Genomic DNA, 57671 nt, shown 5'->3' on the forward strand with positions numbered 1-57671 from the left:
GCCTATTCTAAATTTACTCAAATCCGATCCATCCATATATGTTCAAGATTCTGTAGGAAACTGGCTCAATGACGCAAGTAAAACACAACCAAATTGGGTAACAAACCTGTGCGACCAGTGGTCAAAGAATTCTGACACAAAAGCAACTAGCAGAATTGTTAAGAAAGCCAAGAGAACGATTGTGAAGGGGAATTTGTGAATAAGAACATGAACTGAAATTTCTTTATTATACAAAATTCAATAGATCATATTATTTCTGCTGACTAATTCTAAAATATCTATTTATAAAGAAAACAATATACAGAGAGAGTGAATAGCACCATTGATGAATCAAGATACTTTTGCTGAATGGTTAAGAACTTATGCAAATATAAAACCATACTCTATAGGAAGATACTCTAAAGCTATTGGTATAATATCCTCAGAATTAAAAAGTTATGGATTACAGAGTACTAATTTATTTACTTTAACTGATCCTGCCTTTATTGATGTAATTCTTAGTAATGCTGAGTTTAAAAAGAAGAATGAAAAAGGACATAGGATGTATAGTGTAGCTTTAAATCATTTGAAAAAATACATTGAGTATTATTATGATTCTGAGTTACAAGCAGAACTATTTAGAGAGGAGCAGGAATTTGATAAATACCTAATAGAAAATCCCGCTGAAGTGAGTAGTGTTGATATTGAGGATAAGCCAAAAGGTAAGCCTAAACATGGGTTAGTGAATAATAAAAAGGTATGGCGTAGAAATCCTAAATATGCAAGTGGAGCTGTAGCTGATGCAAACTATTTATGTGAGTTTGACAATCAACACAAACATTTTATTTCTAAATTTAATGGGGAGAATTATGTAGAGGCTCACCATTTGATACCAATGCAATATCAAGATCAATTTGATCATAGTTTAGACATCCATGCTAATATTGTTTCAATTTGTTTAGTCTGTCATAAAAAAATCCATTATGGACGATTTGAGGATAAGAGAGAAATATTAGATAAACTATTTAACAGTAGGAGACAAAGACTTGTTAAAGGTGGAATAGATATAGAAATTTCACAGTTATACTCTTACTATAAGGATTAAGAAATCTAAGTAAATTATTTCTGGCTTAATTATTCCTACAGCAAAATAGGATGCTAACAGACAAATTTAATTTCAAAAATTCACGCAACATATCATTTAAAGAATGAAATTCAATTGCACTGCAAAAAATAAAGCTTTACATGATCCATCACCTTCATGTAAGATATGGAGAAATTAAAAGCGAAGAAAAGGACATGAGCCATTTTTACTGGTTACCAGAGAGGGAAGTCACGCTGAAATCTTCCTAACACAGAAAAATGTCTTACCACCTTTGAGCTGTATTGGGGAAATCTTAGTATCCAATATCGTCTACGCCACGTTACGGCACCAGAGCCATAAAGCGAATACGCGTTATGGGAATTTGGGTGGAACCACGGATTACACATTCGTCCCTTTATGAGGGATGGGTGTGTTTTTTTTGTACACTCATATATGATCATTGCTTTGAAAAGGACATGAGCAGCTTTTACGGTTACCAGAGAGGGAAGTCACGCTGAAATCTTCCTAACGCAGAAAAGTTGTCTTACCACCTTTGAGCTGTATTGGGGAAAATTGAAGTATCCAATACCGACTATGCCACGTTACGGCACCAGAGCCATAAAGCGAATATGCGTTATGGGAATTTGGGTGGAACCACGGATTACACATTCGTCCCTTTATGAGGGATGAGTGTGTTTTTTTATTTCAAAAAATGAAAGGTGTGTCAGTCATGAGAGAAAAAATGGTGAAGATTCAATTTCCAGATGGAAAGATAAAGGAGTTCTCTGCAGGTACGACTGTCGCAGATATTGCCTCCTATATTAGCCCGAGCTTAAGGAAGAAAGCAGTGGCAGGAAAGATCAATGAACAAATGGTCGATGTCAGTCATCAGCTGGAAAGTGATGCTCGGCTGTCTATTGTCACACTCGATTCAAAAGAAGGCCTTGAAGTGCTGCGCCATTCATCTGCACATGTCTTAGCCCAAGCTGTGAAAAGGTTATACGACAATGTCACACTTGGAATCGGGCCTGTTATCGAAAATGGATTTTACTATGACATGAAGCTGAATCAAACATTAAGTGTAGAGGATTTGGCTGCTATTGAAAAAGAAATGGAAAATATCATAAACGAGAATCATCCCATCCAAAGAATAGAGGTTTCTTACAAAGAAGCTGAATCGTTGTTTGCACATGATCCATATAAGCTGGATATTTTAAAAGGGCTGCCCTCTCAAGAAGCCATTACGGTTTATCAGCAAGGAGAATTTATCGATTTATGCCGCGGACCTCATTTACCTTCTACAGGGTATTTAAAAGCCTTTAAACTCACACGTGTTGCAGGGGCTTATTGGCGGGGGGACAGCAATCAGGATGTATTGCAGCGAGTGTATGGTGTGGCGTTTCAACACCCAAAACATTTAGCTGAATATCTTCATTTTATGGAAGAAGCAAACAAACGTGATCACCGGAAATTAGGGAAACAATTATCTCTATTTATGTTTTCAGAAGAAGCGCCAGGTATGCCGTTTTATTTACCAAAAGGTCAGCTTGTCAGAAATGAATTAATGGCCTTTTCAAGAGAAGTGCGGGGCAAAGCGCAATATGAAGAAGTGAGTACACCGTTTATGATGAACCAAGAGCTTTGGGAAAAGTCAGGGCACTGGGATCATTATCACGAAAATATGTATTTCTCAGAAGTAGACCATACAAGCTTTGCTTTAAAACCGATGAACTGTCCGGGGCATATGCTCATGTTCAAAAACAGCTTATATTCATACAGAGACCTTCCAATCAGAATGGCTGAGTTTGGTCAGGTGCATCGTCATGAATTTAGCGGAGCGTTAAATGGATTGTTCAGGGTCAGAACATTTTGCCAAGATGATGCCCATATTTTTTTAAGAGAAGATCAAATTGAAGCTGAAATCAAACGGATTTTCCAATTAGTTGATCATGTGTATCGGACATTTGGGTTTGAGTACTCTGTTGAACTATCCACTCGTCCAGAAAAGGCGTTAGGGGATGATGCCATTTGGGATATTTCTGAATCAGCGCTAAAGAATGTGCTTGATCAGCTAAAGATTGACTATCAGCTAAATGAAGGAGATGGTGCATTTTATGGCCCGAAGATCGATTTTCATATTAAAGATGCACTGCAGCGGAGCCATCAGTGCGCCACAATCCAGCTAGATTTTCAAATGCCTGAGAAATTTGATTTAACATATATCAATGAAAAGAATGAAAAGGTACGGCCAGTTGTCATTCACAGTGCCATTTTTGGTTCTCTTGATCGTTTCCTTGGCATTCTCGTCGAGCACTTTGCCGGCGTCTTCCCGTTATGGCTAGCACCAGTGCAAGTACAAATCATCCCTGTCTCAACTGTTCACCTTGATCACTGCCTAGAGGTGCAGCAACAATTAAGAAGTATCGGAATAAGAGTCACAATAGATGAGCGGGATGAAAAACTCGGCTATAAAATGAGAGAAGCACAAATGCAAAAAATCCCTTATATCGCTGTCATTGGCGATACAGAAATGGAAGAAAAAACACTGAATATCAGACAGCATGGAGAAAAGACATCTAGACAGCTGTCTATTGATGACTTTCAACACATGGCGGCTCAACAAATAAAAGACAGAACAGTTGCTCAAATATGATGTGCTGATTTCATGAAGAAGGATAAGACGTTCATTGAATGATGGGCGTCTTTTCATTTGTGAAAAAAGCCGAATTGACAATAGAAAGGGGAAATATTGAAACATTTTTTCGGTGGAATCGTAATAAAGATAGAGCGTTTAACAGAAACATTGAAAACGGAGAGGAGTTTATGACATGGAGCAAGCTGCACTGAAAAAGATGAGGACAAAACAAATAGCTGTCTCTAATTTAATAGTCTGCATCATGATCGTCGCTTTTTTTATCTTGTTTCAAATGTCTGATATTCGATTTACACATTTCTTTCTTTGTTTAGGATTTATCATGCTCATTCTAAGTATTTATGGTTTTATTAAGAAAGGCTCAACAAAGTCTTTCATTCCTATTTTCGAGCAGATAGCCATTTATGAAAAAGAAAAATTGGGGGAAGAGTGGGAGAAAGAAAAGAGGTCTGAAAATATTTCGAGAGTGGTATTGAGTGGTCTGATGTTTCTCCAGTCATTTAGTTTCCAAGATGTAACGAATCCATTCTTAAACATACAACCTATACTTTTACTTTTCTTATTATTTGTAACTCTAGCCCTTATTAATTTAAGCATGCTTTATCGCTTTAGAAAAATCGACCGGTCGACTGAAGGTGAATTAAAAGGCTTTACAAAGGAATCAAACATGATGTCATTGGTTTTAGGATTATTATCAGCGATCATCATAGTCGGCTTTATTGTCACCTTTCTTCTTCCATAAAACATCATTATTTTGAGGTGAAACCATTGAATGCAAACATACAACAATTGATTGATCAGATAAAGTCGAAATTTGGCTTAGATCTTTATGATCTAAAAAGACACAGCTTTCATCGTTACGTCAACATGTTCAATGAAACGATTTATACATTGAATATGGAATGGTTCCCCTCTCATGAAGCTGAACCTGCGGACGACGATGTCAACCCAGACGGCACAGCTGTCATTGAAGTGAATTTGAATACAGGACAGATCGAATCGGTTATTTTTGTCATGGACAAAACTTATGCGCAGCATGGGGTCACGTTTAAGAGACCTTATCCAGCTCATGTCATTCAATGGATCGAACAAGAAACAGGGTTGATTTATGATGAGCATTTTCATATGCATCAGAAGGAGAAAGGGGAACTTTCTTTCGAAGAAGCAATAGATGGTGTGAAAGTGACGCCATCAGGCAGAATCGAAGTGAAATGGAATGAACATGGACAGCTCATGTACTTTACACACCACGGCCCATTTTTAGCCAAAACATTACTGAAAGCTGAGGAATTTGCACTTTCTCTTGATAAGCTGGAGAACTTAGCCGAGCAGCAAGTACAGCTGTTTCAATGGCCTTCCTTCGAGCACAACCGAATCCGATCTATTTATGCATTAGAAGAAATTTATGTGAAAAACGATGGAACAGGAACGCTTCCGTTTGAAATTGGGCGTGAAGAAACGCACTTTATACACATGAATGAGGTCATTGAGTGGAATGAACCGATAAACAATGCCTTTGAAAAAAAGGAAATGAACATGTATGAGAACATTTCAGCTGAACAAGCTTTCTCATTGGAACCGTCACCAGATACTTTCCCGATATCAAAAGAAGAGCAAGCTGAGTGTATCAAAGCAGTCCGAACCTTCTTGGCGCAAAAATATCCAAAGGATACAGGGAAGTGGGTTCTGAAAACACTCCATCGTGATCATGGATACATCGATGCGATATTAAAAACGAACGGGCAAGAAGGCAGTGGGTTTATGGACAAGATCAAGGTCTTCATTGACGCCACCTCGTTTGAAGCCGTTAATTACATAGATAAAAAAGAAATGTTTCAAGTGTGCGGGATACTGAGCCCCTCTCAAGCGGCAAGTGAAATTTCTGTATCTCAGAAAGAAGCCTTTGAAAAATTGAGAGAACGTCTTGAACTTACACCTATTTACGTCTATGACGAAGCGCAAAAACATTATGTTCTATGCGGAAAGCTCGATTGCCATGATGGTGTTGATGCAGAGAGCGGCGAAGTGTTTTCTTTGAAAGAACAGTGAGGAGCTGTTCTTTTTTGTCTCATTGCACCAATTTTTTGAAGAAATTTGGAATTTTGTAGCAGGAAGTTGTCGTTTCATCACGAAAGAAACAGATAAGAATATGATCATAGGTCCATCGGTTGGAATATTAGTAGACGTCATACATATGAAACACTCATGACAGTAAAGTTGATCTACAATGCTTTTTGAAAAAAATGAAATCGTGTCTCTAGTAGTATACGACATTTGGTGGGCTGACATCATAGGATGACTTTGAACATGTTTGATTTAGGTAAGCTTGAAGCCATGATAGAAGAAAGTGAGGATATCTACCTTGAGTACATTGGAAGTGTTTCGTCAGTTTTTGGTTGACCATTATCCTGCGTTACAAGATGAACTTTGGCTAAAAGATGTTGATACCCTTCGAATCTCTCCTATTCTTCATCCTTTTCTGAAAAGCAAGCTGCCAGAGGGGATCGAAAAATTCACTTGTGTCCTATTCACGCAGCAGACAGATCAAACGGCTGCACCGCTCAAAGTATACCTTCTATTAGATGAATATGAGCAATCACTTTATGCCATTGATTTGATGAATGAACAAATAGTGCTTCATTAATACAGAAGCAAAAAGCTGCTTGAGAGCTCCTCAGCAGCTTTTTTTGATATACATTAGTCGATCATATCAACCAATCTTGAGTGCAAGTTGTCCAATTCTTTCTTTGTTGGAAAAGAGCTGATCAGCAGCGTAGATTGTCCGAATTGAAGAGGCAGCTCAGTATCGGTCACAATCATATCGATCCCAAGTTCCTCCATCGTGACATCATTTAATGTATTCTCTGGACTTGTGAAAATGTGAATGAGAGGAGGCACGCTTAATTTAATTAAATCCGCAATAAACAAACTATGATAATAGCCTAATGTTGAAATAACAAAAATGTTCAGCGTGTTTCTCCGTTCCATTTCCAGATGAACAAGTCCTCTCCAGGAAGACGTAATCATACGAATCAATTCCCGTTCATTTCTCACAAAAGGACCGAGGATATCGTCTGTTTTTAACTCTTGGATGATATGAGTAATCCTCGAATAGAAATAAGGAAACTGTTTTTTCACCTCTGATAAATAGCTCGATTTCTTTTTGAAAAGGAATCCATCTCTCACGGTTATTTCATTGGAATACACATAATATTGGAGAAGAACGAGTGTCATCACCTTGCGATTCGCTATTTCTTGATGAAAAATCGACTCCAATTGGTTGATAAATGAATGAACGGCATCATAAAGTCGTGGTGTATGCGATTGGAAGAACGTCAATTTTTCTTCGACAGTTTCAATTGATTTAAAGTGTCCAATAGCTGGTTCGATCAATAGCAAAAAGACAAATTCATGATGATCCAGTGTCACATCAAATACGTCTTTGGTCATTCGGCAAATATGCTCTTCCCATGTTTTGATTTGATCATAGATCCCTTTGGCTGCAGAACTTTGTTTTTCCTCTTTCATTGAGTACGTATATTTACGGCTTATTGTGAAATTTTTTCTCATTCGGTGAATGGAAACGGCAAACCACAGGCAGTATTTATCTATCGCCACATCTGGCACATTGACTTCTAGCACCTGAAATAGCTCCTGTAATAAATCAACTGCATCTTGCTTTTGAATATCATCGAATGGCCAAAGCCGGCTTCCATACACTTCAAACAAAAATTCAACAAAGAATTGACGAATCTCCTTCTCATTTCCATGGAACTGCATACTATCTGGGCGTAACTCAATGTCATAAGAGACAAGAATCGAATTGATTTTATGAATGGTGTTATACAATGTGGATCTACTGATATTAAGCGTGTCCATCCATTCATAGAAAGACCTGTTTTGTTCGAAAAAAATGCCGTCAATTAATCGAATTTCAATCGTATCTTTTAAAATTTCTTTGATATAGTAGTCCACTCGTATCGTCTGTGTATAACAAATGGATATGCCTTGTCTCGGCTTTATGTGGATTAACGGCTCACCGTTCTCTGTTTTGAACGATTTCATTTGTTCTAAATCGCTTTGAATGGCACGAACCGAACCGATATGTTCATTCGATATCTCTTGAAGGCTCCACCACTTATTTTTGGATACAAGCAGTTTTAAAATGTTTATCCATCTCTTTGATTTATTATCAATGAGCTCCATCAAACAACTAACTCCTTCCTTTGGCTTGCCTCTATATTATGAAGTTCACTTAAAGAACATTTGATTCTCAAAATAGGCATGAAATGATTGTAATGTTTAGGCTAAATCGTTTTGTCTTCACTTTTCATGATAAAAGAGAAAAAAATTAGACGAAAACAAATGTTATGCCCTGATTCTCCATATTTTTCATTTAAAAGGTGATAAGTAAGCCATGAATCCTATAAAAATGGATCATTTTAGATATTTTGTTTATTTTTTTGCTGTTGAAACGGTAAATGTAAGAATAAAACGCAGCAACTTTTTGATTACCATATGAAAGGGAGTAGAAAGAAATGCGATCTACATGATGCTGAACTGTCTCACCTTACATACGATATGATACATGCTTGTTTCATATGAACGAACCATATGTGAATACATGCTTATATATGCATGTACACATCATTTATTGTTCATTCCAGTATAAATAGAAAAATTCACATTTATTCTTTTCACGATCCTCTCACTATTCCCCATTTCTATAGACCCCTATCCAGTTATTATATCCACTACTCATGATTCCCTTTCAAGCTCATGATTGATCAACTCATTTTATTCATAGGGTCTTAAGGAGCAAATTTTTAGAAAATATTTGATCAGAAGCGGAGTGATTGATCTGACAGTATACAAATGATTTTTTTATCATTGTTGAACATTAATTTTAGAAAAGGGTGGATGTATTGAAAAGAATATTGTCATTGGCTCTCATCGCGGTGTTAGTCATACAGTCTAGTATATTAGGAATCTTGCCTTTAGCAGGGGCACAAGCAAAAGAAAGCCAAGAAAACATTTATGGAGATATTGAGTTTGCTGATAGCGAAGGAAACAAGTTATCAAACATAGAAGATCAGCAAGTTAGAAAGGCAATTGTTCATTGGTCGATAAAAGGAATAGATCTAAAAAAACAATATCCGTATGTTCTCTCTCTTCCTTTAGCCATACAGGTAGAGAAGGAGCAGAAGGAACCCATTACTGTGGGTGACATACTTGTTGGTGAGTATACCGTTTCAAAACAAAATGAAGTAACGGTCATATTTAAAGAAGATGTTGAGCTTGATCCAAATTTAGAAGGATCAATAGACATCGATGTCACCAGTATAGCTGAGCCAAAAGAGAAAACAAAGCAAAACGAGCGTGAAGAAAGCCTTCCAAAAGATGACTCAACCTCATCTGAAAAAGACGCTAAAAATCAAGAAGCCGGACAAACGAAACAAAGCGATGAAGATGAATTACTAAAAAACAAAGTGAGCGTATCTAAGCGTGTAGGGCTGCAAAGTGTTTCAAAACAAATGCAGATACAAGAAAATCTTCTCACTGATGCGAAATTAATTTTTGAAGATCAAGAAGGAAATTCAGTTGATAAGCCTGACATCAACTCGCTTATTTCCATTAACTACGAGTGGGCGATTCCAAATGGTCATAGCTATAATGGCGGGGATGAATTCCATTTCAAGGTTCCAGAGGAATTAGTGATTTACGAAAAAATCGATCGTCTCGAGATGAAATTTAATCAGGCAACCATTGGTTATTTTTCTGTAGATGAGAGCGGAAATGCCTCCATCGAATTCACTGATTTTATCAAACAATATTCAAATATCCATGGAACACTTCAAGTGTGGACGCAATTAGATCAAAAAACAGTCATTACTGAAGAAAAAGAAGTGGTCATTACCCCGATTGAAGGCAAAGATACGATATCGATCCCGATTCAATACATTCCAAATGGTCCAAACGTCTCTAAAAAGGGAGAACCAAATCGATCTTACAATGCTGAAACCATTCAATGGACAGTCGATTTTAATATGAACTTAGACGATGTGAAACAAGCGAGACTTTTAGATCCGATTCAAGAAGGTCAAGCGTTAAAGAAAGATTCAATCAAGCTTTATCGTGTTGATACAAAGCTAAATGGTGAAACATCGCTTGGTCAGCTGCTTGACGAAAACCACTACACAATTGGCCAAACAGCAGATGGTCAAGATTTCACGATTGAATTTAAAGATGACGTGCATCTAGCTTACCGTTTAATGTATGAAACGGACATTACGAATCAAGATCAGTCTGCGTTTCGTAATAAAGCATCCCTTGTCTCTGCTGATAAAGTGATTAGTTCAGCAGAAGGAACCGTGAATGTGACAAGAGGCAGCCCTTTAAATAAAAAAGCCGCCCACTACGATCCAGTCACACAAACGATTACTTGGGAAATTCGGTATAACTATAACGAAAAAAAGATTGCTGAAAAGGATGCTTTGTTAGAAGACTTCTTTAATGGCACACAGGCGCTGATTTCTGATTCATTTCAAGTCAAGGAAGTGACAATTGATCAGAATGGCAAAGAATCAGGAACAAAAGCATTTGAACATTATGTGGTTCAACCTCAAAAAAAGGATGAACAAAACGGGTTTACCTTGCAATTCAATCAAGATATTCAATCGGCTTACCTGATCACATATCAAACAAAAGCAACCGATCGAATTTTCGAAGCTGAAGAGATTATCAATACTGTGACAGCTGGCAAAGAGAGCGAACAAGGGAAGCAAAGAATTGACCAGCAAATCCTAACGAAAAATCATGGAACACCGAATTACAAGAACAAGACCATTCTATGGCGTATCATCTTCAACAAAGATCAACAAACCATGAACAACGTGATATTAAAAGATACGTTTACAAACGAAGGGTTGACGCTACAAAAAGATAGTTTAAAAGTGACGACAGGTAATACAGTGCTTGAAGAAGGCACAGATTATCAAATAGTTGAACATGCAAATGGATTTGATATTCAATTTACGAAAGAAATCAAGACAGAACATACCGTCACATATACAACGTCTTTTGATTATGAAAAAAGAGCAGATAAAGATCAAAAGAACCTGCGTAATCATGTAAAGCTTGAATGGGTAAATGAAGATGGCAAGGATTTGACGAAGGAAAATCAATCTGTCTTCACGCCTGACACATACACGCAGTCAAATGGGTTCAAGAACGGAACATATGATGCAAAGAAAAAAGAGATCACATGGAATATCGGTGTGAACTATAACTTGAAACATTTAGAAGAGGCGAAAATCGAGGATTTCATTCAAGGAAATCAGCGTTTGCTTAAAGATTCAATCACCGTCTACTCGCTTGATTTACAAGGCGGAGAAAATGGAGCAGAAGAAAAAGAGGTATTAGCAAAAGAACATTATGACATCAAATTCCTTGAAAATGAAAAAGGAGAATCAGGCTTCGAAGTCATTTTCAAACATGCCATTGATTCCCCATACAAAATCACGTATCAAACAAGTGTTGAAGGAATGGATTTAGTACAGAAAACCTACGAAAATAAAGCGACCCTTTATGATGGAAAGACGAAAGAATCAGACGTGAATGCTGTGGTGTCCATTCCAAATGGAGGGAAATACACGAGCAAATCAGGAAATCAACAAGGGAAAGTCATTGATTGGAAACTGAATATCAACTTTGGTCAATCAACAGTTCAAGATGCAACGATTATAGACCATCCGAGCAGTAACCAAGCCATAATAGAAAACTCATTTCATCTCTATTCGACGACAATAGATGAAAAGGGGCAAGTGACCAAAAAGGAAGAGCTGGAAAAAGGGAAGGATTATGAACTAGACCTTGAATTCGATCCAGATTCTTTTCAAATCAAATTTAAAGAAGAAATCACGAGACCATATATTTTAGAATACCAATCTCTCATTTTAGATAAGGTGGGAAGTACACTTCAAAACGAAGTAACGTTTAGAGGTGAAAATGTAAAAGAAATCAAAAAGGAATCCGAAGCCTCAATTGTGGTCAAACGTACCGCTGGCATGGGAGATGGCACTGGAGCGGTTGGCGCTTTAACCATTAAAAAGGTAGATGCGAGTAGTGGAAAAGCGCTAAAAGGAGCAAGCTTTTCTCTGACTGATGCTGCGAGCGGTATCGTCATTGGAACAAAGACAACAGATGAAGAAGGAGCTCTTCGATTTGATCGTCTTCTATATGGTGACTATATCGTGACAGAAGAGAAAGCACCTGATGGTTATATTAAGACGAAGGAACCAATCAATGTAACGATTGATCAGCCCTACGAATCAGGAGATCAAGCGAAAACAGGAAATAGCATGACGGTGCAAAACCAAGAAATCCGCCAGCATGTCCAGTTAACGAAAAAAGACAAAGAGACGGGTGCGGTATTAGAGAATGCAGAATTTGAACTGAAAAATGAATCTGGAGATACCGTCCAAACCCATTTGAAAACGGACGATAAAGGAGAAATCCTTTTCAAACATCTTGAGCCAGGTTCCTATTATTTTGTTGAAACAAACGCACCGAAAGGCTATCAATTAAATCAGCAAAAATGGCCGTTCACAATCAAAGAAAATCAAACAGAAACAACGATTGTCACTGCAGTAAATGACATCATCAAAGGCTCTGCTGAATTGAGCAAAATAGGTGAAGGCGGAGAGAGACTAGAAGGTGCACAGTTCAAGCTCTTAGATCAAGACGGGCATGAGCTAAATGGTTCGCTTGTTACAGGAGAAAATGGCAAGATCACGATAAACGAACTAAGACCGGGTACGTATCAGCTCATTGAAACAAAAGCACCTGATGGTTATGTATTAGATGAAACACCCATCACATTTGAAGTACCACTCGATCCAACAGAACCAGTCATCATTTCACAAAAGAACCTATATGAAACAAGTGCATTAGAAGTGATGAAAGAAGGGGAAGATGGTAAGAAGCTTCAAGGTGTTCGATTTGAAATCACGGATCAAAATGACGAAGTTGTACGTAAAGATTTGACAACAGATAAAGATGGGAAGCTTTTGGTCGATAACCTCAAACCGGGCAAATATCAGCTTGTCGAGACAGAGAGTATTGATGGTTATCAAAAGAAAAATAAACCTTATCCGTTTACCATCGAAATCGCACAAAAAACACCGGCAGAGATCAAAGTGATCAATGATCTCAAAACTGGAGCTGTCCAGCTCACGAAGCTTGGTGAAAAGAATGAAGCGCTTGAAGGAGCAGAATTCAAGCTTGTAGATGCAAATGGAAAAGAGATGAAAACAGGTCTCGTCACTGATCAGAACGGGGAAATCATCGTCAACGATCTTAAACCTGGAACCTATCAGTTTGTTGAAACGAAGGCTCCATTCGGTCATGAGCTTGACGAAACACCTGTCACTTTTGCTATTCCATTTAACCCTGAGAAGCTGGTCAGTGTGACAAAAGAAAATAGCCGTACAACAGGTGGAGTGCTGTTACACAAAAAAGGCGAAGAGGGGAAATCATTAGAAGGGGTTGTCTTTGATCTATCTGATGCCAAAGGAAAGATAGTGGCAGGAGGAGAAGGGATTACAACCAATCAGGATGGAAAAATCACCTTCACAGGTCTAAAACCTGGAACCTATCAATTTGTTGAAAGAAAGAGTCTTGAAGGCTATGAATTGAGTGCGAAACCACTTGTCTTTGAAGTTGAATTAGGTCAAAAAGAATGGATTCAAGTGGAGGCCATCAATCAGCTCAAGAAAGGTTCTGTAGAACTAACAAAAATAGGGGAAGAAAAAGAAAGATTGAAAGGCGCAGAATTTACACTTTTCAATGACGATGGTAAAGAATTGATGTCAGGTTTAACAACCAACGAAAAAGGCATCATCACTGTCCACGATTTGAAACCAGGTGCTTATCAATTGGTTGAAACGAAGGCTCCTTTTGGACATAAACTTGATGCAGAACCAGTAGACTTTCAGATTGATTTCAATCCAAATCAACTGGTGAAAGTGACAAAAGAAAATGTTCGGATGACTAGTGCTGTAAAGCTTCAGAAAAAAGGGGAGGATGGTCAGTTGCTCGCTGGCGTGACCTTTGACCTGATTGATGCGCACGGTCAGCGTGTGAAGAAAGACTTAAAGACAGACAAAAATGGTCAACTGACAGTCGATCAACTAAAGCCAGGAACCTATCAATTTATCGAAACAGCAAGCATCGCCGGCTATGAATTGGATCAGACACCTGTCTCATTTACGATTCGATTAGGTCAAGACAAACCAGCAAAAGTAGAAATGATCAACAAACTGACGCCGGGAGCAGTGGAACTGACCAAAGTCGATGATGAGGGACATACGCTCGAACATGCAGAGTTTGCGCTTCTGAGTAAAGAAGGGAAAACATTGAAGAAATCACTTGTAACAGACCAAAAAGGAAAGATTAATATCAACGATCTAAAACCGGGAGAATATCAATTCGTTGAAACGAAAGCACCTCACGGTTACAAATTGGATGATCAGCCGATCCTGTTTACAATTGAGAAAAATCAGCAGAAGCCACTTCAAGTAACTGCGAAGAATCACTTGATTTTAGGAAGTCTGCGTATCATAAAGGTAGATCAGCAGACAGATAGAACTTTAAAAGGTGCAGCCTTTGACATTCGTACAAAAGCTGGGAAAACCATAAAATCTGTGACAACAGAAGAAGACGGAGAAGCCATTGTTAAAGGGCTTAAACCAGGTGAATATACACTCACAGAGACGAAAGCTCCAAATGGTTATGTAGCTTTAAAGAAACCACTCGCTTTTACAATTCAAATGGGTGAAGTGGAGATCAAGACATTGATTGTGAAAAATGCTCCAATGAAGAATGAAATGGACCACACGAACCCTCCAGCTTCAGATAAGGGGGATCAACATCCGCCTCATGACTCAAACTCAAACGGGGAGCTGCCAAAGACTGGGGAAGAATGGCTACGTTATATGATGTACGCAGGGATTTTACTAGTAGCTTCTGGAACTGTTCTTCTTGTTCTTAGAAGAAGAACCATTCATTAAAAGGAAGGAACGAGTGTATAGATGAAAAAAAGAACCTTATTAGGCAGCTTTTTGGTGATCGCGGGACTAATGCTCATTTCCGTTCCTTTTATATATGAGTGGCGAACTTCTCAAGAGACGGCAGCAATGGAACAGGCATTAAAAATGATTGAAGAAAATGACAGTGATGCCCTTTCTTCTATTCCACATCTAACTGTGTCAGAAGAAGACCTGCGAGATGTGATGGAGCTAGAGATCCCGTCAATTGATTTAAATGAAAAAGTGCTTCCTGTTACATCAAAAGAAAATTTAGGTATTGCACTGACTCAGATCAAATCTCATCAAATGCCAGGTGAAGGGAATTTCACGATTGCAGGCCATAGAGGGTATAGAGGCGATCGGCTTTTCAGGCAGTTGCCAGAGGTGCCGAAAGGAGAAAAAGTCGTCTTACATCATCAAGCGGAAACATATGAATATAAAATTGTCAGCTCAGCTACGATTGAACCGACGGATGTTGATGTACTAAAGGATCGCGGGAAAAATGAACTGACATTGATCACTTGTACTCTTGATGGTCAGAAACGATTTGTCTTAAAAGGAATACGAATCAATGCTTCAAAGGGTGAGCAACCGTCGGATGTATAACACCAACATAATAGATGATGGATACAATGGAAAAGCAACGCTCACGACCGACATGTTACACCAATTGTTATCAGAGCATTATCCAACATTAAAAAACGAACGTTGGGATGTTGATGTAGATACAATTCGGACTTCGCCTATTCTTCATCCGTTATTAAAAAGAAAGCTTCCAATTGGTATCGAAAAATTCACCTGTGTGTTGTTCACGCAGCAGACACCAGCTTTAGGAGAACCTCTGATAGTGTACTTTTTATTAGATGAGAAAGGCGAATCGATTTACGCAATGGATCTCTTGCTCGAGCAGCATGATCCACATTAAACGAGAACTAAAAAAGGAAGGGGCTTTGACTCCCTTCCTTTTTTGTCATTCAATCACGCAAATAACTTCAGCCCAACCACACCAATCACAATCAGCAGCAAGCTGAGTATACGAATCATGTTTTTCGGCTCTTTAAATAGAATCATATTAAACAAGACAGAGCCCGCCGTTCCAAGTCCAATCCAGACCGTATAGGCAACGGATACTTGAACGGAAGAGAACGAGGCATATAAAAACAAAAAGGATAAGGCAAATCCGCCGACAAATAAAATGCCTGTCGTGATTTGCTTTTTCTTACTAAACATATTGAGACCAATGGTTCCGCCGATTTCGCAGGCAGAGGCTAATAGTACAAAAAACCAGCCCATTTATACCGCTTCTCCTTTCTGCTCATGTGCATCTCCATCAGACACTTTCAGTCCAATAATGCCGAGAATTAAAATGCCCATAAATAAGAGCTTTTCTAATGAAAACGAACCGCCGAACAGCGCATAATCCATCAAAGACGTACCAATCGTTCCAACTCCGGCAAACACAGCGTACACGGTCCCTGTCGGCAGCTTCTCGCAGGCTTTCATTAAAAAATAAAAATCAACTGGGATCAGGCAAATAATGATCGCCCACTCCCACACCGCATCAGCTCTATTTAAACCAAACACCCAAAGTAATTCGAATAAACAAGTGAGTGCGACATACATCCAACTTTTTTTCATCGTATTTCCTCCTAAAACTTAAAACTGACGATTCGTCATTTTAAAACCAAAAAAGAGCGTACAGCAAGTGCTGTACTCAGATTGTCGACAAAGGGCTAAAATGAACTTTATTTTAGCCCTTTGTCTTCTTTTCAGCGTGATAGAAAACCTTTGCAGTCTAGGAAGGACGAGTACTGGCGCGGAGCGAATTTGACATTCGTGAGCACCAGCACGCAGGACTGACACCGAATGCGAGGGTTTGTCTACACGCCGTACAGCAAGTGCTGTACTAAGTTAAGGTGTCTCTATGCCAAGTGCGTAAAGAAGAAATTGTTTCACTTCTCGCTTTTGAATCAGAACCTCTTCTGTATCTGTTTCTGTAAATAAGTACATTTGCTCAGCAGACGATTCAAGTAAACCAATAATGAATTTGGCTGCATATTGACAGTTCAAATTCGCACGGACCCTTTTGTCCTGCTTTGCTTTTTCTAAAAAAGCAGCGACCCATTTGTAAATCGGCTCATAAATATCTTCCCATTCCTTTAAATGCTCCGTGGCAGCTAAACCTGAGTAGGTTAGAGCAAGGACGTCACGATATTGTCTTGTAAAAGAGAAGATGAATTCAACAAGCGCATCTGCTTGATCGAGGACATCCGCATGCTGAGTCAGTTCCTTTTCAATAGCGGGAACCATCTGCGAGATCAAATGTTCTGCGATAGCAGGCATGACAGACAGCTTTGAAGGAAAATATAAATAGTACGTTCCTTGCGCCACTCCTGCTGCTTTCACAATATCCGAAATGGTCGTTTTTTCAATTCCTTTTTCTTTAAACGCATCAATGGCAGCAAGCATAATCTTTTCTCGTTTCGACACATCATCACCGACCTTAAATGACTGAATGTCAGTCAGTTTAGCGGAAAACTGACGATTTGTCAATATGGGTGTCTCGTCATTGAATAGGAGAATAAGTGATGAATAGATGCGGGCAGGCCTGAATAAGCTGTAAATATGGTCAAGCATCATGTGAGAAAGGGGCAGCTCTCCGTATGACATTCAGTGCGATGTTTTCTATTGCTTATTTTCTCTTGCTCGTCCCGCTCTATCTATATATGAGATACAGACAGGCGAAAAAGCAAAAACGATTTATCTATTTACGCACAGAAATCGTTCTTGCCTGTCTGTTTATGTATACGAATGTTTTATTGTATTTGACGGTCTTTCCTAATCGTTTTTCCGCACCAAGGGATCAGGTGAGTGTCAACCTCATGCCTTTGCAGTCCATTTATCAAAATCTCCATGCCTATCATCACGGCTATCCCAATCTTGTTTTTTTAAATTTGGCAGGGAACATTTTGTTATTTGTGCCACTTGGTTTTTTTCTCTATCAAGCATTCCGAACCATGCGCTGGCAAAAGGCGATTCTTGCTGGCTTTTTCTTGTCAACCATGATTGAAGTGCTTCAATGGGTTTTCTCGCAATCTGGTATGATTACAAGAAGCAGCGATATTGATGATATTCTCTTAAATACACTCGGCACAGCGCTAGGTTGTATGTTGTATCGGATATATCGACGAAGGAAGGAGAAAATCAAGTGAAGCGAGTATGTATCATTCCATGTGGGGCAAAGAAAATTTGGGACGTCCATCCAGAGGCGGGGAGCCAGCCAGCGAACCTCGTTTATTTAAGTCCGCTGCATCAGCATACGAAAAGCTATGCCCAAACGTTCTTTTCAGACTGGCTGATCATATCAGCGAAGCATGGATTCTTAAAAGCAGATGAAATCATTCATGAAAATTATGATGTGGCTTTTGGTACACCGCATGCTGATCAGATAACACGTGAAGCACTAAGTGAGCAATTTCATGAAAAATACCTCACTGCATATGATGAATTAGTGATACTAGGTGGAAAGAAATATCGAAAGGTGATCGATCCTTTATTACTTCCTCATCAAACAGCGATTTATCCGCTAGCTCCATATAAAGGAATTGGCTATATGCTTCAGGCATTAAAGCAAGCCGTTGAGACAAAAGTAGAACTTCCGCCGCATATTTAACGTATTCACATCTACCGGTAAGCAGGGTTTTGATCATTAAAAAGAGAATGAATGAAGTAGCGATGCTGATTGTTTCATATCTTTTCAGCAGCCACTTGGATGTCCGCATCGCTTATAAGAGTGGCTATATGAAAAAGGGGGCGTATGAACATGACAACCATCTATTTAGCTGGTGATTCAACCGTTGCATCTTACCCGGATCGTCCTGTTCAAGGAGGATGGGGAGAGTTTTTACATCGCTATACAGCGCAAGGCGTGAGCGTTGACAACCGCGCAATCGGTGGAAGAAGCTCAAAAACATTCATTGAAGAAGGACGGCTTGATAAAATATTGGCTGACATTCAGCCTGGGGATTGGCTGCTTACACAAATGGGGCACAATGATGCTTCAACGGAGAAGCCTGAACGGCATACAGATCCTTTCACGACGTATAAAAGCTATTTGTCTCAATATATTCACGGAGCAAGAGCGAAAGGCGCTACACCGCTTTTATTAACGCCAGTCGGCCGCTTTCATGAAAAAGACGGAGAATATATCAATGATTTCCCTGATTACTGTGCCGCTATGAAAGAACTAGCTGATGAAGAAGAAGTCCTTCTTGTTGATTTAAATACGGCAAGCCTTCAATTTTATCAAATTTCCGGCATAGAGAAAACCACTTCTTACTTTATGCTGTCAACAGGCGTAGAGGATCGCACGCACTTTACAAAAGAAGGAGCAGATGCGATTGCAAGACTTGTTTCGCTTGAATTAAAAGACCTTGGATTAACGATTGTGTGATGGATGACAGGACGAGAAAGAGCTCGTCCTGTTCTTTTTTTTGCAGAAAGCTATTGATTCCCTTCACCAGAGTAGACTACAATAGGTACATATGATAATGAGAATCAATATCACTTATAAATAGATCAATCGATGAAAAACTGGAGGGACTCAAATGACAGAGCAGCTTGAATTGTTTGACGTCACCATTATTGGTGGCGGTCCAGCAGGAATGTACACCGCCTTTTATAGTGGGATGCGGGATTTAAAGACGAAGGTACTGGAGTATAACGAAAGCCTTGGTGGGAAAATCCTACTGTATCCAGAGAAAGTCATTTGGGATGTAGGTGGATTAGTGCCAACAAGAGGAGAGCAATTAATTAAACAGCTTGAACAGCAAGCCAAAACATTTGAACCTGTCATTGCATTAAATCAAAAAATAACAGACTTTCATCGCTTAGAAGATGGAAATATATTGATTACGTCCGAAAATGGTGATCACCATTTAACCAAAACCTTGATTTTGGCAATGGGGCACGGTATTCCAGTTCAAAGAAAGCTGGAGGTTGAAAATGCAGATCGCTATGAAGTAACAAACCTTTATTATACGGTTCAGGAGCTCAAAACCTTCGCTGGAAAAAGAGTCGTCATCTCTGGGGGCGGCGATTCTGCGGTGGATTGGGCAAATGCCCTTGTGCCAATTGCGAAAAGTGTCACTGTTATACACCGCAGAGATATGTTTGGTGGACATGAAAAAAACGTGGCGAATATGAAAGCATCAAGTGCACGTATTTTAACCCCACATGAATTAACTGACCTACATGGTAACGGAAAAGAAATCGAAGCTGTCACTGTTCAGCATTTAGAAACAGGTGAAAAAGAACGTATTGAAACAGACGCAGTCATTGTCAACCACGGCATGAAAGGCGATTTAAGTGTTCTTGCAGAATGGGGATTAAAGCAAGGTGAATGGGGACTCATTGAAGTGAATGAGCAGATGGAGACCAATTTACCAGGTGTGTATGCAGTAGGTGATTTATGTACACATAAAAGCAAGGTCCGCTTGATTGCAGGAACGTTTGTAGATGGTGTGAACGCACTAAATAGTGCGAAATTATATATCGAACCAGATGCGGAGAAAGTGGCGTATGTATCTTCTCATAATGAACGTTTTAAGGAAAAAAACAAAGAATTGCTAGCAGCCGGTGCGGATCGCTAAAAAAAACAAAACAAGAAGGGTGGTGCCGCAACGGCATCACCTTTTTTATCGCTGAAAGGAGGTATCCGTAGATGAACGCACAAATGGAAACGATGTTACATATGAAAAAGAAAATTCAGATGTGTCTAAAAGCAAAACAAACGAACAGATGGCAGACAAAATCTCCAAGCGTTTTAACAGCTGATGGTACCGTTGTCATTCAGCTAGAAGGAATGGAGTACGAGCTTGACGGTGGGGATAGCCTGTTTATACGATCTCACATCCCTGTTGTCATCCGTTCTTTATCTAATCAGCAAGTCACAGTCTTTGCTGTTTCATTTGAACAATACATGCTCACAAATGATGCTGATGATGAATTAATTTATAAAATCAATTATGATACCCTGCCTGATAACGGGCAAGTGGTGATGGGCTCACCGGTATTATTTCATCATATTAAACGTTTAAGTGATCCCTCTTATTCAGAAAGTAGCCAAGTGAAGCTACTAAAGCTAGTACTGCAAATATTCCAGCAACAAAATGAAAAAACAACTGATGCTGATCATTATTCAATTCAAATGATTCTTCAATACATTGCAGAGCATTACCAACAAGAACTGACCCGTAAGGACTTAGCACATAAAATGGGCTTTAATGAAAGCTATTTCTCTACTTTTTTTAAGAAAAGCGTTGGAATGAGTGTCACAGATTATATTGCACAAATTCGAATGGATGAAGCAAAAAAGCTATTGTTCAAAACCGATGAACAGGTTCAGGCGATTGCACAAAGAGTAGGCTATACTGATAGCCTCTATTTCAGCAGAAAATTTCGTCAAAAAACGGGCAGATCGCCTAGTCAGTATCGACTGAGCCGCCAACCAAAACGAATTGCCGCTTTTCAGTTTGTAGGCTCTTTGCTTGCGCTTGGAGTGAAACCAATTTGCATGGAAGAAGATATTGCTCTTTATTCAGATGTGCTTCAAGGTCAACTCAGTGATGTTATCGTCATTCATGAGCATACACCTGACGACGTTTTGAAGGACATGAACTTAGACCTCATTTTAATGCCTGATTATTTCTATACAAACATAGAATGGATGAAACGTATGGAAAAATTCGCTCCTGTGCTTGTTTTTCCATATAGTCGTCTGAGTCCTGTAGAGGAGGTACTTTGTTTAGGTAGCCTCATCGGAAGGAGCGAAGAAGCAAAGCAATGGGTGGAGCGTTATGAGAAGCAAGCACAGAAGGAAAGAGCTCGCTTGACGCCATTTTTGAAAAAAAAGGAAACGGTTGCTTTATATGAAGTAAGGGGACATGACAAGGTGTATATGTGGTCTTTTCATGCGAGAGGAGCAATCAACCTATATAAAACGTTGGGGTTGATGCCCCCTGAAGCCATTCAAGAGGAGGTGCTGAAACCGGATAAACATGTTGTGATTCCGCTTGAGCGTTTAGCAGATTATGCAGCAGATCATATGTTTTTTATTGTGGCTGTTCGGAATGGATGGTACAGACATATGGACAAACGTATGAAGGAAAGTGATGTCCTGCGTAATTTACCCGCAGTGCAAAATAATACATTCTACCTGTTAAAACTAGAAGAATTTAGATTTGGTGAAGGGGAACGGGCGATAGAAATCATGAAACGATTCTCTCAATTTTTAATAAAAGAATAAGTGTATCTAACAATTGTCCATAAACAAGTTATGACGATTATCCATAGACCGATAGACAAGCGGTTGATAGAATACGAGAGACAAATAAATGATAATGATTCTCAGTGGTTCATCATGATATGGAGGAGAAAAGAAGTTATGAAAAAACAAGGCATATTTCTTAGTTTAATAGCTTTAGTGTTGTTATTCGCACTAGCAGCCTGCGGTCAAAAGGAAGAAAGTAAAACAGCCGAAGAAAAAACAAAAACGGTTGACACAGTGAAAGGCAAGGTCGAGATTCCAGCAAATCCAAAGCGTATTCTCGTAGATGGCTATTTGGGTAGTGCTGTTGCACTAGGGGTAAAACCGGTTGGTGCCACAACACAAGATTTAAAAAACATACATCTCAAAGGCAAAGTGGATGGTGTGGCAGACATTAGTGATGAACGCTCCGCCGAAAAGGTGGCAAGCTTAAAACCAGACCTCATCATTTCAGCTGTAGACGATGAAAAGGTACTTGACGTCTACAAAAAGATTGCCCCAACGATTGTTTATCCGTTCGGTGTATTTAAAAATTCACAAGAAGAGATCACTACATTAGCCGGCATCTTGAATAAAGAAGAAGAAGGAAAAGCGTTTTTGAAAAAATTTGATCAACGTATAGAAGCTGCTAGAAAGAAAGTGAAAACAGTCATCAAAGAAGGCGAAACAGTGTCAATCTTGGGTGCATTTAAAAATGATGTCTATGTGTATGGGAATGGTATCTATCGAGGTGGACAAGCACTTTATGAACAATTGCAGCTTCAGCCGCCAAAAGATGTTGCAAACACTGTTTTAAATGGAAAGTCAGGATTTGAACATATTTCATATGAAGTGCTACCAAAATATGCAGGTGATTATATATTTGTTGATGAAGCCAACGGAGGTACGTTCGATAAGAACAATTCAATATGGAAAAGCTTAAAAGCAGTGAAAAAGAATCAAGTACATGACTTGGATATTACGTATTTCTGGCCATTTGATCCAATAGCTATCGCCAATCAAGCAGAAAAATACGTAGAGATATTGACTGACTTATCTCAGAAGTAAGGGGGCTGCTTTTTGTTAAAACGATTTTTCTCCTATTACAAGCCATATATGGGGCTGTTTATATTAGATTTTTCCTGTGCCGTCATAGCGGCACTACTTGAATTATCATTTCCACTCGCGATCAGTATGGTTGTAGATGACCTTCTCCCAAACAGAAACTGGGAAATGATTCTCATCTGGAGTGGAATTTTACTGGCAGTCTATGTCGTCAGCTCAGCAATGAATTATGTGGTGACATATTTCGGACATAAGCTAGGTATCAATATTGAAACAGATATGAGAAGTCAGCTATTCACCCACGTACAAAAAATGTCTTTTCGATTCTTTGATCAAAAGAAAACAGGAAAGCTTGTTTCACGCATGACAAACGATTTAATGGATATTGGTGAAATCGCTCACCACGGTCCTGAAGATTTATTTATTGCAATGATGACTCTTACAGGTGCATTTGCCCTGATGCTATCAATCAATTGGCAGCTTGCCGTCCTCACGTTTCTCATTGTCCCATTCTTAATAGGGCTATCGGTTTATTTTACGAAGAAAATGTCGATTGCCTTTGATCACATGTTTTCAAGTATTGGTCAATTCCATGCAAGGGTTGAGAATAATGTGAGCGGAATTCGAGTAGTGAAGGCATTTGGGAATGAAACGCACGAGGTGGATCGCTTTATTGAACACAATGAACAGTTTAAACAAACGAAATTAACCACATACAAAATGATGGCATTACACGCTTCAATTAGTCACCTGCTTATGAAGGGCGTCACCATCTTTGGACTTGTAAGCGGGACATGGTTTGTGATGCAAAAGAATATGACCTATGGCGAATTCATTTCATTTGTCCTGCTGTCTGGAATCTTTTTAGGACCTATTCAACAAATTAATTCAGTCATTGAGACGTATCCAAAGGGAGTCGCAAGCTTTAAGCGATTTGTTAAGCTCTTAGATCAAGCCCCAGACGAAAAGGACGTCCCTGATGCGATTCATGTCGATGGGCTAAAAGGTGAAATTACATTTCATGATGTCAGCTTTGGTTATGAGAAGGACAATTTGATCCTTGAGCATATTAATCTGGAGATCAAACAAGGGGAAACGGTTGCCATTGTAGGTCCTTCCGGTGCTGGTAAATCCACGCTATGCAGTTTATTACCAAGGTTTTATGAATGGCAATCTGGAACCATTACGATAGACGGCATTGATAGTAGACAGATGAAGCTGTCTTCACTGCGTCAACAAATTGGAATAGTCCAACAAGACGTCTATTTATTTAATGGGAGCATTCGAGAGAACATTCTTTATGGAAAGCTTGATGCAACTGAGGATGAAATATGGCAGGCAGTTTCAAAAGCAGAGCTAAAAGAACTCGTCGAATCCCTGCCCGAAGGTCTTGAGACAATGATTGGTGAAAGAGGCGTCAAGCTGTCAGGTGGACAAAAGCAGCGTGTATCAATTGCACGTATTTTCCTGAAAAATCCACCTATTTTAATACTGGATGAAGCGACCTCATCACTAGATACTGAAACAGAGGCTTCGATCCAACGATCACTAGAAGAGCTTTCAGAAGGTAGGACGACGCTAGTCATTGCGCATCGCCTTGCAACTATTCAACATGCAGATCGAATTGTTGTTGTGACAAAAGGTGGCATTGCAGAGCAAGGAAATCACAAAACATTACTAACGCAAAATGGCTTATATAAGCGCCTTTATGAAACACAATTCGGGGCATAAAAAGTCCATTAGAAGAAATGTGAAAGCCGGCAAAAGAGCGCCGGCTTTTTTCTCATGACATGTATTGCAATCTTTTTCCCTAGTTTCTAGGGGCAAAGAGCATCATACTCACACCTATTAAACAAATAAGAGCGCCTACCCAATCGTACAAATCAGGCGTTTTTCGATCGACCCACCAGCCCCAAAACACAGCAAGAACCACAAACACACCGCCATAGGCCGCATAAACCCGTCCGAAAGTCGGGAACTGCTGGAAGGTAGGGATGACCCCATAAGCGACGAGGATGAGGCTGCCGGCGATTCCATAGCTGACAGGTCTGGCTTCGCGCAGCCAAAGCCACACAAGATAGCCACCGCCAATTTCTGCTATTCCTGCTAATAAAAAAAGAACGATCGTCAACATCATGTAAGGACACTCCAATTCATTTCGTTACCTTCTATTATGACATGTTGACATTGTGAGGGACATGAGAGTTTGCTAAAATCAACTGAACAGAGAATGGAAACACATGGATTCTTGACTTTTCAGATAGAAGTGATCCAAATGGCCTTGCTTTTCGTACAGTAAGTACATTCTCATGAGGAGCACACTTCCTTTTTCGGCGCTCTTTTTTTCTCCTTTAAAAAAGAGTAAAGTACAAAGTAGGCTTATTTCAGCAAATCGAGTGATAAGCAATACGTGAAGGATTTCATGATGAATGCAGCATGCTCTTTCTCATGAAAAAGGAAGGAGATGACCATGGATACACTGAAAGATTCTGAGCTGTATCACAAGATCAAATTTGATCGTCACAAGCCTTCGCTTGAAGTGCTGTATGATCGCTATGAACGTGTGTTATATTCGTTTATTTATAAAATGACTGGAAGTCGTGAGCTTGCGGAGGAAGTGCTGCAAGAAGTCTTTATCAAGCTCTGGCGCGGTATAGGAGAATACCATACGGATAAAGGCAAATTCTCCTCGTGGTTATTCATGATGTCACGCAACACAGCCATCGATCTCCTAAGAAAGCACCGGAACGAAACGGCACTAGAAGATGAGCATATTGAATATTTAGCCGATCATCAAGAAGATGTATCAAAGGAAGTTGAATGGAACGAGGAAAAACAAATCATACGTGAAGCAGTATCTACATTGTCAAAAGAACAGCAAACCATCATAGAAGATGTCTATTTTAAAGGAATGACACAAAAAAGCATTGCTGAAAAACTAGGCATCCCCATTGGAACGGTGAAGGGAAGAGTTCGATTGTCATTGAAGCACTTACGGACGAGACTGTCTCGCGGAGGAAAGGAGGAAGAGGCATGACTCAGTGTAAACATCAAGTGATTGATTATTTCAACGGGCATGTACAAGGAGAAGAAAAAGCACAATTTGAAGAGCACCTCAAGAACTGCTCAGCTTGCAAAGAAGAGCTTGAAGAATTGACATCGCTCATGTCTGACATTCCATTTCTAGCAGATGACCAAACACCTCCGGCAGGGATGAAAGACCGTATTTTATCCCAAGTGTTTGAAGATGAGACAGTCGAAGAAAAGAATAGCCATAGGAAAGAGTTCAAGGCAGCACGTGAACAAAACGAGATCAAACCACTACAAAAGAAACGAAATCAATGGCTCTTGCCGCTCGTTGCCGCACTGCTTCTCATTTCAGCAGCTGGAAACGTGTATTTCTTATCGAATGGAAAAGAACAGGCGGAAGAACCTGTCAGGGTTGTAGCGACAAAATCACTGGCATCAGCCGCATCACCAAAAACAACGGGTGCTTTCTCAGTGATTGAGCATAACGGCAAAAAAGAGTTGGTGGTGAGTGCAGACGGATTAAAGGATCAGCTTGATTCATCTGCTGTTTATCAAGTATGGCTTATTAAAGGCGATCAGCCGGTGCCAGCCGGTGCCTTTAAAACAGATAACAAAGGAGAAGGAACCGTCACCTATGCATTATCAGAAAAAGAAGCGAGTGAATCATGGGATACCGTGGCAGTCACCCTTGAACCAAAAAAGGATAACAAACTGCCGCAAGGACCTGTCGTACTAAGTGCTGCATTTTAAATGTGATTTAGGAAGGGTGCCTTTGGGCATCCTTTTTTCATAGGCAAAGGGAACTTTTTGGCAGATCAGACGTAGTACATATGGAGGTGAAACAGATGAAACCATACATAGAAAAAGAACTATTTCTCTTATCAGTGAGACACGCATGTATTGCCATTTATTTTCTTGTCATCCCATTTTTGATCCCATTCTTTTATCACCCATCGCTTTTATTCATTACGCTCATTGCACTTTTTATCACTCATAACTTAGCGGAAAGTATCATTTGGTTTTATAAATCGAGAAAGATCAGAAAGCATCAGTCTGGTGATCTATCGAAACGAGGACATGTCTTGACCCAGATCGTGCAAAGGCTTGAACAGCTGATGATGATCAGTTTTGTGGTGTTTTTTATAAACGAATGGATACAGGGGATAGCAGATATGTCTAACCTCTTCTTCATTACTTTTTTCTTCATCATTGTTTTCCTGCAACACATCCAGTTTTATTACGTTCAGCTATTCTTTAAATCTAAAAGCTGGTTCTTTTATGTTCCTTCATGGCAAAGAGCTCGCCCTTCTTATATAGCGAGGGAGAAAAAGGCTTTGAATAGATCCTAAATCTGCAATCACTCGTTTGATCTATCCATAAACATCAGAAAATTATGATAAAATGTGGAAAAGAAGCATATAGAAAGGGAGTGCGAGCGAGTGAAAGCTGTTGGACTATTGGAGTACTTACCGATTGAGCATAAGCAAAGCTTGATGGATCAGGAAGTAGAAAAGCCTAAAGCAACGGGCAGGGATATACTGGTGAAGGTAGAGGCTGTGTCAGTGAATCCAGTTGATACGAAGGTGAGATCACCGAAGGATCAGAAGGAAGAAAAACTGAAAATTCTTGGCTACGATGCAAGTGGTACGGTTGTTGAAGTCGGCGAAGCGTGTACATTATTTCAGCCGGGTGATCACGTGTACTATGCGGGAGATATCACGCGTCAAGGCTCAAATAGTGAGTATCAGCTTGTGGATGAACGGATTGTGGCAAAAAAGCCTGTTAATCTCTCCTTTGCAGAAGCCGCAGCGATGCCTCTGACGACGATTACGGCATATGAAGCGTTATTTGACCGGATGCATATGAAGCGAAATGCAGAAGGGGCAACACTGCTCATCATTGGCGGTGCAGGCGGAGTAGGTTCTATTGCCATCCAACTAGCCAAATTAGCAAATGCCACTGTGATCGCCACCGCATCAAGACCTGAAACAAAAGAGTGGTGTCTGTCATTAGGTGCTGATCATATCATTGATCATCATGAGCCGCTTCTTGCGCAGCTTCAGGAAAAAGGAATAGGCGAAGTGGATTTCATTTTATGCTTAAATGATACAGACGGACATTTCAAAGGCATGGCAGAAGCCATCAAACCGCAAGGCATGATCTGTACCATTGTCGAGAATCAGTACAGCTTAGACATTCAATTACTCAAAAATAAAAGTGCTGCATTTGTATGGGAGTTCATGTTCACACGCCCTATGTACAAAACAGCGGACATGATCAAACAGCATGAGCTTTTAACAGAGACAGCTGAGTTATTTGAACAGGGGACATTGACACATACATTAACAAAGGTTCTCAATCCGATTAATGCCGCTCATTTGAAGCAGGCACATCAAACACTTGAGCAAGGAAAGATGATTGGCAAATTTGTACTAGAAGGATTTGAGAAAGGGGAGAGGGTATGACGTCATTACAATATCCGATTGGCTTATATGAACCGGTTGAAAATAAAACAAAGGAACAGCTAGAGTCATGGATTGATCAGTTGGGTGCGATTCCACAAGAATATGAAACAGTCACCAATCAATTGACAGATGCTCAGCTGGATACACCCTATCGGCCTGGAGGATGGACCGTCCGTCAGCTCATTCATCACGTAGCAGACAGCCATCTGAATGCATACTTACGATTCAAGCTTGCGCTCACAGAAGAAATACCGCACATCCGTCCATATGATCAGGCGGGATTCGCCGAGCTTCCAGATAGCAAAGAGCCCATCAGCCTATCACTGCCCTTAATCAGCAGTCTGCATCGCAGATGGGTTACATTACTTCGAGGGATGTCAGAGGAAGACTTCACTGCATCCTATTATCACCCAGCCGATCAACAAACGGTGTCCTTATATGATGCAACAGGTATGTACGTCTGGCACTCAAAGCATCATCTTGCCCATATCACGGAATTAATCAAAAGAAATCAATGGAATTAAAGGAGTCATGACATGTCTGGTAGAAGAATTGTCGGCGCCATGTTTATTTGTATGGCGGCATTGTTTTATATAGCAAAATATGTGCTTTTTGAGATACGCTATAGTAATAGCTTAGGCTCAGAAAGAACGATTGAGGAACTTGAACAACTGCTGCCTGGCGGAACGTGGATCAGCATCATTTTTCTCATCATCGGTTTAGCCTATCTTTTATGGGATGACAGAGTCGTTCTTCAAAAAACCTTCATCCTCTCAGATAAACAAGTAGAAGAAGAACTAAAAAAGACGGATCTCAAGTGACCGTCTTTTTTCCTTTTCATGTTTAGCCTCGTTCAGGGCGCAGTGCTTTTTCTAAGATGGCTAAACCTTCATTGACTTTTTCTTTTTCTTCATCATTGAGCCGTTGCAGGGAATTTTTAATTTTTTCATGTCCTTTTTGATAAATGCTTCTGAAAATATTTTTCGCTTCCTCTGTTAGTTCGACGACAATGATTCTCCGGTCACGCTCAGAATGCTTTCGCTCGACAAAGTTAGACTGTTCTAAACGGTCAAGCAAGCCTGTCATATTGGACAAAGAAGCCCCCATTTTTTCAGCAATTTCGGATACTTTAAGAGAGCCATGGTTATTGAGCAGCATGAGTACCTTCATTTGAGGCATACTCATATCAAGCTTCATCCATTCTGACACATCTCCAAGACCTGCAGCTGTGAGTACTTTCATATAGAGCACCCATGTCTTTTTTTCCTCTGGAGATAGAATCTCTTCTTTTAATACGGTGGTGTCATGAATATTATATTCCACGCTCGTTCACTTCCTTTAAGCGGCTCTTTTCTCTATATTACTGATTTTTACTTCTAATTGAAAGGTTCGACAAGCTTTTGAATGTTAAACTGCATGAATCAAGTGGTATTTGTTGTATAATAATGGTCAGTCGAAATAAATGAAGCAACTTAGAAAGTTGGGAAAATCATGTGGAACAAAAAAACGGGTATGACGATCTTAAAAATGCTTTTTCCGATCGTGATTATCCTTGTCTTAATTTTTGTCGCCAAGAAGGAACTGAGCGGCCTTTCCATTAAAAAAACGTTTTATATCATTGACAGCTTGAATCGAATGGACTTGTTTATTCTTGTTTTTCTTGGACTTGTCGCAGTGTTATCGATGTCCTTATATGATTTTATCTTACGAAAAAGCCTGAATATGCCCATCAGCGGCTGGAAAACGATTCGCATTTCCTGGATTGCGAACTCCTTTAACAGTGTCCTTGGGTTCGGCGGTCTATCAGGAGCAGGGCTTAGAACACTTCTATATAAGGAGTACATAACCGATACGAAAAAACTGCTGAAAGGCATTGCCCTTTTGACTTCCTCGGTCCTTTTGGGCTTATCTATTTTCAGTGATCTGATCTTGGTGAGGGTGCTTCCTGTTGAAAGTATTATTAGCCAAGAGCCGTGGCTATGGGCCTTTGTGATCATCTTTGCTTGTATTGTGCCTATTTACATCATTATGGCGTCCGTACGAAAAAGCTCGATTGAGAGCGGTGAAAGCGGACTGAAGCATCCGATTTACGCTTATATCGGAGCATCGTTTTTAGAATGGCTGGCAGCTGGTCTCGTCATGTACATGGCTGTCGTCTCTATGGGGATGAATGTCGATGTCCGGATTGTATTAGGCGTATTTGCGATTGCGTCAATCGGCGGTTTAATCAGTATGGTTCCGGGCGGATTTGGTTCGTTTGACCTCATCTTTTTACTGAGCATGCAGTACATTGGGTTTGATAAAGAGATGGTGCTGACGGCGCTCGTTTTGTACCGCTTCGTGTACTCGATCTTCCCGTTTATCCTTGGGCTTTGTCTAGCTGCTTACGATTTAACGGGAACGACGCTTAGACGTCTTGAAGGCAATCCGAGAATGGCACCTGCCGTAGAAACAACAAACGTCTTAATTGTGTTGCACCGTGCTTTATTAATCCGTTTATTGTACGGATCAGTATCAATTTTAACTTTCGGAAGCGGCTTGCTCATCATGGCGTCTGTTGTGCTTCCTGTCGATCGATTAGGCGTGATTACGAGCATTCCACGCTTTCTATTATCAGGATTTAATGGTCTTTCTTTAATGTTCGGCATCATCCTGATGATTTTGTCCATTGAAGTGTATAAACGAACAAAAAGATCGTATGTGCTGACGATGATCGCCCTAGCAGGCGGCTTTGTGTTTACTTTGTTAAAAGGATTTAACCTGAGTCTCATCTTTATTCTGCCAGTCATCATGGCTGTATTTTTCTCTCTTCGAAATCAATTTGTGAAGCAGCAGGCTCCTTATTCCTTGTATCAGTTTGTGGCGGCTGCCGCTGGTTATTTACTCGTGCTGTTTAACTATAATGTCATCGGCAACTTTATTTGGACAAAAATTGGACATTTCTTGAGTAGGGATTACCTCGTGCATAATGAACGGCATATCACAATGACAAGCATGATTGCGCTCATCGGTGTACCGCTTTTTTTCTTCATTAGCAGATTGATTTTTAATAAAAGAGCATTTCCGATTGGAGAAATAGCAGATGAGGAAAAATTAAAAACGTTTTTAGAGGAAAAGGGTGGAAATGCCCTCAGTCATCTTGGCTTTTTAGGCGATAAAAAATTATTTTTTTCAAGTGATGGAGAGGCAATGCTTCAATTTGGGCGCATTGGCCGCTGCGTCATTGTGCTTGGAGATCCATCTGGACGTAAAGCATCCTATCCACTTGTACTTGAAGAGTTTCTACAGCAGACAGAAAAAGCAGGCTATCGCGTTGCTTTTTATCAAGTAGAACGGGAAGGGATGGCGCTCTACCATGACTTAGGCTTTCACTTCTTTAAGCTTGGAGAAGAAGCCATGGTCGATTTAGAAACGTTCTCTCTTTCCGGTAAGAAAAAATCAAATTTACGGGCTGTGGCCAATAAGTTTGAACGAGAAGGCTATACGTTTGAAATGCTGGAACCGCCTTTTTCAGATGAGCTCATCTCAACCTTAAAACAGATTTCTGACAGCTGGCTCGGAAAGAAAAATGAAAAAGGGTTTTCGCTCGGCTATTTTCAAGAAGATTATCTTCAAAAAGCACCGATTGCGATTCTGAAGGATGAACAAGGGGAAATCATTTCTTTTGTATCACTAATGCCGATGTATCAAGAAGGGGAGATTTCCATCGACCTAATGCGTCATATGCATGATGCACCGAACGGGATGATGGATGCGCTGTTTATCCACCTTTTTCAATGGGCGAAAGAAAAAGGCTACAAATTCTTTAACATGGGAATGGCGCCTTTATCGAATGTAGGAACATTTCATCAATCCTTCCTCACGGAGCGTTTGGCGAGTGTTATTTTCAACAACGTCAGATTTATGTACAGCTTCAGCGGATTACGGTCGTTTAAACAGAAATATAAACCTGAATGGCGCGGAAAATACTTAGCGTATAAAAAGAATACATCATTACCTGTCACAATGGTGCTTGTCACCAAGCTGATAGGGATGGACCCGAATCGCAACCGGCGTCCATAGATCAAAAGCCTTTACCTTTCACTAGGTGAAGGTTTTTTTAGACAAAAGAATAGCAAAAGTGGTAAAGTTGAAGAGTAAGGGGGATGTAAATATGACATTAAATGAATGGTTTAAAAAGGGATTAACTGAACGTACATATGTACACAACATGGAGAAAAACCGAGAAAATCTACTCACGGTGTACAACCAGTACGCAATTCATCAAAAAGAAAAAGAGCTGCTTCAAAAGCTGCAAAAGAAAAAGCTCAGAGCGCTTGTCATCACAGCGGATTGGTGCGGAGATGCGATGGTCAATGTACCAATTTTCATGCGTATTGCAAGTGAAGCACTCATTGATGCGCGCTATTTTATTCGGGACGAGCATCTAGACCTGATGGATCAGTATTTAACGAACGGGACCGCAAGATCGATTCCGATTATCGTGATCATTGATCAGGACGGGAATGAAGTAGGTAAATGGGGACCACGCTCAACAGAAGCACAGCGATTTGTTGATGAGAAAAAACCCGACAAGGATGCCCCTGATTTTGAGGAAGCTTTTCAAGTATTTGCGAAAGAAGCCGCACATCACTATACGACAGATCGTTACTTATGGAAAGATATTGAGAAAGAAATAGTAGAAGTTTTGGAAAAAATATAAACCAAAAGACTACTTCGCCGCAACGGGAAGTAGTCTTTTTTTATCTTGTTTTTGCGTCTCACCTACAAAACACCGCATAAAGATGTAGAAAAACCGCAGAATTCTACAAAAAACCGCAGAAAACCGCAACGCATCACGATTTTCCCAACCATTTTTAGTTGAAAAACCTCATATGTGCCATGAAAACCTTAATTTTGCCCTTATCTAAAGGCTCATATAACGCACGTTGGTTTGCTTTTTCCCAATACAAGAGGCCCAGCAACTATAGTAATCTAGTTGTAATCTCCTTTGAACGAACTAAAAAACAAATGACGGAAAAGGGCTGGCGATCAATCTATGAAAAAAATCATTTATCTCGATCAAGAAAAAAAGAAGCTCGCTGAATCGAAAAAAAGAGAACAGCGTTCCATCAAATCACTTAGGCTGCTTGTGTTTTATGACGGGCAAAGTCCTTCATGTGCAAAAGCGATGGACTTGTTGAAAGCTCTCGATTGGAAGAACCGTATTCATTTTGAATCCTTTAGACACTCGCAGCTGCTCAAACTGAACAAAATAAGTGAAGAAAAGGCAGAAAAGCGAATCGTGTCAATTTCCTTAGCCAAAAACCAAAAAAACTCAGGGATCTATACATGGCTGAAAATTGCTTGCAATATCCCTGCATTATGGGGAACGATCCCATTCATCGTGCTCAGCATTTGGTTAGGCTTTGGTCAACATGCGTACGATTACTTTGCGAGAAAACGGTATGTTCATTCAGTCAAACAAGTCACCCGTCCTGATACAGATCAACAGAAGACCATTTAATGAATAGGAAAAGCATGACCTTCGATCGGCAGAAGGTCATGCTTTTTTGTAATAGGGGACATATGATGCAAGGTGATGAAGCAGCGTTCTCGTGTAGGACATATAGGTACGTTCGTCAAGCTCAGAACCCGCATAGGAAAGCAAGGTTCTAAGAGCAAACAAGTACTCACTGTGCAGCTCATTTTGTTTAAAGTAAGGAAGAGCTGCTTCGATCAGATAGGTTTTCAAATCAAGAGGGTTTTCCTCAATCATCAATTTATAGATTTTGATCATATATAAACAGTTTGGCTGAATACGAGGCTGTTTTAACAGCTCATGTATGTAGGGAAGGGCCTTTTTGCGGTCGTATTCAGCATATAAGGTCGCGATTTCATACAGAGTTTCACAATAACGGTCTTCTATCTGTTCTTGATTAAAGTAATTGAGTGAATCTAGTAAATAAGGCACAGCTGAAGAAAAATCGCCTTCCCGTTTTAAGAGCACCCCGTAATAAAAATAAGCGGTCATTTTAATATAGGCATCAGGATAAAGGGACGTGTGCAAAATCACTTCTTTTAAATATTTCTTCGCCGTTTGAAAGGCTTTTAGTTCCAGTGAGATCACGCCATGAATGAGTGTGCAGTGAATGATCCGCTTGAAATTGTTCTTTTGTCTATATAAATCCATGGCTTGATGGGTTGCTTCAAGCGCATCGCCAAGAAGTCCCATGTTTCCAAGTGCTTTTGCATAGTGATAATACAGGTCACTTTGTTCAACAGACGCGTAAGAAAAGCAGCTCTCAAGTTTCTTTATCCCTTCTTCAAGCTGACCATTTGTAATGAGATGAATGCCATCTAGATATTCAAATATTTCTTTTTCCGTTTCAATAAAGGTTTTTTCAAACTTTTTAAGCACGCGGTGTGTTTTTAAGGCAAGCGGCTGCTTGTCCGATAATAAATAAAATTGAAATAGGGACAAATGATACTGAATGCCTAAATCTAGCGAAAAGAACTGTTCCTCGTGCTGAATGATCATTTCTGCATTTTGTTCAGCTTGATCAAGTGCATAGAAATACATATTCATTTGAAACTCATCCAAGAGTGACAGCAGGTGACGTGCCTTTTGTGACAGCGTTTCTTGACTGATGCCTAGTCGTTCAAGCAATAAATTGATCGTATCTTGATTGGCCTCCTTTGAGCCATTTTCGATTTTACTTAAATGAGAGACAGAACAAATTCCTTCTGCCAATTCAGATTGGGTCATATTTTGTTTATACCGGTAGAGCTTAATGATTTGCCCGATATTGATTTTCATTCCATCCAGAAGCCTCCCTTCCAATCATGGTTTGAAAGCCTTTTGACAAAATAACCGCATTAGACAAAATGGGAATAACTAAACCTATTTCATCATCTTGAGTTTTTTATCAAAATTTGTTTAAAACGTAATATGATTGTAACATTACTTGAAAAACTCAAACAACTTTTTAGCAGAAGGGATGGGAAACATCATTTGCAACTGCTCGCAATGATGTTTATAATGTGAATGAGAATCAATTTCAATTAAGATTGATTGAAAGGATGACACATATGCCAGAAATCAAACAACAAACAGAAGCGTTAACGGTACGAGACGCTGTCAGATATAGACGATCTATTCGAAAATTTAAAGAAACGCCGGTGACCATTGAGCAGCTTCAGCCGTTATTAGAGGATGCGGTCTATGCACCGAATCATAAAATTACGGAGCCTTGGCGCTTTCTATATGCGGTGACAGATGAAGCGAAAGCGACATTTATTGATCGCTTCATTGCGTTCTTCAAGCGCAACAATCCAGATGCAAAGGAAGAAAAGATCAATCAATATAGAGATTACTTTTCAAAAGTCCCAGCCCTTTTACTTGTGGTGTTAAAGGAAGACGAGAACCCAGTGGTAAGAAATGATGATTTTGCCGCTGTGAGCGCGCTCATTCAAAACTTCCAGCTGCTTGCTTGGGATCAAGGAATCGGTATGGTCTGGAAGAGCGGCCGCATCTTATACGACAAAGGCTTTCAACAGAACATGGGCCTAAAGGAAAACGAGCGGTTTGCTGCCATCCTTCATATTGGTTATCCAGAAGAGGTGCCTGAGGAAAAATCACGTCAGAAAGCATCAAGTCTTCTTACTGAAATTCAATAAAAGAAGAAAAGCAGACCGCAAAAGGGTCTGCTTTTTTTACTTATTGTTTTTTGGCGCGCTGATCGGCTGCTTTCATACGTGCCATTGCTTTTACGTCATTCGGATCTGCAAGTTCTTTGGAAAATTCAACATATTCGCCATCCGGTTCTTGTGCTGCAAGCTCGTGGTTGGTTTTTTGGTGTTGGTCTTTTTTCAAAGCCTTTCCCTCCTTTACAAGATCACTTTAGTTATGTGCTTGTTGGAGTGGAATATCCATCTTACTTGTTTCTTTTTTCTGCTGCTCTTTCCGCTTTTTTGAATTCCTGCTGATACAGGACTTCCTGGGTTTTCTTCAGCTTTGAAGTTGGCTGGTGTTCTTTTTTCTTCATCAAAATCGCCCCCTCATCTCATTTCTAATAGGATGGGTGTTTTTGACAAAAATTATTCCTTTGAATGCAAAATCGCTTCTTTTAATTCAGGATGCAAAAAGTCATAAGAAGAAAGCAATGCCTTCTTCGGCAGCGCACGCTGACCTTCTAAAACAAGTAATGACATTTCGCCAAGTGCCGTTCGAATGACAAAGGATGGGACCTTCAGCCAGTGAGGGCGGTGAAGGGCAGACGCTATCGTTTGTCCAAGCTGCTTCATTTGAACAGGATTCGGTGATGTGACATTGAGTGGACCTGAGATGTCGTCATTGTGTATTGCATAAGCAATGAGATGTGCTACATCTTCGACATGAACCCATGAAACCCATTGCGAGCCGGAGCCAATCGTTCCGCCGGCAAATAGTTTATATGGCAGTGTCATCAGTGGCAAGGTACCTTTTTCTCCTAACACGACGCCGAAGCGTGTGTAGACGGTACGAATGCCGAGTGCTTCAATCTTTTGCCCCTCAGCTTCCCAACGCTTTGATGTATGACTTAAGAAATCAGTATCCGCAGGAGGTGATTCCTCTGTAAAATCTCCTGTTTGAGACGTGCCATAAATTCCGACAGCACTTGCTTGAATGAGCACAGATGGTTTCGATTCCTGCGCTTCTATAATGCGCCTTACTTCTTGTGTGGATTGAATACGGCTAGAGAGGATGCCTTCTTTTGCCTTGTCTGTCCAGCGGGTGAAAATGGATTTTCCAGCAAGGTTAATCCAGACATCAATCGCAGGAAGTTCATGCTCAGGTGCAGCACCTTCTGTCAGCCACTGCACATAGTGTAAATGATTTTGTTCGGATTCCTTTGGATTTCTTGTTAAAATATATAGATGATGTCCTTCAGCAGCGAGCACTTTCGTGACGTGCCGGCCGATAAAACCGGTTCCTCCGGTGATGGCGATATTCAATTGACATCTCTCCTCTCATATACATACCTATATCTTTCACGATTTTGAATCAGAAGAAACATCCTGACTGTTTTAAAAAAGGAGTGATCACAGGATGCCCTATATTACAAAAATCTCCGCTCAGAAAAACAATACAGAGCGGGTGAACATTTTTCTAGATGAAAAATACGCCTTTAGCGTTGATCTAGATGTGCTCGTCCAGCACGATTTGAAAAAAGGGAAAGAGCTGGACGAAGCAGATATCATCGACATTCAATTCGGTGATGCTGTGAAAAAAGGATTTCAGCAGGCCGTCGATTATTTATCCTACCGAATGAGATCGGTGAAAGAAGTAACCGATTATTTGACGAAAAAAGAAATCCCGGCACCTGCTATTAGTGAAATTATACACAAATTAAAGCATTACAAGTATGTAAATGATCTTGAATTTGCGGAAGCCTATGTCAGCACCCACCGTAAAACGAATAGCAAAGGGCCGTCCGTCCTGAAAAAAGAGCTAAAGCTCAAAGGGATAGATGATGACAACATTGAACAAGCACTATCGCAATATCCTGATGACTTACAGCTGGAGGAAGCTGTGAAGCAGGTTCAGAAGCTTGTGAGAAAAGAAAAAAATCGTTCCGCAAAAGAGATCGAGCAGCGCATCAAGCTGCAGCTGCAACGAAAAGGATTTTCGTTTGGGATCATTGATAAAGCCCTTCAAGAAGCCTATGATGGACAAGAAGAGGAAAAGGAAGAAGAAGCCCTCCTTTATATGATGGAGAAGGCAAAACGCAAGGTAGGATACGACGGGTCATTTGAAAAGAAGATGAAGGTGAAGCAATTTTTATTCAGAAAAGGCTTTGATCTCGACACAATTGATCACGTTTTAGACAAAGGGGAATGACAGATGGACAAACGTTATAGTGAGATGACGGAATACGAATTGAAGCAGGAGATAGCCTCTCTTTCTGAAAAAGCACGTAAGGCTGAGCAGCTTGGCATTGTGAATGAATATGCCGTCTTAGAACGGAAAATCGATATGGCAAAAGCCTACTTATTAGATCCAGCCTTGATTCAAACCAAAACGACTTATCAAATCAAAGATACAGACGAAGAGTTTTATGTGGAATATTTAAATGGTGTATTTGCGTGGGGACACAGAGTATCAGCCCCTAATAAGGAAGATGCACTGCCAATTTCCATGCTTACGAAAAAGGACTGATCCTAGAGATCAGTCCTTTTCTTTACTTCGAACGTTGTTTACGGACGTTGTTCTGAAGTACGATGTCGTGCTGCGTTTGCTGCGTTTCTCCGTTGACCTGAGAGGCAGAATGCTTTGCATTCGCCCATGGTTGAGGGTAAGCGGTTGTCCTTAATTGAACAAAGTCTTCCATATACGATTTCCCATTTGAACTCATATCTCAAGCACTCCCTTTGGAAAAATTAGCGTTTCCCTGATGCCCTCATTCGTTCCTGTGGACGTGTATTCGTCTCACCATTCGGCCTTTTAGACGCATAAGCATCTGTGGCGCCTGGCTCGCCTTCAAATTTGTGATTCACTTGATTTGGAAAGCCTTTTGCTTTATTACGCATCTCGATTCCCTCCAAACAATACAAATCATTTGCGTCTTTTGAAGACGTAAGGGTAGTATATGAAAAAAGAGGTTTTTTTAAAAAGGCACTTTCTGCTAGATGAAGGAGGAACATGCATGGAACAATACTTTGAGCGACTAACAGAACAACTCATGGAAAAAAACAATATGCTGACATATGATGAAGCACGTACATGGGTAGAGCTGCTTTGGAGTGATTTTGAAACGACCTATGCAAAGGCTGGCCACAAGTATAAAGGACAGGAAACAACTGAACGGATTGTCCAAGAGTGGATTGAGAGCTACGGTGCGCAGCTGCATTTATTCCAAAATAAACAATCGAAGGCAAACGAGCATCTACAAGAGCAGAATAAAGGGCTGCTTCATTAAAAGAAGTGCCCTCATCTTTTTCAAGAAATAGGAAAATATATAAATGAGTAAACAATTTTATGATACAATACCCAGTCTGTGATCGAAATTACAGGCTTTTTACAATGGTTAAACTTAAAATTACATTAAATTCATCTTACTGAAAATCACTGGAAATAAAACTTTGATATAATGGAACGATTAAAGAGACATGTAATTTATGGATAATAAAAAAGGGTTTCGTTTCCTGACAAAAAAGGAATAATGAACATATCAGACTATGTGAAAAAAGTGAAGAGAAGGTGCGATATGGAACGAGAATTGCTCTCTGTTATAATTCCTTCTTACAATGAAGGTGAAAACATCAGACGAATCTTTGAGGCACTCGAGGAAGAGTTTCGCGATTTTCATTATGACTTTGAAATCATCTTTGTGAATGATGGAAGCAAAGACAACACACTTCAATATATGAGAGAGCTCTCTCGCAAAAGTGCAAAGGTCAAATACATTTCCTTCTCACGTAACTTTGGGAAGGAAGCCGCTATTCTGGCAGGACTTGAATATGCGAAGGGAGTAGCTGCGATCATCATGGACGCCGACTTGCAGCACCCAACGTATTTGATTCAGGACTTCGTCAGAGGATATGAAGAAGGCTACCATCAAGTCATTGCCAAACGGAACCGTAAAGGAGACAGCAAGCTTCGCTCTTACTTATCATCCATGTACTATAAAGTGATGAACAAGGTAGTCGAAGTGGACTTGCGTGATGGCGTCGGAGATTTCCGTTTAATTTCGCGCCAAGCAATTGATGCATTACTTCAGTTGAAAGAAGGAAATCGTTTTTCAAAAGGGCTTTTTTGCTGGATTGGGTTTGAAGAAAAGGTCATCTATTATGAAAATGTAGAAAGACAGCATGGTGATACAAAATGGTCACTAAAGAAGTTGTTTAACTATGGCATAGATGGCGTCATTTCTTTTAACAACCGCCCGCTGCGTATTTGTTTTTATACTGGCATACTGATCTTATTCCTTTCTTTGATTTACATCGTTGCCACCTTTATTCAAATCGTCAGAACGGGCGTGATGGTACCTGGTTATTTCACTTTAATATCGGCTGTGCTTTTCCTCGGAGGTGTCCAGCTTTTGAGTCTAGGTGTGATTGGAGAATATATTGGCCGCATTTATTATGAAACGAAGAAGAGGCCACATTATTTGATCCAAGAATCAAATGTCATGCAACAAGAGACAAGCTCAAAGGAACAAGACCGAGTGTTAACACAGTTATTTAAATAACGTGGAGTCAAATAACCGGCAAGCACGAATCGCTTGCTGGGTTGTTTTGTTTCAAAGAACAATGGATCTTTTGTGGAAAGGATTTAGATGATGAAACGTAGATGGATAATCATTGGAATGTGCCTCATTACCGCATTATTAGGCCACTCCTTTTTCTTATATGAATATACGCAAGGCCGGTACATGACAGGAGATGGGGATGGCATTTCGCAAATGCTCCCATTTAAAAAGCTGCTGTATGACGAATATGTCAAAGGGAATTTCTTTTATTCCTACCAATTCGGTCTAGGCGGCGGTACATACACGCAATTAGGGTATTATTTCACAACGTCGACGGTCTTTATGGTGACAGTCGCTGTCGTCTGGCTGATGAATGCGCTCCATCTCATACAGTCAACGGACATTCATTTCTGGGCAAATGCCGTGATTTGGCTGAGTGTAATCAAGCTGACGCTTATTCTTTTCATCGCTTACCGTGTGCTTCTTTCAATGGTTCAAAATAGATTGGGTGCACTGACAGGTGCCGCAATTTATGGATTATCTATTGTATATTTCCGGCATCAAACGTTTTGGGAATTTTTCACCGACAGCATGATGTGGCTCCCGCTGCTTGTACTTGGGGTTGAGCGGATATTCAAAACGGGTAAGCCCGCTTGGTTTATTGCGAGTTGCAGTTTGATGCTGATCAACAACTTTTACTTTGCTTACATTCACTTTATCTTTTTAGCGATATATCTTGTCTTCAGATATATGATCAAGCTGCGAAGTGAGGAGCGTGGGTGGAAGGTGTTTTGGACGCTTGCGATCTCTACACTGCTATCCTTTGGGATCAGTGCCGCCTTTTTTATCCCGTCTGTTTATGGCTTTCTTAACAATATAAGACCGCCGTATGAACAGGCCATTCCTTGGTTCGAACTGCATGATCATCTGCTGTTTACGAGCAGGGTGTATTTATTACCCGTGATTTTTCTGATTTGTCTGTTTCTCGTACCGCTTTACCGGAACAGATGGTTTTTCATGTTTACATCCATCAGTATGTTGCTCATTGTTTTTCACTTTAGCCCAAAGATGGCGAGTGTGTTTAATGGTTTTTCAGCACCACAGTACAGATTTGAATACATTCTTGCCTTTACAGTTGGAGCGGTCGTTGCCATCACGATCAAGCATTTCTCACAAATCGAGTGGAAGTGGAAAAAGCGTGCGGTCTTAGGCGCTTGGATCGTGTTCCTACTCGCAGTCGCCCTTTCAGAACGAGCAAAGGGAAACATGGATGTCGTTGTGTTTACAGGTATAGGACTGCTTGTGATCAGCTTGTTCTTCCTATGGATGCATGCCGAAAAACGTCAGCACCTTCGTCTCTTTTCAGCTGTGCTTATTGCCATCAGCTTACTGACAGCAGGCGTGTATCAGCAGGGATACTTATCTGAAAGAAGCAATATTAAGAGCGTATCAGATACGTATCTGAATAGTGAGGCATATGCTGGACATGAGCAAATGAAGCTCATTCAGCAGATTCAAAGCCGCTCTTCAAAAGATCCGCTTGCCCGGATTGATTGGATGAATGGTGTGCGCAACAATACCCCGTTATTTGAAGGCTTTCAAGGCATGAGTGCGTATTCAAGTATATTGAATCAGCATTTGCTCAATTTCTACTGGAATGACCTGCAAATCGATATGGGACGTGAAAGTGTCAGCCGTTATGCAACAATGGGGGACAGGGCGAATTTATACAGCCTGACCTACGGAAAGTATTATATGAGAAACAGCATGATGCCTTACTCACCACCAGCTTATTTTAAGCCAATCTTGAAAAGTGAGCATTATGAGGTATATGAAAATACTCGGTCACTGCCATTTGCAAGAACAACGAGCACCGTTTATTCAGAACAATCCTTAAAGGATGCCTCAGCACTTGATAAAGAGCATGCGATGCTGCAAGGCGTCATTTTAGACAAAAAAGGAAACGCTGAAATTGAGCACGCAGCAGATCGACTCAAAGATACGAATATTCATACGGAACAAGCTGTATACGAACATGGCGTGCTTGATGTATACGGAGAAATGGGCGGTCTGAATATCACACTGCCAGATGACATCGCTCGCGCTGGGGATGTGTATGTGAGCTTTTATGTGAAGCGGACCGACCGTAACGAAGGATTTCAGTTATCCGTTGACGACTATGTCACATCAAGAAAAAGCAATACATCCATCTACAAAACAGGTGTCAATGAAGTGACGATTCGGGTCCCAGCGGAAAAGATCCTCTCCATTCGAGTACCAAAAGGGACATACGAGCTCAATCAACTGAAGCTGTATCAAGAGCCTTACCGCGTCCTAGAGAAAGCATATGAAAAAGAAAAACAGGATGATGGCAACCAGCAGGTAAAGCTCGAAAACAACCGCTTTACTATTTCATATGATAACAAACGCAGTGATGACTACATGATTCTGCCCGTTCCATATGAAAAAGGCTGGGAGCTCACGGTGAATGGACACAAAACCGATATCGAAAAAGCCAACTACACTTTTATTGGGTTTCCAATAGAAAAAGGTGAGAACGAGATTGTGCTAACCTACTATCCACCTTATATCAGAATTCTCGCATTGATTTCACTCGTCAGTTTGATTTGTGCGATCCTCTATGCACGGAGACAACATAAGAAACACCACTTTTCATCATAAGTGGTGTTTTTTTGTCTTTCATCTCATACGTAAGTTTCTTCATCCCATTCAATCGTATATTCGTTCATTTTTTTATCAATATCGTTTTGAATACTCATGTGCTGAAATAGCGCATTCAATTCTTCTGTCCTCTTTCTTCGATCTTTTTCATAATAATAGAACGCATCTCGATCATCATGATCCCTTAGCATCTTTGCTATGACCATGGCATCTTCTAGACTATACGATGCTCCTTGACCAACAAAAGGATTTGCTGTATGAACAGCATCACCTACAAGAACAACTCGTCCTTTTGACCACACAGGAAGATCCTTTATTTCATAGATACTTCTTGGAAAGAACATGTCTGTATGATCGATGATGTCAGATAGGTGTTTAGGAATGTTCCAATGTTCCATTTGTTTATATAATAACTGTCGGATGGTTTCTTTATTGGCTTTCTCAAAATGTTTTGTAGGTAACTTCTCAGGACACTGAGAGAAAGCTTGCCATAAAATATTCATTTTATTTGTTGGATGCGCTTTTCCAAAAATGAATTGAAAGTTTCCGTCATTGTAAAAATAACTTGTTGCCTCATCCAATACAAAATCCTTCACAAACGATACTCCTTGCAGTCCCCAAAAACCGCTATAATCTAATTTAGCATTAAACGCAATAGCCTCTCTTGTTTTCGAAAAAGTTCCATCTGCTCCTATTACGATATCACCTGTTATCTCAGTTTCATCTTCAAAAAGAACCTGTACGGAATGAGGCAGCTGTTTGATCGAGGTTAACTTTTTGTTGTATTTCACTTCTATTCCTTGACGGTGAACTTCTTTTAAAAGTGATTTGATGATTTGGTCTCTCATGACGTTCAGTAAAGGGGCATCATAATATTTTTCACTATAATTGTGAAAGATCGCTTCTACTTCATTTTCACTGTTTATTTGCTGGATCTTCTTTATCACTGTTGCATTTGCTATCACTTCATTTTTACACCCGATTTCATCCAAAATCTTTACCCCATTCGGAGACAGTAAAAAACCTGCTCCTGTTTCTAATTCTTCATCTGACCTGCTTTCATAAATCGTACTTTCCATCCCAGCCTTTTTTAAAAATAAAGAAGTAGCCAATCCTGCTACACCACTGCCGATAATGATCACATGTTGAGATTTCATTATTTCCCCTCCTCTTTTTATAAACAGACCAGTCGGTTTATTTTAGTGCAAAAAAATAAGCTTTTTCATATAGGACAGCGTATCACAATTCCCCCTTTTCATTTGGTAATTAAAGTATATGATAATATGTTATAAATGATTTCGCAAGAATGAAACTAACCAATTTCTAATCAACTTCTTTTAAAAACATGAAGGGGATAACAAAACATGAACAAAGACACCGTGATAAAACACTACGAACACACCCTTGAATGGGTACTGTCACTAGCGGATGTAACAGACGAAGAATGGCGCCGCGCCATTGCTGATGGGAAGTGGAGTATTGCTGAGATCATCGCACATTTTGTTCCGTGGGATGAATTTATTTTACACGATCGCCTAAAGGAATTTTGGAAAGATCGGGCGTTATGTAAGGCACCTGATGTGCATGAAATGAACCGGCAGTCAGCCGAAAGGGCAAGACACGAAAAGAGAAGCGAGACGATTGGGCGATTTATTGCTGTCAGAACAGAATTGCTTCAAGAAATGAAGAAAATCGAAGCATCTCGCTGGACTACACCCTTTCTGATCGGTCAAACCGAGCTGACGTTATCAAGTTATTTTCCAGGCTTAATTAAGCATGATCTCCATCATATGGAGCAGGTTAAACAAGCGCTCTCAACAGAAAGACGATAGCCTCACGATGCTTCTTTCTCAAATGGAAACGTCGCATAATCAAACAAAAAATGAAATAGCCAAAGACTAAGCGCAAAGAGAATTTCTTCAGAAGTAGTCAGCAAAATGCCGTCAACCAATTCGTCTGATAAATAGACAGCACCCCAAATAAACAAAAGGTGAAGTAAGATGGCATAGAAAACGATAGATCGTTTTTTGGACCGGCATTTTCGAACAAACCGCATGAGCACGTGTTCCAGATGTTCAAAAGAGATCCCGAGTACAACATAGATGCCCATAAACAGTAGCAGCGATAAAATCGATTGATAAAAAGCACCCGTCAAATGAAAGAACAGCACACAAAACAACAAAAATATGTAACAGATAGCTGATAGCGCCATCAGCCATTTCAGCCCTTGCCATAAAGCGTGAACAGATTGCTGCATGGGTAAACAACACTCCTTTACATGAAGATACCTGCAAAAAGGACAGCCTTTTTGCAGGAAGGTTGAATTAATCCTCTTTTTTAGGTGCAGCGATGACAGGGTGTTTTTCAGTGTCAAGCAATTTCAAGAAGTCTTCGCCTTGATCTAAATGATCAAGAACAAGCTGTTTCGGTGTGACCGCAAGCCACTGATTGAGTGAGATATCTGCATAATGGTCGCTCTTGAAGATTTCTAAGAAATAAAGCGGTTCGTCGCCTGTATTTTCTACATAATGCCCCATCGCAAATGGCACATATCCAACGTCTCCGGCCTGATAGTTGAAGGTTCTCGCATGTCCATCAGAGGCAAATACCGTCATTCGTGCCTTTCCAGAAATGAAATATTGCCATTCATCCGTATTTGGATGCCAGTGCAGCTCACGAATGGCGCCTGGATCGACTTTCACAAGAGCAGACGCAATCGTTTTAGACGCTTTGAAATTGGTAGAGTCCGCAATCCACACTTGTCCACCGCTTGACGTAATCGGCTCTTGTTTTAACAGCTCATATTTAAAGGAATTTGGGACCTCTCCTTGCTCTGTTTTCACTTTGTCACACTCAAGGGAACCAGGAATTCCTTTTTGGAAAATATACTTCTCTTTCTCTGGCAGTTTGTTAATTTGCTCCTTTGTCATTCCAAAGTTTTGGAGCACGACTTCCTCTGGCGTATGGGCAAGCCAATCGGTTACTTGGAACGTGCTATTTTCAGAGAAAGACCCATCATCAAACACAAGCAAGAATTCAGCTCCCGGTTCAAGTGCTTGAATAGAGTGCGGCAAGCCTGAAGGGAAGTACCACAAATCACCCTCGGTCACATCCTCTGTAAAATTGCGCCCCTCTGCATCAACCGATGTAATTCGGGCTTCCCCATAAATCATGTACGCCCATTCTGCTTCCTTATGCCAGTGCAACTCGCGAATTGCACCAGGCTTTAGCCGCATGTTCACAGAGGCAAGACTTTTAGAAATGGGCAGTTCACGTACTGTGACTTCTCTGGCGTAACCACCTTTTTCTAAACGGTTGTGCGTATCAGAAAAAGAATATTTCATGTTGGGAACCGTTCCATGATCGGTTTCTGGTGGCGTGAGCATATCTGGGTTTTGTCTGTCTCGCTCGAGATTACGTGGAATTTTGACCGTTGCTCCTTTTTCTCCTCGAATCGGCTGCGGTACACCATTTTGCTTTTCACTCATGATAAAATCCCCTTTCAACATCGTATTGTGTGAGGTGACAAAAGGCCTTTCATTTCGCCCTCGTTTTCATAAGGTGAAACGAATCAAGAAGATGTCAATCTGATTCATCATTTTTTTGAACAGCGACCAATCGTTGGATGAGCTTGCTTAATTCATCAAATTTTCGTTCAAAACGTGTCAGCAAATAAACCGTCAAAATGGCAGGAAAGCCAGCCTGACCGAGCTGTTTCAGCCATTCCTCCGAAAAAAAGGTCTCCATTTGTCTCACCTCCCAGCGGATGCTTGTCTTCTTTATAAGTGGTATGAAAGAAGAAATAGGAAATCAAAGGGGGAGAAAATGAACCATTAGACCCGTTTCACAAAGTTTACTTTTTTTAACTTTTGTCCACTTAATGCAAGTAGAGAGAACAAAGGGGAGGATGCACATGGATTATCGGCTGTTATTGAAAGCAAAATGGAATGAAATCGTTGATCACCCGCTCATTCAGCAATTTTTAAGCAATCCTAAAAACCAGCAGCTGCTTAGGCAAGTCATGGAAGAGCCAAACGAAGAAAATGCGAAAAAACTAGATTCCGAATTCAAGCAGTTTTATCAAAAAATCCGCATCATCAAGTATATTTCCACAATGATCCGCATCTTTTCAGTCGACTTTGACAAACGAGTGAAAAAAAAGCAGCAACGTTTTCCACTCATACTCGATCATCCTGATACGCAAGAAGTGAAAGACCCTGTTCAAACAGATACGTATGAAGCCGTGCTCTTCAACCAGCAAGACCTAGGGGAGCACTTGCAAGATCAAACATTGTACAAGGCTTACCAGCAGCTCACAGACAAACAAAAAATGGTCTTAACCCATATTTATGTTGAAGGTCAAACAATGAAAGAAATAGCCGACCGGCTAGGCGAAACGAGACAAAACATCTCAAACATCCACAAAAAAGCGCTCAACAAAATAAAAGAAGAAACAGGGGGAGATGTCCGTGAACGAAGAAAAAATGACCAATGGGGAAATGGAAGAACTCATTGAAACCTTCACACCCATGATCAAAAAGAAACTACAAAACACGGCATATCAAGAAAGAGAAGACCTCGAACAAGAACTCTACATCAAACTCATCGAAAAAGTAGACTGGCTGATTTACCAAGAGGGACCTGGCTTTTGGGAGTTTATTGTGGAATATATGACGAAGTTGTAAGAGTTTTAAGCACAAAAAAAGACTCGCTCACACAGAGCCGAGTCTTAATTTTTTTTGCAGTTTTTCTTCACTGAAAATCCAGCCGGTATAGGAATTTTTGATTTGATGATCCATGTCGATATGGCAGATTGCGACAAAAGGATAGTGCCCTTTGCTGCGGTAGCGCAAATCAATGAACCGGACTTCATAATGATCCTTGTATTTATCTACTTCCCACCGGTAGACAGGGGAGAAGGAGAGAAAAGCTGAAATGTTTTCGTCTTGTTTGGCAATTTTCATAATTTCTGTGTCAGGGACCGGCACCCGGTTAAAGGTGTCTAAAATGATGACCTCTCCATTCATACTGCGTCCAACATGGAAGGAGGATTTACATTTCACGGCAATGCGCCATTGTCTGAACTTCATCGTAGGCGAAATAATAATGTCTTCAATTTCATCGAATCGTGCACGCAGCTGACGTTTAATCTGAAGCTGCATGATGACCCTGACGATATAGTAACAGAAAATCACGGCATACAGCGTAATGAACGTATAGCCGGGATGACCGCCAATCGCCCAAACGACAATGGCGACAAGGTGTGTAAAAAAGATAAACGGATCAAACGTATTAATGATCCCAAGTGCTACCCATTTCTTCGAAAATGGACGAATGGCCTGTGTGCCGTATGCATTGAATATATCGACAAACACATGAAGCACAACAGCTAATAGTGTCCATAACCAGAGGTGAAGTAAATTCGCCCCCGGCACAAATGGGAAAATCACAGCCGGAATCAGCAATGACCAGAACAGGACAGCCGGAATGGAATGTGTAAATCCTCGGTGATTTCTTATATATACCGCATTATTTTTTAGTTTTAGCACAGTATCAATGTCTGGTGCTTGGGAGCCGGCGATGGTCGCGATCATCACGGCGTGTGCCATGTGTGGATCTGCGCTGACGGCTGGATCTAAAAGTGCAAGTCCCCCAAGAGAAATGCCCATTACTACATGAGTACCAGTATCCAATTGATTACCTCCTAGTTGTCATGCTTAGGAACAATCATACAAAGTATACGCCTTCTTTCAAGACTATGTGCAAAAGCACTTTTGCTTTGTCTTGATTTAATGTAACATGTTAACGTATCTACAAACAGTATACAACAAATAAGGTTCTTTTCAGAACGTTAGCCCTCGGTTCAATGAGAAGGAGTATAGATATGAAAGACATTCAAGAAAAGCTGGACCGCAAAGATATTGCGGGCTTTCAGCATGATTTAATTAATTGGTATGAAAAAGAACAACGAACACTTCCGTGGCGTGAAAATCAAGATCCATACCGCGTCTGGGTATCAGAAGTGATGCTTCAGCAAACGAGAGTGGATACGGTCATTCCTTACTTCAACCGGTTTATGGAGCAATTCCCGACGGTGAAGGATCTTGCTTTAGCTGATGAAGAAAAGGTCATGAAAGCATGGGAAGGTCTTGGCTACTACTCAAGAGTTCGTAATTTACAGGCAGCTGTGAAAGAAGTATATGAATCCTACGAGGGTGTTGTCCCTGATACGAAAGAGCAGTTTTCAAAGCTCAAAGGTGTAGGCCCATATACGAGCGGCGCAGTGCTGAGTATCGCCTATAACAAGCCGTACCCTGCGGTAGACGGCAACGTTATGAGGGTTATTTCCCGTATTTTGTCCATATGGGATGATATTGCAAAACCAAAAACGAGAAACACTTTCGAATTTGCTGTCGATCAGCTCATTTCCCGGGAAAAGCCGTCTGAATTCAATCAAGGGCTAATGGAGTTAGGTGCGCTCATTTGCACCCCAACATCCCCTGCATGTCTCATTTGCCCTGTGAACATGCATTGCTCGGCACTCGAGGAAGGCGTTCAGCATGAGCTCCCAGTGAAAAGCAAAAAGAAAAAACCGACTGCAAAATCAATGGCAGCAGTGGTGTTATTTGATGATGCAGGCAACCTCTATATTCATAAGCGGCCAAGTACAGGCCTTCTTGCGAATTTATGGGAATTCCCTAACTTGGAAACCATAAAGGGAAGAAAAACGGAAAAAGAGCAGCTAATGGATTTCTTAAAAGAGGAGGCAGGTGTACAAGCAGAGCTTGGTGATTTAGAAGGCACCATTCAGCATGTATTTACCCACCTCATCTGGAATATTTCTGTTTTCTTTGGACGTGTGACCTCTGTATCTGATGACACGATGCTGAAAAAAGTGACAACAGAAGAATTTAAGGCATATGCTTTGCCAGTCTCACACCAAAAAATTTGGAAGATGGCACTTGAAGAGCCTAGTCGTATTTAACCGTTGTACCGTGGGTATAATCGGCTTCATTTCGGTGCAGCCCCCCACGGTCTTCGATTTCTGAAATGATTTCTCGATACTTAGATTGCCCTTCTTCGTTTAAATAAGGTAAAATTTGTTGGAAAGCATGATGAAAGTAAGCAAGCTCAGTATCTTTCCATTGATCCTTGGACATCATGCCAAGCTGGCTTAAATCGCGTCCGACATACATGAATGTAACCTCCTAATAGGAACTTTCCTATTAGTGTGAAGCGAATGGACGAAAACTATTCAAATCAGGAGATGAACCATAATGAGTCAACGTAAATGTGCATTAATTACAGGCAGTAGTAGAGGTGTAGGGAAAGAAGTAGCCCTTCGCCTAGCTGAAAAAGGATATGACATTGTCATTAACTATGCGAGAAGCAAAAAAGCCGCACTTGAAACAGCGGAAGAAATTGAAGCGATGGGTGTAAAAACATTGGTTGTCAAAGCCAATGTAGGTCAGCCAGAGAAAATCAAAGATATGTTTCAGCAAATCGACGAAACCTTTGGCCGTTTAGATATATTTGTGAACAATGCGGCATCTGGTGTTCAGCGTCCAATCATGGATCTTGAAGAAAATCATTGGGACTGGACGATGAATATCAATGCAAAAGCTTTACTATTCTGCGGACAAGAAGCGGCGAAATTAATGGAGAAAAACGGCGGCGGACATATCGTCAGCATTAGCTCACTAGGCTCCATCCGCTACCTTGAAAATTACACAGTAGTTGGCGTATCAAAAGCAGCATTAGAAGCGTTGACGCGTTATCTATCTGTTGAGCTGTCACAAAAAAATATCGTCGTGAATGCCGTATCTGGCGGCGCGATCGATACAGATGCACTTAAGCACTTCCCGAACCGAGAAGAGCTTTTAGAAGACGCCAAGAAAAATACACCAGCTGGCCGAATGGTGGAAATTAAAGACATGGTCGACAGCGTCGAATTCCTTGTATCAGGCAAAGCGGACATGATTAGAGGACAAACCATCATTGTAGATGGCGGACGTTCTTTGCTTGTTTAAAAAATCATGAATAGGAAGTACACCTTCTGCACAAATTAATGTGCGTGGAGGTGATAATGATGGATAAACAACAAAACAAAACAAACGCACAACAAGTGAAAAAACAAAACCAAGCTACTGCTCAAGGTCAATATGGTACTGAATTTGCTAGCGAGACTGACGCACAGCAAGTAAAAAAATACAACCAAAAAGCTGAGCAAAACAAACAACAAAACAGCTAATCACTGAAACAGAGGGAAGCACTTCATCTACGAATGAAGTGCTTTTCTTTTTGCCTCTCCCCCCACCATCCGACAAAACCTGTAAAGCCTCTACATAAACAGTCAAAGGATTTCTGCAATCTTTCAAGAAATGGTATACAGACAAAAAGTGGATGAAAATAAAAGGGAGGAGTTAGATGTCTGATTTCGATCAGCTTGTAAAAGAACAAATGCAGCTCATGGATCAACTACTCAATGTACAGGGAGAACTCGATCTATGCTTAGAAACAGAAAAACAATTGCTGCAAGATGAAAAAAAAGAAGAGTGGACCAGGATTCATGATCAAATCAAACAGAAACGTAAGGAACTGCAAAAAATCCAAACCTTGTTTACAAAACAGACAGAAGAGGTTATCAATTCATATAAGCAGATGGAAAAGAGTTCAACCGTGATGTAAGACAGTGTGCCGTTCAATTGGGTTGAATGGCTTTTTCATTTCATTTTTTAATGATGTAACGGTATAATATGATAGAGACATGTTTAGTTGGGAAATTAGGTCTTTGGACTGTTATGTTTGTTTGTTATAGAAAGTAGGGGAGAAAATATGGGCTATCCCAAGGAAGGAGAAAGCATCCAAATTCAAAGCTATAAACACAATGGCTTGATCCACAGGATTTGGAATGAAACCACCATTCTGAAAGCAACGGAATTGTGTATCATTGGTGCAAACGACCGGACAATGGTGACTGAATCCGACGGCCGTACTTGGATGACGAGAGAACCGGCTATTTGCTATTTCCATGCAAAACAATGGTTTAATGTGATTGGGATGCTTAGAGATGATGGGGTATATTATTACTGCAACATCAGCTCTCCTTTTGCAACAGATGAAGAAGCAATTAAGTATATTGATTACGACTTAGATGTCAAAGTCTTTCCAGACATGACGTATAATATTTTGGATGAGGATGAATATGCAGATCATAAGAGGCAGATGAATTATCCAAAGGAAATTGATAGTATCTTAAGAGAGCATCTGAATACATTATTGCATTGGATTCACCAGCGGAAAGGTCCGTTTGCTCCTGAATTTGTGGATATGTGGTATGAACGTTTTTTACATTATACAAAATAAGCAAGAGCATCAAAAAACCTGTTTGGCTTTTTAGGCTAACAGGTTTTTGATTGCGTACGGATAAGAGGCACTGATAGATTGGGAAGGAGATTTACATGGGGGTCATTAAACGCTACATGGCTTTTGTTACACCGTATAAAAAACAGATTGCATTGACAATGGTCATCGGGATGATCAAGTTCTCGATTCCCTTAACATTGCCTCTGCTTTTAAAGTATGTCATTGATGATGTCATTCAAGGCTCGGGGTCGGCTGAAGAAAAGACATCATCTCTACTAATCATTATGGGAATCATGCTCGCATTATTTTTAGTGATGAGGCCGCCTGTTGAATACTATAGACAATACTATGCGCAGTGGACAGGCAGTAAAGTATTATTTGATATTCGAGAAAAGCTGTTTTCGCATATTCAAAAGCTCAGCCTTCGTTATTATGCTAACACGAGAACAGGAGAAATCATTTCTAGAGTCATCAACGATGTGGAACAGACAAAAGAATTTGTCATCACAGGTCTTATGAACATTTGGTTAGATTTGATGACCGTGCTGATCGTGATCGCCATTATGTGTACACTGGACATCAAGCTCACCATCGTGTCTGTCATTATTTTTCCGTTATATGCGTTTGCAGTGAAGTTTTTTTACGGCAGGCTCCGCAAGCTGACAAAAGAGCGGTCACAGGCGCTGGCTGAAGTGCAAGGGCATTTACATGAGCGAGTACAAGGAATGCCAGTCATTCGGAGCTTTGCCATTGAAGAATATGAACAAGAGAATTTTCATGATGAAAACAAAAATTTCTTAAACAAAGCGATCAATCATACGAATTGGAACGCCAAAACATTTGCCGTCGTCAATACTATCACTGATATTGCACCGCTATTGATCATTGCATTTGCTGGCTACACCGTCATTAATGGATCACTTTCGATCGGGACTATGATTGCCTTTGTCGGTTATATTGACCGGATGTACAACCCGATTCGCCGCCTCATAAACTCATCCACGACTCTAACTCAGTCAGTAGCGTCAATGGATCGTATCTTTGAATTTATTGATGAGCCATACGAGGTAACAGATCGGCCGAATGCGAAAGAAGCCGATCATTTAAAAGGAGAGGTCGAATTTAAAAATGTGTCGTTTCGTTATGAACACACGCAGGAAGAGATTCTCCGCAATATCTCCTTGAAAGTAGAAAAAGGACAAACGGTTGCGCTTGTAGGAATGAGTGGTGGAGGGAAGTCGACTCTCGTCAGCTTAATTCCAAGGTTTTATGATGTGACAAACGGGTCACTTGAAATTGACGGCATTGATATAAAAGAGTACAGAGCAAGAAGCCTTCGAAATCAAGTCGGAATGGTGCTGCAGGATACATTCTTATTCAGTGACACGATTAAAGAAAATATTGCGGTTGGAGACCCAGAAGCCTCTTTTGAAAAAATCGTTTCGGCTGCAAAAGCGGCAAATGCCCATGACTTTATTATGTCTCTTCCTGAAGGATATGACACGAAGGTAGGAGAACGGGGCGTGAAGCTGTCAGGCGGTCAAAAACAGCGGATTTCCATTGCAAGGGTCTTTCTTAAAAATCCCCCATTGTTGATTTTAGATGAAGCAACGTCTGCACTAGATTTAGAAAGTGAACATTACATTCAAGAAGCGATGCAAAAGCTAGCAAAGGACCGCACAACCTTTATTGTCGCGCACCGCTTATCAACAATTACACATGCTGACCTTATTGTCGTCATGGAACAAGGCGAGATTGTGGAAAAAGGAACACACGAAGAATTAATGAACAGAGACAGCCACTATCGCCATCTATTTACCATTCAAACATTAAATTAGTAGAAGCCTATCCGATTCTAGCGGATAGGCTTTTTTATGCTTGTCAAAAACATGACATATTTCCCAGCTTGTCTCAATACAATTTTAAAAAGTATGACGGGGTGGTGAATATGTGAAAGAACAAGACGTGCTGCTAGATGTCAAACAGCTGTCCATTGCATTCCAGCAAAAAAAGCAAAAAGTACCCATCGTCCATCACATATCGTTCTCGATTCAAAAAGGAGAAACCTTAGGAATTGTTGGCGAATCTGGCTGCGGGAAAAGTATCACATCTATGTCATTAATGGGACTGAACCAGCAAACAGACACAACGGGAGAGATCCAATTCGAAGGGCTAAACCTGCTGTCGCTTTCAGAAAAACAGTGGCGAGAAATAAGAGGAAATGATATTTCGATGATTTTCCAAGAACCAATGACCTCTCTAAACCCATTAATGACCATCGGCAAACAAATGACGGAAGCCCTTTTCACACATCAAGCAATCGGTCAAAAAGAAGCAAAAGCGAAGGCGGTTGATCTGCTTCAGACAGTTGGATTGAAGCAAGCCGAATCGTTGCTTAAAAAATACCCGCATGAATTATCAGGTGGCATGCGCCAGCGTGTGATGATTGCGATGGCGATGCTTTGTCACCCAAAGCTCATGATCGCAGATGAACCAACAACTGCACTTGATGTGACCATCCAAGCGCAAATCCTTCGCCTGCTCAAAAAGCTGAATGAAGAGATGGACACCGCGATCTTATTTATTACCCATGATCTAGGTGTCGTGCGGCAAATATGCCAGCGAGTCATGATTATGTATGCCGGTCGAATCGTAGAAGAAGGAACCGTTGACCGTATTTTTCAAAAACCTCTGCATCCCTACACAAAAGGTCTTTTCGCCTCAGTCCCATCGTTTAAAGAGAAAAAAGAAAAGCTCATCTCTATTGCAGGCCATGTACCGAAGCCTGGGACCATTCGATCCGGCTGTCAATTTGCCGCGCGCTGCCCTTATCAAATGGCGCAATGTCTTGAAGAAGATCCAGTTTTACAATCCATTGAACAGGATCACCGCGTGGCATGTTTTCTAATGGAAGGAGGAGAAGACACTGAGTCACCCACTCTTGCAAGTGAATCAACTGACAAAACGGTATGAAACAGCCGCTTTTTTTTCTAAACACAAACATTCGACTCTGGCTTTAAATCAAGTGTCCTTTCACGTGAAGGAGGGGGAAACGCTTGGCATTGTTGGTGAATCAGGCTGCGGGAAATCAACACTTGGCAAAAGCTTAATGAGATTGACTGAACCGACGTCAGGCTCTATTCAACTGAAAGGGCAAGAGGTCACTCTTTTGAAAGAAAGAGAGATGCGTTCTTTAAGAAAAGACATTCAAATGATTTTTCAAGATCCATACGCTTCATTAAATCCACGAATGAAAATCAAAGATATTTTAGAGGAACCGCTCATTGTCCATCGACATGGAACGAAAGCAGAAAGACGGAAGCGGGTAAAAGAGATGCTACATATTGTCGGATTTGATCCATCCTACGGAGAACGTTATGCGCACCAATTCAGCGGCGGACAAAGGCAGCGTATTGGTATCGCTAGAGCACTCATTACCCATCCAAGTCTTGTCATTGCCGATGAACCCGTTTCAGCTTTAGATGTATCCGTTCAAGCCCAAATTTTGAATTTGATGCTTGAATTGCAAAAGACACTTTCTCTAACGTATCTATTTATTTCTCACGATCTTGGTGTTGTCAGATATATGAGCGACCGAATCGCAGTCATGTATGCAGGCCGCATTGTCGAGATGGGGCCTGCCGAAGACGTATTTCACAGCCCGCTTCATCCTTATACATCGCTGCTTCTGAAATCCATTCCACATATGGATCACGTGCTAGAGACGCAAGATGTGTCGGCAGAAGAGTCTGCCATGACACCAAGCGGCGGCTGTCCTTTCTACAAAAGGTGTCCAAAAAGGTGGGAGAAATGCTTAAAAGCAGTACCTACTTTGTATGAGGAGGAAGCGGGGCACGCGGCGGCGTGTTACTTATATCAAAAGGAGGAACACAATGAAGAAGACATGGTTGTTCAGTAGTTTCATTTTTGTGCTGGCACTTGCACTGTTTTTAGGGGGATGCTCGTCCGCTCCGTCATCAGAAGAGAAGGCAACAAAAGACACCCTCGTATTTGGCAGAGGAGGAGACTCCACTTCACTTGATCCAATCACAACAACAGAAGGCGAAACCTTCAAGGTCACAGAGAATATGTTTGAAAAGCTGCTGAATTACGGTGAGAAAGACACGACCATCCATCCAGGTCTCGCAACAGACTGGGATGTTGCAAAGGACGGAAAATCGTACACATTCTACTTAAGAGAAGGTGTGAAATTTCACGATGGCACAGACTTTAACGCAGAAGCGGTGAAATTCAACTTTGACCGCTGGATGAATGGCGATGCAGAAAAATTCCCTTACTACGGCATGTTTGGCGGTTATAAAAAAGATAAAGGCCATGTGATTAAGGACATCATCGTCAAAGGTGAGCATGAAGTTGAATTTCAGCTAAAGCGCCCGCAGGCGACATTCCTTAAAAATATTGCCATGTCACCGTTTGGCATCGCGAGTCCTGCAGCTGTTGAAAAAAGCGGCGATTCCTTTCGCGAAAATCCAGTAGGAACAGGACCATTCAAATTTAAAGAGTGGAAACAAAACGACCGTATCGTGTTAGAAAAGAACGAAGATTACTGGCAGAAGGATAAACCAAAACTGAATCAAATCATCTTCCGCTCGATCCCAGAAAACTCGGCTCGCTTAAATGCCTTGAAAACAGGCGAGATCGATTTGATGGATGGCGTGAATCCGTCAGATTTAGATGGCATTAAAACGGTTCAAGCACTCCAGCTCATTGAAAGACCATCA

The 57671-nt window shown here is 40.6% G+C and carries 60 protein-coding genes and 2 pseudogenes (2 of these 62 only partly in view); 44 read left to right on the forward strand and 18 right to left on the reverse strand.

Going from position 1 to position 57671, the window contains the following annotated elements:
• From MHH54_RS04105 to MHH54_RS04135, 7 genes and pseudogenes are all read left to right on the forward strand, one after another.
• Positions 1 to 199, forward strand: partial view of a DNA alkylation repair protein gene (locus MHH54_RS04105; RefSeq protein WP_106030223.1) — the final stretch only. 632 nt of this gene lie to the left of the window's left edge; the window shows 199 of its 831 coding nt (coding positions 633-831); its start codon lies off the left edge, out of view; the stop codon is at positions 197 to 199.
• 123 nt (positions 200 to 322) lie between these two features.
• Positions 323 to 1084, forward strand: a complete 762-nt coding sequence (locus MHH54_RS04110; protein ID WP_142394244.1) for a hypothetical protein — start codon at positions 323 to 325, stop codon at positions 1082 to 1084.
• Between the two features lie 465 nt (positions 1085 to 1549).
• Positions 1550 to 1636, forward strand: a pseudogene (locus tag MHH54_RS04115) (hypothetical protein); the annotation flags it as partial.
• Between the two features lie 157 nt (positions 1637 to 1793).
• Positions 1794 to 3716 carry a threonine--tRNA ligase gene (thrS, locus tag MHH54_RS04120; protein WP_106030268.1) on the forward strand — a complete coding sequence of 641 codons (1923 nt, stop codon included), beginning with the start codon at positions 1794 to 1796 and terminating at the stop codon, positions 3714 to 3716.
• 175 nt (positions 3717 to 3891) lie between these two features.
• Positions 3892 to 4458: a hypothetical protein gene (locus tag MHH54_RS04125; protein ID WP_106030225.1), complete on the forward strand. Its 567-nt coding sequence runs from the start codon at positions 3892 to 3894 to the stop codon at positions 4456 to 4458.
• 17 nt (positions 4459 to 4475) lie between these two features.
• Positions 4476 to 5765, forward strand: coding sequence for a hypothetical protein (locus MHH54_RS04130; RefSeq protein WP_223251326.1), 1290 nt, complete (start codon positions 4476 to 4478; stop codon positions 5763 to 5765).
• A 313-nt stretch (positions 5766 to 6078) separates the two neighbouring features.
• Entirely contained in the window at positions 6079 to 6360 is a 282-nt protein-coding gene (locus tag MHH54_RS04135; protein WP_003217864.1) for a hypothetical protein, read from the forward strand.
• A gap of 53 nt (positions 6361 to 6413) precedes the next feature.
• Here MHH54_RS04135 and MHH54_RS04140 read toward each other — a convergent pair whose 3' ends face one another.
• Positions 6414 to 7922, reverse strand: a complete 1509-nt coding sequence (locus MHH54_RS04140; RefSeq protein ID WP_106030227.1) for a helix-turn-helix domain-containing protein — start codon at positions 7920 to 7922, stop codon at positions 6414 to 6416.
• A gap of 719 nt (positions 7923 to 8641) precedes the next feature.
• Between MHH54_RS04140 and MHH54_RS04145 the strand changes: the two genes are divergently transcribed.
• Genes MHH54_RS04145 through MHH54_RS04155 form a run of 3 tightly spaced genes read left to right on the forward strand, consistent with a single transcriptional unit; the run spans position 8642 to position 15728 of the window.
• Complete coding sequence (locus MHH54_RS04145; protein WP_342500726.1) at positions 8642 to 14785, forward strand: SpaA isopeptide-forming pilin-related protein; 6144 nt, start codon at positions 8642 to 8644, stop codon at positions 14783 to 14785.
• Between the two features lie 21 nt (positions 14786 to 14806).
• Positions 14807 to 15409, forward strand: coding sequence for a sortase (locus MHH54_RS04150; RefSeq protein ID WP_119124588.1), 603 nt, complete (start codon positions 14807 to 14809; stop codon positions 15407 to 15409).
• Entirely contained in the window at positions 15402 to 15728 is a 327-nt protein-coding gene (locus MHH54_RS04155; RefSeq protein ID WP_342500727.1) for a hypothetical protein, read from the forward strand. The genes MHH54_RS04150 and MHH54_RS04155 overlap by 8 nt, the downstream gene beginning before the upstream one ends.
• A gap of 53 nt (positions 15729 to 15781) precedes the next feature.
• Here MHH54_RS04155 and MHH54_RS04160 read toward each other — a convergent pair whose 3' ends face one another.
• The 3 genes from MHH54_RS04160 to MHH54_RS04170 all read right to left on the reverse strand — a co-directional run bounded on the left by MHH54_RS04160 (position 15782) and on the right by MHH54_RS04170 (position 17293).
• A complete protein-coding gene (locus MHH54_RS04160) occupies positions 15782 to 16096 on the reverse strand; it encodes a multidrug efflux SMR transporter (protein WP_003217878.1) in 315 nt (104 codons plus the stop codon).
• Entirely contained in the window at positions 16097 to 16441 is a 345-nt protein-coding gene (locus tag MHH54_RS04165; RefSeq protein ID WP_003217798.1) for an SMR family transporter, read from the reverse strand.
• Between the two features lie 273 nt (positions 16442 to 16714).
• Positions 16715 to 17293 carry a TetR family transcriptional regulator gene (locus MHH54_RS04170; protein WP_034620888.1) on the reverse strand — a complete coding sequence of 193 codons (579 nt, stop codon included), beginning with the start codon at positions 17291 to 17293 and terminating at the stop codon, positions 16715 to 16717.
• A 173-nt stretch (positions 17294 to 17466) separates the two neighbouring features.
• Here MHH54_RS04170 and MHH54_RS04175 point away from each other — a divergent pair, with 173 nt between their 5' ends.
• The 7 genes from MHH54_RS04175 (at position 17467) to MHH54_RS04205 (ending at position 24905) form a co-directional block, all read left to right on the forward strand.
• On the forward strand, positions 17467 to 18015 hold the full coding sequence (locus MHH54_RS04175; protein ID WP_003217854.1) for a VanZ family protein: 549 nt from the start codon (positions 17467 to 17469) through the stop codon (positions 18013 to 18015).
• Positions 18012 to 18476, forward strand: a complete 465-nt coding sequence (locus MHH54_RS04180; RefSeq protein WP_342500728.1) for a DUF6884 domain-containing protein — start codon at positions 18012 to 18014, stop codon at positions 18474 to 18476. Before MHH54_RS04175 ends, MHH54_RS04180 begins: the two co-directional genes overlap by 4 nt.
• A gap of 150 nt (positions 18477 to 18626) precedes the next feature.
• Positions 18627 to 19256 (forward strand): rhamnogalacturonan acetylesterase, encoded by a 630-nt coding sequence (locus MHH54_RS04185; protein WP_003217853.1) that lies wholly within the window; start codon positions 18627 to 18629, stop codon positions 19254 to 19256.
• A 154-nt stretch (positions 19257 to 19410) separates the two neighbouring features.
• Complete coding sequence (locus MHH54_RS04190; protein ID WP_003217825.1) at positions 19411 to 20454, forward strand: NAD(P)/FAD-dependent oxidoreductase; 1044 nt, start codon at positions 19411 to 19413, stop codon at positions 20452 to 20454.
• A gap of 71 nt (positions 20455 to 20525) precedes the next feature.
• Positions 20526 to 22109, forward strand: a complete 1584-nt coding sequence (locus MHH54_RS04195) for a helix-turn-helix domain-containing protein (RefSeq protein ID WP_342500729.1) — start codon at positions 20526 to 20528, stop codon at positions 22107 to 22109.
• 138 nt (positions 22110 to 22247) lie between these two features.
• Positions 22248 to 23177: an ABC transporter substrate-binding protein gene (locus MHH54_RS04200; protein ID WP_342500730.1), complete on the forward strand. Its 930-nt coding sequence runs from the start codon at positions 22248 to 22250 to the stop codon at positions 23175 to 23177.
• Between the two features lie 12 nt (positions 23178 to 23189).
• Positions 23190 to 24905, forward strand: a complete 1716-nt coding sequence (locus tag MHH54_RS04205) for an ABC transporter ATP-binding protein (RefSeq protein WP_342500731.1) — start codon at positions 23190 to 23192, stop codon at positions 24903 to 24905.
• Between the two features lie 79 nt (positions 24906 to 24984).
• Here MHH54_RS04205 and MHH54_RS04210 read toward each other — a convergent pair whose 3' ends face one another.
• Entirely contained in the window at positions 24985 to 25311 is a 327-nt protein-coding gene (locus tag MHH54_RS04210) for a YnfA family protein (protein WP_050944757.1), read from the reverse strand.
• A 333-nt stretch (positions 25312 to 25644) separates the two neighbouring features.
• On the opposite strand from MHH54_RS04210, the gene MHH54_RS04215 reads away from it, so the two are divergent.
• The 6 genes from MHH54_RS04215 (at position 25645) to MHH54_RS04240 (ending at position 29490) form a co-directional block, all read left to right on the forward strand.
• Positions 25645 to 26211 carry a sigma-70 family RNA polymerase sigma factor gene (locus MHH54_RS04215; protein ID WP_050944756.1) on the forward strand — a complete coding sequence of 189 codons (567 nt, stop codon included), beginning with the start codon at positions 25645 to 25647 and terminating at the stop codon, positions 26209 to 26211.
• Positions 26208 to 26954 carry an anti-sigma factor gene (locus MHH54_RS04220; protein WP_342500732.1) on the forward strand — a complete coding sequence of 249 codons (747 nt, stop codon included), beginning with the start codon at positions 26208 to 26210 and terminating at the stop codon, positions 26952 to 26954. Before MHH54_RS04215 ends, MHH54_RS04220 begins: the two co-directional genes overlap by 4 nt.
• 95 nt (positions 26955 to 27049) lie before the next feature.
• Positions 27050 to 27553 carry a hypothetical protein gene (locus tag MHH54_RS04225; RefSeq protein ID WP_342500733.1) on the forward strand — a complete coding sequence of 168 codons (504 nt, stop codon included), beginning with the start codon at positions 27050 to 27052 and terminating at the stop codon, positions 27551 to 27553.
• 90 nt (positions 27554 to 27643) lie between these two features.
• Positions 27644 to 28669: a zinc-binding alcohol dehydrogenase family protein gene (locus MHH54_RS04230; RefSeq protein WP_342500734.1), complete on the forward strand. Its 1026-nt coding sequence runs from the start codon at positions 27644 to 27646 to the stop codon at positions 28667 to 28669.
• Entirely contained in the window at positions 28666 to 29193 is a 528-nt protein-coding gene (locus MHH54_RS04235) for a YfiT family bacillithiol transferase (RefSeq protein ID WP_106033156.1), read from the forward strand. Before MHH54_RS04230 ends, MHH54_RS04235 begins: the two co-directional genes overlap by 4 nt.
• Positions 29194 to 29205: 12 nt before the next feature.
• Positions 29206 to 29490 (forward strand): hypothetical protein, encoded by a 285-nt coding sequence (locus tag MHH54_RS04240; protein WP_342500735.1) that lies wholly within the window; start codon positions 29206 to 29208, stop codon positions 29488 to 29490.
• 22 nt (positions 29491 to 29512) lie between these two features.
• On the opposite strand, the gene MHH54_RS04245 is transcribed toward MHH54_RS04240, so the two are convergent.
• On the reverse strand, positions 29513 to 29992 hold the full coding sequence (locus tag MHH54_RS04245) for a MarR family transcriptional regulator (protein ID WP_008341672.1): 480 nt from the start codon (positions 29990 to 29992) through the stop codon (positions 29513 to 29515).
• Between the two features lie 168 nt (positions 29993 to 30160).
• Here MHH54_RS04245 and mprF point away from each other — a divergent pair, with 168 nt between their 5' ends.
• The 3 genes from mprF (at position 30161) to MHH54_RS04260 (ending at position 34175) form a co-directional block, all read left to right on the forward strand.
• Positions 30161 to 32731 carry a bifunctional lysylphosphatidylglycerol flippase/synthetase MprF gene (gene mprF / locus MHH54_RS04250; protein WP_342500736.1) on the forward strand — a complete coding sequence of 857 codons (2571 nt, stop codon included), beginning with the start codon at positions 30161 to 30163 and terminating at the stop codon, positions 32729 to 32731.
• Positions 32732 to 32822: 91 nt separating this feature from the next.
• Complete coding sequence (locus tag MHH54_RS04255; protein ID WP_003217810.1) at positions 32823 to 33371, forward strand: thioredoxin family protein; 549 nt, start codon at positions 32823 to 32825, stop codon at positions 33369 to 33371.
• Positions 33372 to 33707: 336 nt separating this feature from the next.
• Positions 33708 to 34175, forward strand: coding sequence for a DUF393 domain-containing protein (locus MHH54_RS04260; protein ID WP_003217856.1), 468 nt, complete (start codon positions 33708 to 33710; stop codon positions 34173 to 34175).
• Positions 34176 to 34211: 36 nt separating this feature from the next.
• Here the strand turns inward: MHH54_RS04260 and MHH54_RS04265 are convergent, their stop codons facing one another.
• On the reverse strand, positions 34212 to 35468 hold the full coding sequence (locus tag MHH54_RS04265) for a transcriptional regulator (RefSeq protein WP_050944748.1): 1257 nt from the start codon (positions 35466 to 35468) through the stop codon (positions 34212 to 34214).
• Positions 35469 to 35740: 272 nt separating this feature from the next.
• Here MHH54_RS04265 and MHH54_RS04270 point away from each other — a divergent pair, with 272 nt between their 5' ends.
• Complete coding sequence (locus MHH54_RS04270; protein ID WP_226804804.1) at positions 35741 to 36328, forward strand: nitroreductase; 588 nt, start codon at positions 35741 to 35743, stop codon at positions 36326 to 36328.
• Positions 36329 to 36368: 40 nt separating this feature from the next.
• Here MHH54_RS04270 and MHH54_RS04275 read toward each other — a convergent pair whose 3' ends face one another.
• The 3 genes from MHH54_RS04275 to MHH54_RS04285 all read right to left on the reverse strand — a co-directional run bounded on the left by MHH54_RS04275 (position 36369) and on the right by MHH54_RS04285 (position 37645).
• Positions 36369 to 36524, reverse strand: a complete 156-nt coding sequence (locus MHH54_RS04275; RefSeq protein WP_065097458.1) for a YfhD family protein — start codon at positions 36522 to 36524, stop codon at positions 36369 to 36371.
• 61 nt (positions 36525 to 36585) lie between these two features.
• On the reverse strand, positions 36586 to 36696 hold the full coding sequence (locus tag MHH54_RS04280; RefSeq protein ID WP_017358836.1) for a YfhE family protein: 111 nt from the start codon (positions 36694 to 36696) through the stop codon (positions 36586 to 36588).
• Between the two features lie 52 nt (positions 36697 to 36748).
• Entirely contained in the window at positions 36749 to 37645 is an 897-nt protein-coding gene (locus MHH54_RS04285) for a TIGR01777 family oxidoreductase (protein ID WP_003217821.1), read from the reverse strand.
• A gap of 94 nt (positions 37646 to 37739) precedes the next feature.
• Between MHH54_RS04285 and recX the strand changes: the two genes are divergently transcribed.
• Positions 37740 to 38531: a recombination regulator RecX gene (recX, locus tag MHH54_RS04290; RefSeq protein WP_106067546.1), complete on the forward strand. Its 792-nt coding sequence runs from the start codon at positions 37740 to 37742 to the stop codon at positions 38529 to 38531.
• Between the two features lie 3 nt (positions 38532 to 38534).
• Positions 38535 to 38849, forward strand: coding sequence for a YfhH family protein (locus tag MHH54_RS04295; protein WP_106033150.1), 315 nt, complete (start codon positions 38535 to 38537; stop codon positions 38847 to 38849).
• A 22-nt stretch (positions 38850 to 38871) separates the two neighbouring features.
• On the opposite strand, the gene MHH54_RS04300 is transcribed toward MHH54_RS04295, so the two are convergent.
• Positions 38872 to 39045 (reverse strand): YpzG family protein, encoded by a 174-nt coding sequence (locus tag MHH54_RS04300; protein ID WP_003217811.1) that lies wholly within the window; start codon positions 39043 to 39045, stop codon positions 38872 to 38874.
• Positions 39046 to 39070: 25 nt separating this feature from the next.
• The gene (locus tag MHH54_RS04305) at positions 39071 to 39220 is read right to left on the reverse strand and encodes a small, acid-soluble spore protein K (RefSeq protein ID WP_003217849.1); all 150 of its coding nucleotides are present in this window, start codon (positions 39218 to 39220) and stop codon (positions 39071 to 39073) included.
• Positions 39221 to 39336: 116 nt separating this feature from the next.
• Here MHH54_RS04305 and MHH54_RS04310 point away from each other — a divergent pair, with 116 nt between their 5' ends.
• From MHH54_RS04310 to MHH54_RS04320, 3 genes are all read left to right on the forward strand, one after another.
• Positions 39337 to 39609, forward strand: a complete 273-nt coding sequence (locus tag MHH54_RS04310; RefSeq protein ID WP_003217809.1) for a YfhJ family protein — start codon at positions 39337 to 39339, stop codon at positions 39607 to 39609.
• 288 nt (positions 39610 to 39897) lie between these two features.
• Positions 39898 to 40881 carry a glycosyltransferase family 2 protein gene (locus MHH54_RS04315; RefSeq protein WP_003217835.1) on the forward strand — a complete coding sequence of 328 codons (984 nt, stop codon included), beginning with the start codon at positions 39898 to 39900 and terminating at the stop codon, positions 40879 to 40881.
• A gap of 87 nt (positions 40882 to 40968) precedes the next feature.
• The gene (locus MHH54_RS04320) at positions 40969 to 43563 is read left to right on the forward strand and encodes a YfhO family protein (RefSeq protein ID WP_342500737.1); all 2595 of its coding nucleotides are present in this window, start codon (positions 40969 to 40971) and stop codon (positions 43561 to 43563) included.
• 23 nt (positions 43564 to 43586) lie between these two features.
• Here the strand turns inward: MHH54_RS04320 and MHH54_RS04325 are convergent, their stop codons facing one another.
• Complete coding sequence (locus MHH54_RS04325) at positions 43587 to 44720, reverse strand: NAD(P)/FAD-dependent oxidoreductase (protein ID WP_342500738.1); 1134 nt, start codon at positions 44718 to 44720, stop codon at positions 43587 to 43589.
• Between the two features lie 207 nt (positions 44721 to 44927).
• On the opposite strand from MHH54_RS04325, the gene MHH54_RS04330 reads away from it, so the two are divergent.
• Positions 44928 to 45395 carry a DinB family protein gene (locus tag MHH54_RS04330; protein ID WP_106066779.1) on the forward strand — a complete coding sequence of 156 codons (468 nt, stop codon included), beginning with the start codon at positions 44928 to 44930 and terminating at the stop codon, positions 45393 to 45395.
• 2 nt (positions 45396 to 45397) lie between these two features.
• On the opposite strand, the gene MHH54_RS04335 is transcribed toward MHH54_RS04330, so the two are convergent.
• The 3 genes from MHH54_RS04335 to MHH54_RS04345 form a co-directional block, all read right to left on the reverse strand.
• Positions 45398 to 45820, reverse strand: coding sequence for a regulatory YrvL family protein (locus MHH54_RS04335; protein ID WP_339206878.1), 423 nt, complete (start codon positions 45818 to 45820; stop codon positions 45398 to 45400).
• Positions 45821 to 45887: 67 nt separating this feature from the next.
• Positions 45888 to 47051, reverse strand: a complete 1164-nt coding sequence (locus MHH54_RS04340) for an oxalate decarboxylase family bicupin (RefSeq protein WP_342500739.1) — start codon at positions 47049 to 47051, stop codon at positions 45888 to 45890.
• Positions 47052 to 47145: 94 nt separating this feature from the next.
• Positions 47146 to 47310 (reverse strand): YvrJ family protein, encoded by a 165-nt coding sequence (locus MHH54_RS04345; RefSeq protein ID WP_003217819.1) that lies wholly within the window; start codon positions 47308 to 47310, stop codon positions 47146 to 47148.
• A 166-nt stretch (positions 47311 to 47476) separates the two neighbouring features.
• Here MHH54_RS04345 and MHH54_RS04350 point away from each other — a divergent pair, with 166 nt between their 5' ends.
• On the forward strand, positions 47477 to 48079 hold the full coding sequence (locus MHH54_RS04350; protein ID WP_003217785.1) for a sigma-70 family RNA polymerase sigma factor: 603 nt from the start codon (positions 47477 to 47479) through the stop codon (positions 48077 to 48079).
• Positions 48027 to 48248: a sigma-O factor regulator RsoA gene (rsoA, locus tag MHH54_RS04355; protein ID WP_034620885.1), complete on the forward strand. Its 222-nt coding sequence runs from the start codon at positions 48027 to 48029 to the stop codon at positions 48246 to 48248. The genes MHH54_RS04350 and rsoA overlap by 53 nt, the downstream gene beginning before the upstream one ends.
• A 27-nt stretch (positions 48249 to 48275) precedes the next feature.
• Here the strand turns inward: rsoA and MHH54_RS04360 are convergent, their stop codons facing one another.
• The gene (locus MHH54_RS04360; protein WP_289406433.1) at positions 48276 to 49256 is read right to left on the reverse strand and encodes a metal-dependent hydrolase; all 981 of its coding nucleotides are present in this window, start codon (positions 49254 to 49256) and stop codon (positions 48276 to 48278) included.
• Between the two features lie 191 nt (positions 49257 to 49447).
• Here MHH54_RS04360 and mutY point away from each other — a divergent pair, with 191 nt between their 5' ends.
• Positions 49448 to 50548, forward strand: a complete 1101-nt coding sequence (mutY, locus tag MHH54_RS04365) for an A/G-specific adenine glycosylase (RefSeq protein WP_340989133.1) — start codon at positions 49448 to 49450, stop codon at positions 50546 to 50548.
• Here the strand turns inward: mutY and MHH54_RS04370 are convergent.
• Positions 50535 to 50759 (reverse strand): hypothetical protein, encoded by a 225-nt coding sequence (locus tag MHH54_RS04370; protein WP_003217808.1) that lies wholly within the window; start codon positions 50757 to 50759, stop codon positions 50535 to 50537. The genes mutY and MHH54_RS04370 overlap by 14 nt on opposite strands.
• An 81-nt stretch (positions 50760 to 50840) precedes the next feature.
• On the opposite strand from MHH54_RS04370, the gene fabL reads away from it, so the two are divergent.
• From fabL to MHH54_RS04410, 8 genes and pseudogenes are all read left to right on the forward strand, one after another.
• The gene (fabL, locus tag MHH54_RS04375; RefSeq protein WP_003217873.1) at positions 50841 to 51593 is read left to right on the forward strand and encodes an enoyl-[acyl-carrier-protein] reductase FabL; all 753 of its coding nucleotides are present in this window, start codon (positions 50841 to 50843) and stop codon (positions 51591 to 51593) included.
• Between the two features lie 74 nt (positions 51594 to 51667).
• Positions 51668 to 51814 (forward strand): annotated as a pseudogene (locus MHH54_RS04380) (gamma-type small acid-soluble spore protein); the annotation flags it as partial.
• A 176-nt stretch (positions 51815 to 51990) separates the two neighbouring features.
• On the forward strand, positions 51991 to 52251 hold the full coding sequence (locus MHH54_RS04385) for a YgaB family protein (RefSeq protein ID WP_003217867.1): 261 nt from the start codon (positions 51991 to 51993) through the stop codon (positions 52249 to 52251).
• A gap of 147 nt (positions 52252 to 52398) precedes the next feature.
• Positions 52399 to 52929, forward strand: a complete 531-nt coding sequence (locus MHH54_RS04390) for a DUF402 domain-containing protein (RefSeq protein ID WP_003217818.1) — start codon at positions 52399 to 52401, stop codon at positions 52927 to 52929.
• A gap of 95 nt (positions 52930 to 53024) precedes the next feature.
• Positions 53025 to 54767 carry an ABC transporter ATP-binding protein gene (locus tag MHH54_RS04395; protein ID WP_106033145.1) on the forward strand — a complete coding sequence of 581 codons (1743 nt, stop codon included), beginning with the start codon at positions 53025 to 53027 and terminating at the stop codon, positions 54765 to 54767.
• Between the two features lie 112 nt (positions 54768 to 54879).
• The gene (locus tag MHH54_RS04400; RefSeq protein WP_003217858.1) at positions 54880 to 55902 is read left to right on the forward strand and encodes an ABC transporter ATP-binding protein; all 1023 of its coding nucleotides are present in this window, start codon (positions 54880 to 54882) and stop codon (positions 55900 to 55902) included.
• The gene (locus MHH54_RS04405) at positions 55871 to 56848 is read left to right on the forward strand and encodes an ABC transporter ATP-binding protein (RefSeq protein WP_003217876.1); all 978 of its coding nucleotides are present in this window, start codon (positions 55871 to 55873) and stop codon (positions 56846 to 56848) included. Before MHH54_RS04400 ends, MHH54_RS04405 begins: the two co-directional genes overlap by 32 nt.
• On the forward strand, positions 56823 to 57671 hold the 5' portion of the coding sequence (locus MHH54_RS04410) for an ABC transporter substrate-binding protein (RefSeq protein ID WP_003217879.1). The gene runs 738 nt beyond the window's last position; the window shows 849 of its 1587 coding nt (coding positions 1-849); the start codon lies at positions 56823 to 56825; its stop codon lies off the right edge, out of view. The genes MHH54_RS04405 and MHH54_RS04410 overlap by 26 nt, the downstream gene beginning before the upstream one ends.

Source organism: Bacillus sp. FSL K6-4563 (assembly GCF_038630405.1).
Classification (GTDB): Bacteria; Bacillota; Bacilli; order Bacillales; family Bacillaceae; genus Bacillus; species Bacillus pumilus.

Coding starts and splice junctions, on each gene's coding strand:
- MHH54_RS04165 (WP_003217798.1), bottom strand. CDS start 16,441: ATGAAAAAAAGTTGGATGTATGTCGCACTCACTTGTTTATTCGAATTA.
- MHH54_RS04310 (WP_003217809.1), top strand. CDS start 39,337: ATGGAACAATACTTTGAGCGACTAACAGAACAACTCATGGAAAAAAAC.
- MHH54_RS04190 (WP_003217825.1), top strand. CDS start 19,411: ATGACAGAGCAGCTTGAATTGTTTGACGTCACCATTATTGGTGGCGGT.
- MHH54_RS04225 (WP_342500733.1), top strand. CDS start 27,050: ATGAAACCATACATAGAAAAAGAACTATTTCTCTTATCAGTGAGACAC.
- MHH54_RS04320 (WP_342500737.1), top strand. CDS start 40,969: ATGATGAAACGTAGATGGATAATCATTGGAATGTGCCTCATTACCGCA.
- mprF (WP_342500736.1), top strand. CDS start 30,161: ATGTGGAACAAAAAAACGGGTATGACGATCTTAAAAATGCTTTTTCCG.
- fabL (WP_003217873.1), top strand. CDS start 50,841: ATGAGTCAACGTAAATGTGCATTAATTACAGGCAGTAGTAGAGGTGTA.
- MHH54_RS04315 (WP_003217835.1), top strand. CDS start 39,898: ATGGAACGAGAATTGCTCTCTGTTATAATTCCTTCTTACAATGAAGGT.
- MHH54_RS04240 (WP_342500735.1), top strand. CDS start 29,206: ATGTCTGGTAGAAGAATTGTCGGCGCCATGTTTATTTGTATGGCGGCA.
- MHH54_RS04385 (WP_003217867.1), top strand. CDS start 51,991: ATGTCTGATTTCGATCAGCTTGTAAAAGAACAAATGCAGCTCATGGAT.
- MHH54_RS04260 (WP_003217856.1), top strand. CDS start 33,708: ATGAAAAAAATCATTTATCTCGATCAAGAAAAAAAGAAGCTCGCTGAA.
- MHH54_RS04390 (WP_003217818.1), top strand. CDS start 52,399: ATGGGCTATCCCAAGGAAGGAGAAAGCATCCAAATTCAAAGCTATAAA.
- MHH54_RS04160 (WP_003217878.1), bottom strand. CDS start 16,096: ATGGGCTGGTTTTTTGTACTATTAGCCTCTGCCTGCGAAATCGGCGGA.
- MHH54_RS04125 (WP_106030225.1), top strand. CDS start 3,892: ATGGAGCAAGCTGCACTGAAAAAGATGAGGACAAAACAAATAGCTGTC.
- MHH54_RS04395 (WP_106033145.1), top strand. CDS start 53,025: ATGGGGGTCATTAAACGCTACATGGCTTTTGTTACACCGTATAAAAAA.
- MHH54_RS04195 (WP_342500729.1), top strand. CDS start 20,526: ATGAACGCACAAATGGAAACGATGTTACATATGAAAAAGAAAATTCAG.
- MHH54_RS04280 (WP_017358836.1), bottom strand. CDS start 36,696: ATGAAGAAAAAAGAACACCAGCCAACTTCAAAGCTGAAGAAAACCCAG.
- MHH54_RS04335 (WP_339206878.1), bottom strand. CDS start 45,820: ATGCAGCAATCTGTTCACGCTTTATGGCAAGGGCTGAAATGGCTGATG.
- MHH54_RS04255 (WP_003217810.1), top strand. CDS start 32,823: ATGACATTAAATGAATGGTTTAAAAAGGGATTAACTGAACGTACATAT.
- MHH54_RS04340 (WP_342500739.1), bottom strand. CDS start 47,051: ATGAGTGAAAAGCAAAATGGTGTACCGCAGCCGATTCGAGGAGAAAAA.
- MHH54_RS04265 (WP_050944748.1), bottom strand. CDS start 35,468: ATGAAAATCAATATCGGGCAAATCATTAAGCTCTACCGGTATAAACAA.
- MHH54_RS04305 (WP_003217849.1), bottom strand. CDS start 39,220: ATGCGTAATAAAGCAAAAGGCTTTCCAAATCAAGTGAATCACAAATTT.
- MHH54_RS04200 (WP_342500730.1), top strand. CDS start 22,248: ATGAAAAAACAAGGCATATTTCTTAGTTTAATAGCTTTAGTGTTGTTA.
- MHH54_RS04295 (WP_106033150.1), top strand. CDS start 38,535: ATGGACAAACGTTATAGTGAGATGACGGAATACGAATTGAAGCAGGAG.
- MHH54_RS04300 (WP_003217811.1), bottom strand. CDS start 39,045: ATGAGTTCAAATGGGAAATCGTATATGGAAGACTTTGTTCAATTAAGG.
- mutY (WP_340989133.1), top strand. CDS start 49,448: ATGAAAGACATTCAAGAAAAGCTGGACCGCAAAGATATTGCGGGCTTT.
- MHH54_RS04175 (WP_003217854.1), top strand. CDS start 17,467: ATGACATTCAGTGCGATGTTTTCTATTGCTTATTTTCTCTTGCTCGTC.
- MHH54_RS04325 (WP_342500738.1), bottom strand. CDS start 44,720: ATGAAATCTCAACATGTGATCATTATCGGCAGTGGTGTAGCAGGATTG.
- MHH54_RS04330 (WP_106066779.1), top strand. CDS start 44,928: ATGAACAAAGACACCGTGATAAAACACTACGAACACACCCTTGAATGG.
- thrS (WP_106030268.1), top strand. CDS start 1,794: ATGAGAGAAAAAATGGTGAAGATTCAATTTCCAGATGGAAAGATAAAG.
- MHH54_RS04215 (WP_050944756.1), top strand. CDS start 25,645: ATGGATACACTGAAAGATTCTGAGCTGTATCACAAGATCAAATTTGAT.
- MHH54_RS04345 (WP_003217819.1), bottom strand. CDS start 47,310: ATGGAGACCTTTTTTTCGGAGGAATGGCTGAAACAGCTCGGTCAGGCT.
- MHH54_RS04350 (WP_003217785.1), top strand. CDS start 47,477: ATGGATTATCGGCTGTTATTGAAAGCAAAATGGAATGAAATCGTTGAT.
- MHH54_RS04220 (WP_342500732.1), top strand. CDS start 26,208: ATGACTCAGTGTAAACATCAAGTGATTGATTATTTCAACGGGCATGTA.
- recX (WP_106067546.1), top strand. CDS start 37,740: ATGCCCTATATTACAAAAATCTCCGCTCAGAAAAACAATACAGAGCGG.
- MHH54_RS04140 (WP_106030227.1), bottom strand. CDS start 7,922: ATGGAGCTCATTGATAATAAATCAAAGAGATGGATAAACATTTTAAAA.
- MHH54_RS04270 (WP_226804804.1), top strand. CDS start 35,741: ATGCCAGAAATCAAACAACAAACAGAAGCGTTAACGGTACGAGACGCT.
- MHH54_RS04370 (WP_003217808.1), bottom strand. CDS start 50,759: ATGTATGTCGGACGCGATTTAAGCCAGCTTGGCATGATGTCCAAGGAT.
- MHH54_RS04150 (WP_119124588.1), top strand. CDS start 14,807: ATGAAAAAAAGAACCTTATTAGGCAGCTTTTTGGTGATCGCGGGACTA.
- MHH54_RS04210 (WP_050944757.1), bottom strand. CDS start 25,311: ATGATGTTGACGATCGTTCTTTTTTTATTAGCAGGAATAGCAGAAATT.
- MHH54_RS04155 (WP_342500727.1), top strand. CDS start 15,402: ATGTATAACACCAACATAATAGATGATGGATACAATGGAAAAGCAACG.
- rsoA (WP_034620885.1), top strand. CDS start 48,027: ATGTCCGTGAACGAAGAAAAAATGACCAATGGGGAAATGGAAGAACTC.
- MHH54_RS04235 (WP_106033156.1), top strand. CDS start 28,666: ATGACGTCATTACAATATCCGATTGGCTTATATGAACCGGTTGAAAAT.
- MHH54_RS04185 (WP_003217853.1), top strand. CDS start 18,627: ATGACAACCATCTATTTAGCTGGTGATTCAACCGTTGCATCTTACCCG.